This is a genomic window from Paenisporosarcina sp. NPDC076907, from assembly GCF_050269735.1.
In the GTDB taxonomy this organism is placed as follows: domain Bacteria; phylum Bacillota; class Bacilli; order Bacillales_A; family Planococcaceae; genus Paenisporosarcina.
The window spans coordinates 1-57,346 of sequence record NZ_JBNNIX010000004.1 but is presented as its reverse complement, the minus strand read 5'-3'; the positions used below and the strand labels follow the sequence as shown (position 1 = coordinate 57,346).

Annotated in this window: 60 protein-coding genes, 1 rRNA gene, 1 riboswitch and 1 other annotated feature (1 of these 63 cut by a window edge); of the genes, 7 read left to right on the top strand and 54 right to left on the bottom strand. The window is 40.2% G+C overall.

What is annotated here, in order from left to right; translation table 11 throughout:
* On the bottom strand, positions 1 to 683 hold the 5' portion of the coding sequence (locus ACQKEV_RS13310) for a hypothetical protein (protein WP_427446782.1). It extends 76 nt beyond the left edge of the window; only the first 683 of its 759 coding nucleotides appear in the window; its start codon is at positions 681 to 683; the stop codon falls past the left edge of the window.
* Positions 684 to 891: 208 nt separating this feature from the next.
* Here ACQKEV_RS13310 and ACQKEV_RS13305 point away from each other — a divergent pair, with 208 nt between their 5' ends.
* Entirely contained in the window at positions 892 to 1,410 is a 519-nt protein-coding gene (locus ACQKEV_RS13305) for a DinB family protein (RefSeq protein WP_427446780.1), read from the top strand.
* 346 nt (positions 1,411 to 1,756) lie between these two features.
* Here ACQKEV_RS13305 and ACQKEV_RS13300 read toward each other — a convergent pair whose 3' ends face one another.
* The 6 genes from ACQKEV_RS13300 to ACQKEV_RS13275 all read right to left on the bottom strand — a co-directional run bounded on the left by ACQKEV_RS13300 (position 1,757) and on the right by ACQKEV_RS13275 (position 6,060).
* Entirely contained in the window at positions 1,757 to 2,542 is a 786-nt protein-coding gene (locus ACQKEV_RS13300; protein WP_427446779.1) for a TerC family protein, read from the bottom strand.
* 59 nt (positions 2,543 to 2,601) lie between these two features.
* Positions 2,602 to 3,003: a sporulation protein gene (locus ACQKEV_RS13295; RefSeq protein WP_427446777.1), complete on the bottom strand. Its 402-nt coding sequence runs from the start codon at positions 3,001 to 3,003 to the stop codon at positions 2,602 to 2,604.
* A gap of 270 nt (positions 3,004 to 3,273) precedes the next feature.
* Positions 3,274 to 3,531, bottom strand: coding sequence for a hypothetical protein (locus tag ACQKEV_RS13290; protein WP_427457937.1), 258 nt, complete (start codon positions 3,529 to 3,531; stop codon positions 3,274 to 3,276).
* Between the two features lie 32 nt (positions 3,532 to 3,563).
* Positions 3,564 to 3,671, bottom strand: a complete 108-nt coding sequence (gene cydS, locus ACQKEV_RS13285) for a cytochrome bd oxidase small subunit CydS (RefSeq protein ID WP_427446775.1) — start codon at positions 3,669 to 3,671, stop codon at positions 3,564 to 3,566.
* Positions 3,672 to 3,685: 14 nt separating this feature from the next.
* Positions 3,686 to 4,711, bottom strand: coding sequence for a cytochrome d ubiquinol oxidase subunit II (locus ACQKEV_RS13280; RefSeq protein ID WP_427447094.1), 1,026 nt, complete (start codon positions 4,709 to 4,711; stop codon positions 3,686 to 3,688).
* A 2-nt stretch (positions 4,712 to 4,713) separates the two neighbouring features.
* Positions 4,714 to 6,060, bottom strand: a complete 1,347-nt coding sequence (locus ACQKEV_RS13275; protein ID WP_427446773.1) for a cytochrome ubiquinol oxidase subunit I — start codon at positions 6,058 to 6,060, stop codon at positions 4,714 to 4,716.
* 289 nt (positions 6,061 to 6,349) lie between these two features.
* On the opposite strand from ACQKEV_RS13275, the gene ACQKEV_RS13270 reads away from it, so the two are divergent.
* A complete protein-coding gene (locus ACQKEV_RS13270) occupies positions 6,350 to 6,775 on the top strand; it encodes an NUDIX hydrolase (protein ID WP_427446772.1) in 426 nt (141 codons plus the stop codon).
* Positions 6,776 to 6,982: 207 nt separating this feature from the next.
* Here the strand turns inward: ACQKEV_RS13270 and ACQKEV_RS13265 are convergent, their stop codons facing one another.
* The gene (locus tag ACQKEV_RS13265; protein WP_427446770.1) at positions 6,983 to 7,894 is read right to left on the bottom strand and encodes a diacylglycerol kinase; all 912 of its coding nucleotides are present in this window, start codon (positions 7,892 to 7,894) and stop codon (positions 6,983 to 6,985) included.
* 142 nt (positions 7,895 to 8,036) lie between these two features.
* Positions 8,037 to 8,606, bottom strand: a complete 570-nt coding sequence (locus ACQKEV_RS13260) for a thioredoxin family protein (protein ID WP_427446768.1) — start codon at positions 8,604 to 8,606, stop codon at positions 8,037 to 8,039.
* Positions 8,607 to 8,735: 129 nt separating this feature from the next.
* Between ACQKEV_RS13260 and ACQKEV_RS13255 the strand changes: the two genes are divergently transcribed.
* Complete coding sequence (locus ACQKEV_RS13255) at positions 8,736 to 10,064, top strand: TrkH family potassium uptake protein (RefSeq protein ID WP_427446766.1); 1,329 nt, start codon at positions 8,736 to 8,738, stop codon at positions 10,062 to 10,064.
* An 89-nt stretch (positions 10,065 to 10,153) separates the two neighbouring features.
* Positions 10,154 to 10,564 carry a hypothetical protein gene (locus ACQKEV_RS13250; protein ID WP_427446764.1) on the top strand — a complete coding sequence of 137 codons (411 nt, stop codon included), beginning with the start codon at positions 10,154 to 10,156 and terminating at the stop codon, positions 10,562 to 10,564.
* 231 nt (positions 10,565 to 10,795) lie between these two features.
* Here ACQKEV_RS13250 and ACQKEV_RS13245 read toward each other — a convergent pair whose 3' ends face one another.
* From ACQKEV_RS13245 to ACQKEV_RS13210, 8 genes are all read right to left on the bottom strand, one after another.
* The gene (locus ACQKEV_RS13245) at positions 10,796 to 11,614 is read right to left on the bottom strand and encodes a hypothetical protein (protein WP_427446762.1); all 819 of its coding nucleotides are present in this window, start codon (positions 11,612 to 11,614) and stop codon (positions 10,796 to 10,798) included.
* Between the two features lie 325 nt (positions 11,615 to 11,939).
* Positions 11,940 to 13,370: an Asp-tRNA(Asn)/Glu-tRNA(Gln) amidotransferase subunit GatB gene (gene gatB / locus ACQKEV_RS13240; RefSeq protein WP_427446760.1), complete on the bottom strand. Its 1,431-nt coding sequence runs from the start codon at positions 13,368 to 13,370 to the stop codon at positions 11,940 to 11,942.
* Complete coding sequence (gatA, locus tag ACQKEV_RS13235) at positions 13,367 to 14,836, bottom strand: Asp-tRNA(Asn)/Glu-tRNA(Gln) amidotransferase subunit GatA (protein WP_427446759.1); 1,470 nt, start codon at positions 14,834 to 14,836, stop codon at positions 13,367 to 13,369. The genes gatB and gatA overlap by 4 nt, the downstream gene beginning before the upstream one ends.
* 24 nt (positions 14,837 to 14,860) lie before the next feature.
* Positions 14,861 to 15,151: an Asp-tRNA(Asn)/Glu-tRNA(Gln) amidotransferase subunit GatC gene (gatC, locus tag ACQKEV_RS13230; RefSeq protein WP_016429411.1), complete on the bottom strand. Its 291-nt coding sequence runs from the start codon at positions 15,149 to 15,151 to the stop codon at positions 14,861 to 14,863.
* A gap of 352 nt (positions 15,152 to 15,503) precedes the next feature.
* Positions 15,504 to 16,640: a CamS family sex pheromone protein gene (locus tag ACQKEV_RS13225; protein WP_427446757.1), complete on the bottom strand. Its 1,137-nt coding sequence runs from the start codon at positions 16,638 to 16,640 to the stop codon at positions 15,504 to 15,506.
* 16 nt (positions 16,641 to 16,656) lie between these two features.
* Positions 16,657 to 18,663 (bottom strand): NAD-dependent DNA ligase LigA, encoded by a 2,007-nt coding sequence (gene ligA, locus ACQKEV_RS13220; RefSeq protein WP_427446755.1) that lies wholly within the window; start codon positions 18,661 to 18,663, stop codon positions 16,657 to 16,659.
* Between the two features lie 44 nt (positions 18,664 to 18,707).
* Positions 18,708 to 20,939, bottom strand: coding sequence for a DNA helicase PcrA (gene pcrA / locus ACQKEV_RS13215; protein WP_427446754.1), 2,232 nt, complete (start codon positions 20,937 to 20,939; stop codon positions 18,708 to 18,710).
* Between the two features lie 57 nt (positions 20,940 to 20,996).
* Positions 20,997 to 21,689, bottom strand: coding sequence for a heptaprenylglyceryl phosphate synthase (locus ACQKEV_RS13210; RefSeq protein WP_427446753.1), 693 nt, complete (start codon positions 21,687 to 21,689; stop codon positions 20,997 to 20,999).
* Between the two features lie 82 nt (positions 21,690 to 21,771).
* Between ACQKEV_RS13210 and ACQKEV_RS13205 the strand changes: the two genes are divergently transcribed.
* Positions 21,772 to 21,924 (top strand): hypothetical protein, encoded by a 153-nt coding sequence (locus tag ACQKEV_RS13205; RefSeq protein WP_427446751.1) that lies wholly within the window; start codon positions 21,772 to 21,774, stop codon positions 21,922 to 21,924.
* 17 nt (positions 21,925 to 21,941) lie between these two features.
* Here the strand turns inward: ACQKEV_RS13205 and ACQKEV_RS13200 are convergent, their stop codons facing one another.
* From ACQKEV_RS13200 to ACQKEV_RS13190, 3 genes are all read right to left on the bottom strand, one after another.
* Positions 21,942 to 22,277, bottom strand: a complete 336-nt coding sequence (locus ACQKEV_RS13200) for a YerC/YecD family TrpR-related protein (RefSeq protein ID WP_269926244.1) — start codon at positions 22,275 to 22,277, stop codon at positions 21,942 to 21,944.
* Between the two features lie 74 nt (positions 22,278 to 22,351).
* Positions 22,352 to 23,398 carry a DUF3048 domain-containing protein gene (locus ACQKEV_RS13195; RefSeq protein WP_427446749.1) on the bottom strand — a complete coding sequence of 349 codons (1,047 nt, stop codon included), beginning with the start codon at positions 23,396 to 23,398 and terminating at the stop codon, positions 22,352 to 22,354.
* 13 nt (positions 23,399 to 23,411) lie between these two features.
* Positions 23,412 to 25,145 carry an adenine deaminase C-terminal domain-containing protein gene (locus ACQKEV_RS13190; protein ID WP_427446747.1) on the bottom strand — a complete coding sequence of 578 codons (1,734 nt, stop codon included), beginning with the start codon at positions 25,143 to 25,145 and terminating at the stop codon, positions 23,412 to 23,414.
* 117 nt (positions 25,146 to 25,262) lie between these two features.
* On the opposite strand from ACQKEV_RS13190, the gene ACQKEV_RS13185 reads away from it, so the two are divergent.
* Entirely contained in the window at positions 25,263 to 25,622 is a 360-nt protein-coding gene (locus ACQKEV_RS13185; protein WP_427446745.1) for a YgaP-like transmembrane domain, read from the top strand.
* Between the two features lie 224 nt (positions 25,623 to 25,846).
* Here ACQKEV_RS13185 and ACQKEV_RS13180 read toward each other — a convergent pair whose 3' ends face one another.
* The 17 genes from ACQKEV_RS13180 to ACQKEV_RS13100 all read right to left on the bottom strand — a co-directional run bounded on the left by ACQKEV_RS13180 (position 25,847) and on the right by ACQKEV_RS13100 (position 39,445).
* Complete coding sequence (locus tag ACQKEV_RS13180; RefSeq protein ID WP_427446743.1) at positions 25,847 to 26,071, bottom strand: helix-turn-helix domain-containing protein; 225 nt, start codon at positions 26,069 to 26,071, stop codon at positions 25,847 to 25,849.
* 10 nt (positions 26,072 to 26,081) lie between these two features.
* Positions 26,082 to 26,561 carry a DUF2975 domain-containing protein gene (locus ACQKEV_RS13175; protein WP_427446741.1) on the bottom strand — a complete coding sequence of 160 codons (480 nt, stop codon included), beginning with the start codon at positions 26,559 to 26,561 and terminating at the stop codon, positions 26,082 to 26,084.
* A gap of 253 nt (positions 26,562 to 26,814) precedes the next feature.
* Complete coding sequence (locus tag ACQKEV_RS13170) at positions 26,815 to 27,618, bottom strand: class I SAM-dependent methyltransferase (protein ID WP_427446739.1); 804 nt, start codon at positions 27,616 to 27,618, stop codon at positions 26,815 to 26,817.
* Positions 27,619 to 27,688: 70 nt separating this feature from the next.
* Positions 27,689 to 27,941 (bottom strand) — a binding site (T-box leader).
* Between the two features lie 570 nt (positions 27,942 to 28,511).
* Positions 28,512 to 29,099, bottom strand: a complete 588-nt coding sequence (locus tag ACQKEV_RS13165) for a histidine phosphatase family protein (RefSeq protein ID WP_427446737.1) — start codon at positions 29,097 to 29,099, stop codon at positions 28,512 to 28,514.
* A gap of 98 nt (positions 29,100 to 29,197) precedes the next feature.
* A complete protein-coding gene (locus ACQKEV_RS13160; RefSeq protein WP_427446735.1) occupies positions 29,198 to 29,578 on the bottom strand; it encodes a hypothetical protein in 381 nt (126 codons plus the stop codon).
* 91 nt (positions 29,579 to 29,669) lie between these two features.
* Complete coding sequence (locus ACQKEV_RS13155; RefSeq protein WP_427446734.1) at positions 29,670 to 29,936, bottom strand: hypothetical protein; 267 nt, start codon at positions 29,934 to 29,936, stop codon at positions 29,670 to 29,672.
* 327 nt (positions 29,937 to 30,263) lie between these two features.
* Positions 30,264 to 31,397, bottom strand: coding sequence for an NADH-dependent flavin oxidoreductase (locus ACQKEV_RS13150; RefSeq protein ID WP_427446732.1), 1,134 nt, complete (start codon positions 31,395 to 31,397; stop codon positions 30,264 to 30,266).
* A gap of 211 nt (positions 31,398 to 31,608) precedes the next feature.
* Positions 31,609 to 31,983 carry a MerR family transcriptional regulator gene (locus ACQKEV_RS13145; protein ID WP_427446730.1) on the bottom strand — a complete coding sequence of 125 codons (375 nt, stop codon included), beginning with the start codon at positions 31,981 to 31,983 and terminating at the stop codon, positions 31,609 to 31,611.
* A gap of 298 nt (positions 31,984 to 32,281) precedes the next feature.
* On the bottom strand, positions 32,282 to 33,508 hold the full coding sequence (locus tag ACQKEV_RS13140) for an MFS transporter (protein WP_427457931.1): 1,227 nt from the start codon (positions 33,506 to 33,508) through the stop codon (positions 32,282 to 32,284).
* Between the two features lie 101 nt (positions 33,509 to 33,609).
* Entirely contained in the window at positions 33,610 to 33,807 is a 198-nt protein-coding gene (locus tag ACQKEV_RS13135; protein WP_427446727.1) for a hypothetical protein, read from the bottom strand.
* A gap of 82 nt (positions 33,808 to 33,889) precedes the next feature.
* Positions 33,890 to 34,849, bottom strand: coding sequence for an NAD(P)-dependent alcohol dehydrogenase (locus ACQKEV_RS13130; protein ID WP_427446725.1), 960 nt, complete (start codon positions 34,847 to 34,849; stop codon positions 33,890 to 33,892).
* Between the two features lie 495 nt (positions 34,850 to 35,344).
* Positions 35,345 to 36,037, bottom strand: coding sequence for a hypothetical protein (locus ACQKEV_RS13125; RefSeq protein ID WP_427446723.1), 693 nt, complete (start codon positions 36,035 to 36,037; stop codon positions 35,345 to 35,347).
* A 524-nt stretch (positions 36,038 to 36,561) separates the two neighbouring features.
* Entirely contained in the window at positions 36,562 to 36,939 is a 378-nt protein-coding gene (locus ACQKEV_RS13120) for a CopG family transcriptional regulator (RefSeq protein ID WP_427446721.1), read from the bottom strand.
* Between the two features lie 210 nt (positions 36,940 to 37,149).
* Positions 37,150 to 37,800, bottom strand: coding sequence for a type A chloramphenicol O-acetyltransferase (gene catA, locus ACQKEV_RS13115; protein ID WP_427446719.1), 651 nt, complete (start codon positions 37,798 to 37,800; stop codon positions 37,150 to 37,152).
* A 280-nt stretch (positions 37,801 to 38,080) separates the two neighbouring features.
* Positions 38,081 to 38,584: a DUF2716 domain-containing protein gene (locus ACQKEV_RS13110; RefSeq protein WP_427446717.1), complete on the bottom strand. Its 504-nt coding sequence runs from the start codon at positions 38,582 to 38,584 to the stop codon at positions 38,081 to 38,083.
* A gap of 209 nt (positions 38,585 to 38,793) precedes the next feature.
* Entirely contained in the window at positions 38,794 to 39,153 is a 360-nt protein-coding gene (locus ACQKEV_RS13105) for a YybH family protein (protein ID WP_427446715.1), read from the bottom strand.
* 109 nt (positions 39,154 to 39,262) lie between these two features.
* Positions 39,263 to 39,445 (bottom strand): hypothetical protein, encoded by a 183-nt coding sequence (locus tag ACQKEV_RS13100; protein ID WP_427446713.1) that lies wholly within the window; start codon positions 39,443 to 39,445, stop codon positions 39,263 to 39,265.
* Positions 39,446 to 39,897: 452 nt separating this feature from the next.
* Between ACQKEV_RS13100 and ACQKEV_RS13095 the strand changes: the two genes are divergently transcribed.
* Positions 39,898 to 40,743 carry an MBL fold metallo-hydrolase gene (locus ACQKEV_RS13095; RefSeq protein ID WP_427446711.1) on the top strand — a complete coding sequence of 282 codons (846 nt, stop codon included), beginning with the start codon at positions 39,898 to 39,900 and terminating at the stop codon, positions 40,741 to 40,743.
* A 241-nt stretch (positions 40,744 to 40,984) separates the two neighbouring features.
* Here the strand turns inward: ACQKEV_RS13095 and ACQKEV_RS13090 are convergent, their stop codons facing one another.
* The 17 genes from ACQKEV_RS13090 to rrf all read right to left on the bottom strand — a co-directional run.
* On the bottom strand, positions 40,985 to 41,761 hold the full coding sequence (locus tag ACQKEV_RS13090; RefSeq protein WP_427446709.1) for a hypothetical protein: 777 nt from the start codon (positions 41,759 to 41,761) through the stop codon (positions 40,985 to 40,987).
* A gap of 227 nt (positions 41,762 to 41,988) precedes the next feature.
* The gene (locus ACQKEV_RS13085; RefSeq protein ID WP_427446707.1) at positions 41,989 to 42,423 is read right to left on the bottom strand and encodes a hypothetical protein; all 435 of its coding nucleotides are present in this window, start codon (positions 42,421 to 42,423) and stop codon (positions 41,989 to 41,991) included.
* Between the two features lie 188 nt (positions 42,424 to 42,611).
* Positions 42,612 to 43,868, bottom strand: coding sequence for a phosphoribosylamine--glycine ligase (gene purD / locus ACQKEV_RS13080; RefSeq protein WP_427446705.1), 1,257 nt, complete (start codon positions 43,866 to 43,868; stop codon positions 42,612 to 42,614).
* 15 nt (positions 43,869 to 43,883) lie between these two features.
* Positions 43,884 to 45,419, bottom strand: a complete 1,536-nt coding sequence (gene purH, locus ACQKEV_RS13075) for a bifunctional phosphoribosylaminoimidazolecarboxamide formyltransferase/IMP cyclohydrolase (RefSeq protein ID WP_427446703.1) — start codon at positions 45,417 to 45,419, stop codon at positions 43,884 to 43,886.
* Between the two features lie 170 nt (positions 45,420 to 45,589).
* A complete protein-coding gene (gene purN, locus ACQKEV_RS13070) occupies positions 45,590 to 46,162 on the bottom strand; it encodes a phosphoribosylglycinamide formyltransferase (RefSeq protein ID WP_427446701.1) in 573 nt (190 codons plus the stop codon).
* A complete protein-coding gene (purM, locus tag ACQKEV_RS13065; RefSeq protein ID WP_427446699.1) occupies positions 46,152 to 47,216 on the bottom strand; it encodes a phosphoribosylformylglycinamidine cyclo-ligase in 1,065 nt (354 codons plus the stop codon). The genes purN and purM overlap by 11 nt, the downstream gene beginning before the upstream one ends.
* A gap of 12 nt (positions 47,217 to 47,228) precedes the next feature.
* Positions 47,229 to 48,650: an amidophosphoribosyltransferase gene (gene purF / locus ACQKEV_RS13060; protein WP_427446697.1), complete on the bottom strand. Its 1,422-nt coding sequence runs from the start codon at positions 48,648 to 48,650 to the stop codon at positions 47,229 to 47,231.
* Positions 48,626 to 50,857: a phosphoribosylformylglycinamidine synthase subunit PurL gene (gene purL, locus ACQKEV_RS13055; protein WP_427446695.1), complete on the bottom strand. Its 2,232-nt coding sequence runs from the start codon at positions 50,855 to 50,857 to the stop codon at positions 48,626 to 48,628. Before purL ends, purF begins: the two co-directional genes overlap by 25 nt.
* Positions 50,841 to 51,527: a phosphoribosylformylglycinamidine synthase subunit PurQ gene (gene purQ / locus ACQKEV_RS13050; protein WP_427446693.1), complete on the bottom strand. Its 687-nt coding sequence runs from the start codon at positions 51,525 to 51,527 to the stop codon at positions 50,841 to 50,843. The genes purL and purQ overlap by 17 nt, the downstream gene beginning before the upstream one ends.
* On the bottom strand, positions 51,524 to 51,778 hold the full coding sequence (gene purS / locus ACQKEV_RS13045) for a phosphoribosylformylglycinamidine synthase subunit PurS (RefSeq protein WP_269926268.1): 255 nt from the start codon (positions 51,776 to 51,778) through the stop codon (positions 51,524 to 51,526). The genes purQ and purS overlap by 4 nt, the downstream gene beginning before the upstream one ends.
* Positions 51,775 to 52,491: a phosphoribosylaminoimidazolesuccinocarboxamide synthase gene (purC, locus tag ACQKEV_RS13040; RefSeq protein ID WP_427446690.1), complete on the bottom strand. Its 717-nt coding sequence runs from the start codon at positions 52,489 to 52,491 to the stop codon at positions 51,775 to 51,777. The genes purS and purC overlap by 4 nt, the downstream gene beginning before the upstream one ends.
* A gap of 14 nt (positions 52,492 to 52,505) precedes the next feature.
* Positions 52,506 to 53,801: an adenylosuccinate lyase gene (gene purB, locus ACQKEV_RS13035; RefSeq protein WP_427446688.1), complete on the bottom strand. Its 1,296-nt coding sequence runs from the start codon at positions 53,799 to 53,801 to the stop codon at positions 52,506 to 52,508.
* 12 nt (positions 53,802 to 53,813) lie between these two features.
* On the bottom strand, positions 53,814 to 54,938 hold the full coding sequence (gene purK / locus ACQKEV_RS13030; RefSeq protein WP_427446686.1) for a 5-(carboxyamino)imidazole ribonucleotide synthase: 1,125 nt from the start codon (positions 54,936 to 54,938) through the stop codon (positions 53,814 to 53,816).
* Positions 54,935 to 55,423 (bottom strand): 5-(carboxyamino)imidazole ribonucleotide mutase, encoded by a 489-nt coding sequence (gene purE, locus ACQKEV_RS13025; protein ID WP_427446684.1) that lies wholly within the window; start codon positions 55,421 to 55,423, stop codon positions 54,935 to 54,937. The genes purK and purE overlap by 4 nt, the downstream gene beginning before the upstream one ends.
* Before the next feature lie 213 nt (positions 55,424 to 55,636).
* Positions 55,637 to 55,737: riboswitch (purine riboswitch) on the bottom strand.
* Positions 55,738 to 55,835: 98 nt separating this feature from the next.
* A complete protein-coding gene (locus ACQKEV_RS13020; RefSeq protein WP_427446682.1) occupies positions 55,836 to 56,024 on the bottom strand; it encodes an NETI motif-containing protein in 189 nt (62 codons plus the stop codon).
* Entirely contained in the window at positions 56,021 to 56,563 is a 543-nt protein-coding gene (locus ACQKEV_RS13015; protein WP_427446680.1) for a DUF2179 domain-containing protein, read from the bottom strand. Before ACQKEV_RS13015 ends, ACQKEV_RS13020 begins: the two co-directional genes overlap by 4 nt.
* 684 nt (positions 56,564 to 57,247) lie before the next feature.
* Positions 57,248 to 57,346, bottom strand: a 5S ribosomal RNA gene (rrf, locus tag ACQKEV_RS13010); the annotation flags it as partial.

Here is a 57,346-nt window from a genome sequence, read left to right as displayed (position 1 = left end):
GCATCCGGTACAGATTCATTTATCTGATTCCGATAGATGCAATGATTCATTTCCACATCGTATGTAAACCCAATCTGTGATAATTGTTTCTTCAAAGAATCTGGCAGTTGATTAGAACCTGTAGTTTCTTCGAAATACTCTGTCAGGGAGACATATAGCTCTACATCATCTAGACTAGAAGAGACGATGAATAGCTTCTTGTCAGCTGGTAGAATCCATTGTCCTTTCGAACGAATGGAAATTCCCGAATGCTCCAAACCAGAAATCCCATCAAGATTCACTCCAAAAATCTGGTTGATTAATACTCTCGTCTCAGCTCCTGAAAGAGAACCATCTTGAATTTCAATGTACCGATCCATTACTTCATTTTTTGGCATCGCCATAATTTGAGCATCCACTTCATTAGAGTCTGAACGTACATTTAAGGAGCGACGCAGACTTTCCATTACTGCCGTTTGATACTGCGACAAGTGATTGCCGTAGTTTTTTTCTGAAATGAAATTCAGATCTATTCCAAAAACAGCTTGTACTACTTCACGCACTTCTTTCCCCTTCACTGCAGCACCAAATGATTTTATGTAAAGGTCCATTACTTCTGTTTTTGGCATTTTATTAATATGATTAATATCTTCCACATAGCTTGTAATAGCATTCATTACCGTTGCTGTATATTTGTTTTCCATAACATATCCACCTTTTCATTTAACTAGTTTACTTTCAACCATCATACTAAAAATGTAACTTCATTTCTTTTAAGGCACCCCACTTTCCCTGTAAATAGTGAATATGGTACAAAGGATATGAATCAATTAACTTATATTGTATGGAATGATAAATGTCTTTACACCTAAAAAACGTTCTAAAATCTATGTATAATAAAGGAGTTTTACGATGATTAAAAAACCTCTACCAGACGAATATCTCCCTTATTACGAAACCTATATCGGCTTGGTGCCTGATGGATTACAGACAGATATTCTGTACACACAGATTGAGGACTTACTTGCACTACTTTCAAATCTCAATGAAGCTCAGGCAAATTTTCGCTATGCTGAAAACAAATGGACGTTGAAAGAAGTCATTGGTCACATCACCGACACGGAACGAGTGATGAGTTATCGGTTATTGCGAATAGCTAGAGGCGACAGAACGCCATTAGCTAATTACGATGACGAACACTATGTACGGGAAGCTTCTTTCCATTCCCGTTCTCTCCAGAATCTACTCGAAGAATTGAAAGCTGTACGCTGTGCAACCATTCATTTAATTAATGGCTTGAATGAAGACGCATTTCTAAGAAAAGGTGTCGCAAGTAACAATGAAATCTCCGCCCGTGCACTGGCTTATATAATTGCAGGTCATGAACGTCATCATGTGAACATTTTGAAAGAAAAATATTTAACACATTAACTCATCTTTCGCTGCATGAAAATACTTCCCAAAGGAACTTTGGATAGCTTTGATGTGAACAAAATACCCTTGCGAAAGTGACACTGTCATTTCGCAAGGGTTTAGTGAACAGTATTAAAGTTAATCGGGGGTAAGAGAAGAAACCATAATTGCATATAAAACATCGTTTTTTCAATATTTGGTTGCAACTTTCTGGATTTGGTTGCAACTTTTTCAGTTTTAGTTGCAACTTTCCTAATTTGGTTGCAACTTTTAAGGTTTTAGTTGCAACTTTCGAGATTTCGTTGCAACTATCCAATACCCTCCTTATTTCTAAAAGTTGCCCCACTCGGAGCAGCTTTTTACATTATAGAGGAAGATTCTCTTCTTCAGGTTCTTCTACCTTCTTTTCTTTCGTCAAGAACCAGCCTGCCGCTGCAATTCCAATCAACACAGAGTAGAAGATTAACTTCCATTGTGTGGAATGGGCAAACTCATATGAAATGACGCCTACGTCTGGATGCCCCAAAGTCAGGACCGCAAGTTTCACACCAACCCAGCCAACAATGGCAAACGCTGCGATTTCTAGACCCGGTTTTGATTGAAGCAACTTGACGAAGAAGTTGGCTGCGAAACGCATGATGATCAAACCAATGAGTCCTCCAGCGAAAATGACCAAGAACTTACCGCCGTCCATGCCGCCAATCTCTGGTAGATTGGTGTTTGGAAGTGTCATTGCTAAAGCAACTGCTGCCAAAATGGAGTCAACTGCGAATGCAATATCGGCCAATTCCACTTTGAATACTGTTCCCCAGAAACCTGCTTTTTTCTTTTCCTTTTTATCTTTATCGTCGCCTTTTTTACTAAAGTACAGCTTCCGAGCGATATGATTAATAGCGATAAATAACAGGTAAAGTGCTCCGATTGCCTGTACTTGCCACACATCGACTAAAAACGAAATGATGAATAATGAAGCGAAACGGAACACGAATGCGCCTGCAAGTCCGTAAAATAAAGCCTTTCTTCTTTCAGCTTCAGGTAAATGCTTAACCATTATCGCAAGAACAAGTGCGTTATCCGCAGCAAGCAATCCTTCGAGTCCAATCAATAGTAATAATACCCATCCATATTCCATCAAGATAGAAAAATCCATTTCGATTTCCTCCTTTGAGTTAAAGTTTTTATCTAGTACAGTTTCTTCAAGTCAATAAGTTACACAGATTCGGCAAGTATTTGTATGACATCGTGATCCAGGCTTTCGACTCCTTGTTTGAACGAGAGTCGCGACTTAAATCGATAAGATGCACCAAATGCTGGCTGCATGGATTTTGGAAGCCTGAATGTGAAAGGGATCTGGTTAGTAGCATTTGATTCAATCAACTTTGACGTGAAAATGATGATGGAATCAATTACTTTTTCATCTTTCACTTCATCATTGTCCGTGGTCACCACCAAATCACACTCGATTCGTTTCAGTTGTTGTTCGATTGTGCCACCTTTGACTAAGAAATATCCTTTTACCAGTTCACCAGGTGAGTAGGTATCTTTCTCTAAAATCAAGTCAATCTTTGCCGAACCTATTCCAATTAGCGCCATGTATTTCCTCAGTATCATGTAGATCCTCCTGTATTTTTTTAGTTAGTTGAGAGGCTCCATCTCAATAGGTCCGTTTCCAAAAAGAAAATAAAAAAACCTTTACCGGAAACGGCAAAGGTTTTTGAAAAAATAAAAGACCTTTACCAAGTTTGGTAAAGGTCTTGCTAACAACGAAGTCGTTGCCAACAAAGCCGGGAGATTTTGAAACCTCCGAAATGACGACCTTGCTGTAAAAGCTACTCCCCTTTAGGAGTTACGATTCAACTAATTACTAATAATATATTCTATTTATAGGTAGATTGTCAACTTCTCTTCTATCCTGCTCAACGTTTTTACAATCAGTTTTTCAGGTCGCATCTCATCAAATTGTCCAATTAACGGAACAACAACGATTCCGTCCAACACAGGAATGATTGGTGATGATAAAGTATCGACCAGCTTTTGCAGTTCCTTTTTCTTTTCATCAAAGTAAAAGATGTTACCGAGAATAAGTTCTTTGAAGTAATATAACAAGGCAAAAAAAGAGGGGCTGTCTTCAAAAGTCATTTTTCATGACCTTTTGAACAGCCCCATTTTCATTATTTATTTTTTCGAACGGGTCCGTCTTTAGGAGCGAACCAAAATGCAGCAATGATGGCACCGATGAGAACAATAAAAGGTGCATAAAAAATCATGAAATCCGTCATGTGATTGGCCTCCTTTAGGCGTGATTATCTTTATTCCCACGTACATAGTCTTTATTAAACAAGAACAATCTTAGCAATAAATATAACGAAGGAAGCAATAATCCAAGTCCCGCAATGAAAGCCACAATTAAGGCGATGGCCATTGCTTCGTTCGTGAAGCTATCGTAAATCGTCAAGTATGGATACAGCAGGTACGGATAATGGGATACCCCGTAGCCGAAGAATGCCAAAGCAAACTGTGCGGCTAGTAATCCGAAAGCCAAGCCGTATTTTTTACGTTTCCAAATCAGCCAAACCGTTCCGACAAACATCAGGAATGAAATGCCAAACACCCACCATAAATCAAGGATGCGCGCATAATGTTCTGGGTTATGCCCGCGAAGCTCGAAAATAATGCCTGAAGCCGTAATCATTGTTGGGATCGCCCAAATCAGTGCATATTTTCGGAGCAATTCTGTTGCTGAGTGATCTCCGGCTTTGTTTGCATACCATGTCAGGAATACAGCGGAAATATAAAGAACCGCTACCAAACTTAACACGACGATGCTCCAGGTCAATGGACTGGAGAACAATTCCCAGTAATCCAGCACAGGATTCCCTTTGACCATGGAAATAAAGCCTCCTTCGGATATGGTCAACACGGTTGAAAGAGATGCCGGAATGAATAGACCGGTAATGCCGTACATAAACGTATACCCTTTGTGTCCGTTCGTCCCATATGTTGCGAATGCATAGTAGGAACCGCGTAACGCCAGCAATATAATGGCGATACTAGCAGGCACTAATAACGTCGTCCCATAATAGAAGGCTGTTTTCGGGAAGAACCCGATCACGCCAACGAAGAAGAAGACGAGAAACACATTGGTCACTTCCCATACAGGCGATAAATAACGTTGAATGATGTTCGTTAAAATGTGTTCCCTGCGCGTCAGTGTGTTGTAAGCATTGAAAAATCCTGCTCCAAAATCGATGGATGCGACGATGACATAACCGAATAGGAACATCCAAAGAACGGAAATCCCGATGATTTCAAGTGTCAGTGTCATGAGAAATCACCTTCCTGTTCTTTGCGTCGATCTTCGATTTCCTGTTCTACTGGATTTTTTCTGAACATACGGCGAAGTACGACCACGCTACCAACTCCAAGAATCAGGTAAAGACCGGCAAACAGCACAAGCATGATGTCTACTTGACCGCTCGTTGTCGCAGCATCTTCCGTACGCATAATGCCTCTCAGAATCCAAGGTTGACGGCCGACTTCTGCCATCCACCAACCTGCTTCAATGGCAAGCATGGCCAGTGGACCTCCCGCCACAAGTAACCAGCGGAACCATTTCGTCTGTACAAATGACCATTTCCGCCAAGTGGCAAACAAATACAGCGCGGATAAGAACGTTAACCCCATACCAATGCTCACCATTAAATCGAACAAGTAATGAATATATAATGGTGGAATTTCGTCTTCAGAGAATTGATCCAAGCCGATAACTTCTGCAAATGGATCACCATGTGCCAACACACTAAGTGCATATGGAATTTCAATGGCATACTTCACTTCTCCATCTTCCAAAATTCCGTACATAATTAAAGATGCATTTTCTTCTGTTTCAAAATGCCATTCAGCCGCAGCTAGTTTTTCAGGCTGATACTCCGCTAAATATTTACCAGAGAAATCGCCGATGATTGCTGCTGCAATGGAGAAAATCAACCCCAGTTTCAACGTAAGGAATAGTGCTTTTTTGTGATAAACATGATTCGATCCCTTTAATAAACGGAATGCAGCAATGGAAGCCAACACGAATGCAGATGTCATGTAAGCCGTCACGACTACGTGCGCGACTTTTGTTGGCATCGCCGGGTTGAACATCGCCAGTATCGGATTGATGTTGATTAGCTCCCCGTTTACGAGATCAAACCCTTGAGGAGCATTCATGAAAGCATTAACGATAGTAATGAATACCGCCGAGAATGATGCTCCGATCGCTACGGGAATCAGTAATAATAAATGTTTCTTTTGATTTTCAAATCGGTCCCACGTATATAAGTAAATTCCTAAGAAGATAGCTTCAAAGAAAAATGCGAAGGTTTCCATGAATAATGGCAAGGCTATAACATTACCTGCCAGTTCCATAAAGTTAGGCCACAATAGTGATAGTTGGAGTCCAATGGCTGTTCCTGTCACAACACCTACAGCAACTGTTATGACGAAGCCACGTGCCCAACGTCTTGCAAGTAAAATGTAATGTTCATCGTTTTTCCTGATTCCTACCCACTGGGCAATCATAATCATGAGCGGAATGCCGACCCCAATGGTGGCATAAATAATATGAAACGATAGCGTAAGTTCAGTTAGTACGCGACTAAAGAATACTGCTTCTTCATTCCCCATTTGAATTCCCTCCTATTAACTTCCGAAAATCCGACCTAGTATTGACAACAGCATGATGGCTGCCACAATGAACGCAAGCCAAATCAATTTTTTCTCTTGGTTTTTATACATGTCGTCACCTTCCCTACTTCTTATCATACCCCATTAGAACCTATTCAAAATCACTGGATGTATCCATTTTGTCACGTCCATGTGAAAGAAATGTGAATACTATTACATAATTATATTGCGAAAGTTCCGAGTATTTTGTATTCTAAGTAAATCATACTTAATTTCAGAGGTGAATGCGATGAAAACGAAGCGTAAAGTGTTGGCCTACATTACAAAGGGGCAGGAACCAAATTTAGAGTTACTCGTTTTCGAGCAAAAAGACCACCCGGAAGCAGGTTTGCAAGTTCCAGGAGGCACAATCGAAGAAGACGAAATGTTAATTGACGCGTTATACCGGGAAATTAATGAAGAAACCGGCATCACGCGTGATAATCTTTCATTCCTCGGAAAAATCCATAAGTACAACTACTATCCAAATGGAAAGGACACAGCGTATGAACGGAACTTCTTCCATCTTGAATATGAAGGAGACCAACAAAATTGGGATCACCTTGTGGTCAGCGATGGTCTCGACAATGGCATGACCTTCCAATTCCGATGGGAACCCCTCGGGACATTGCCAAAACTGGCAGGAGAACAGGATGAAGCTTTAGAATTGTTGTAGAACGGAATGGGCAAAATCGATGTTTCCTACGTGAACCCTGATTTTTCCTACGTGAACTCGTTTTTTTCCTACGTCGGTTACGTTTTTTCCTACGTGAACCCCGATATTTACAACTGAGCGATGATTCAGTGATACTATGCAATGAAAAGCTCCCTAAGATGCTAAAAAGAGCATTTCCGGAAGTTCCGGAAATGCTCTTTCTGTATGTTATGGACGATCTTGTTCACGAATGTCATTCATTGGAACGAACACTTCGATATGTCGGTGCAAGTTTTCAAATACAGCGGGTACGTTCCCTCCGTATTCTCCATCCAGGTTCAACTGGACATGGTCTTCTGCAGTCACATTGATATGACTCGCTTTTTTATAAATCACGAGTGGATCTTCCAAGTGATTCCCACCAATTGCAAGTGTCGCCAATCGAATGAACTCAGCAATGTTACATTTTTTCAAAATCAATAATGTGAATTTCCCATCATTAATGCTTGAGTTCGGTGCGAGTTTTTCGAAACCGCCGACTGAATTTGTCAGTCCGACCAGGAACATCATGGCTTCATCTTCAAATACTTCCCCATCGTATTCAATACGGACACGCGAAGCACGAATCGAAGGCAACATCTCAATGCCTTTTAGGTAGTAAGCCAATTGACCAAGGACTGTCTTCAATTTACTTGGTACATCATAGGTCAACTCAGTCATTTTCCCGCCACCAGCGATATTGATGAAATAACGATCGTTGACTACCCCAACATCCACAGGGATCGATTCATCAGCCAAAATGATATTGACGGCTTTATCGATATCACGTGGAATGCGCAATGCTCGCGCAAAGTCGTTGGTCGTTCCCATTGGGATCAAGCCGACTTTAGGGCGCTTTTCGAACTCACTGATTCCGGCTACTACTTCATTTAGCGTGCCGTCTCCACCCGCTGCGATAACAAGGTCAAATCCTCGTTCAACTGCATATTTAGCTGCTTCAACTGCGTCACCTTCACACGTCGTTGCATGGCACGATGTTTCGTACCCCGCCTTCTCTAATTTTTCTAAAACCTCAGGCAAGTGTTTTCTGAATAACTCACGGCCAGATGTCGGATTGTAAATAATACGTGCACGTTTCATACACATTTCCTTCTTCCTGCTTTACATTTTCGTCACTAGTTAGGACATATCCGCGACATAAAAAGTTCCCGCCACGAAAAGAAGCCGGACATATGCCTCGGCTTGATTTCTCTATTATATACGAATGCCTGCATTAGAACAATTATGACTGTTTTTGCAAGGCTGCCGTAAATTCTTTTCGAATGTCTTCGTATACCCACAACCAGTATTCAGGAGTGGAGATATATTCAGCTGTGATTTTATCAATAAATTCTCTCTGCTTGTCCTTAAAAGTTGGATCATCAGATGCCGGCATTTCTTTACGAAGCTCCATCACATACTCCTGCAATTTCGGTGCTCGCGGACCCCATTTTGTGATGACTTTTCCATCCTGATCCAATAATAAGTAAACAGGAATCGATCGGCCACCGTTTGTTAAGTAACGGTCCATTAAATCCAAAGTCTGGTCCCGATAAACTACTCGCACATCGATATTTGACGCTTCCGCAACACGACGTAAAATCGGATTATTCAGCATCGCATCTCCGCACCAATCTTCCGTAATGCCTAGAATGTGTGGTGATTTATCTTTTAACAAAGCAATAAATTCATCGTCTTGAGGGACATGGAATTGTTCATAAATATGAAAGCTGTTGTCTTTATGAGACTCCATTTTCTCCATATAGTCATTCAAAGAAATGGCTTCCTCAAAGTATTGTTGTTCAGTTTTCATGGATATATCTCCTCCTCTCCCATCAGTGTACTGAGTTTAATGTAATCAATCAAATTTTTGTTGACAGTCCAAATAAAGAAGAATAGAGTTAGTTATTATTTTCAGAATTCCCAAATAGGAAGTGTCAATATGCGTCCAAGGAAAAAGAAAAAATTTCTACTGCCACCTCCCCTGCTGATTGCAGGAAGTTTCTTATTTTTAATACTGTTGGGAACGCTATGTTTGAAGCTTCCTTTTGCTACGAACACACCTATTTCGTGGACGGATGCTTTGTTTGTTGCGACATCAGCGACAACTGTTACGGGACTCAGTGTTTTTGATCCTGCCTCCACCTTAACTTGGTTTGGTGAAGGTGTGCTCATGTTCCTGATTCAATGCGGAGGAATTGGTTTAATGACATTTGCCGTCGCCCTTCTCATCATACTTGGGAAGAGAATCGGACTTCAAAATCGGATTTATTTACAAGAGTCATTCAATCAAAACTCCGTTGGGGGCATCGTCAAACTGGTGAAGTTGATTTTGACATTTGTTTTAACGGTTCAAGTAATCGCGACTATCATTATGACACTTCATTGGATTCCGAAATTCGGGTTTTCAGAAGCTCTTTACTTAAGTGTCTTCCATGTCATTTCCGCTTTCAATAATGCGGGGTTTGCTCTATTCCCGGATAACTTGATTGGATTCTCGGGAGATCCTATCGTCAATTTAGTGTTATCCGCCTTATTTATTTTAGGTGGACTAGGTTTTACAGTCATTATTGATATTCATCAAAAAAAATCATTTAGAGAATGGTCACTTCATACGAAAATGATGATTGTCGGTACAGTCATTATTAATGTGGTCGCCACTCTTACCTTTTTCTTGTTGGAATACGGTAATCCTGCTTCATTAGGGCCAATGCCTTTATATGAAAAAATTATGACATCTTATTTCCAAGGCGTGACGCCGCGAACGGCTGGATTCAATACGGTAGATTTTGGCACGTTGGAAGATCCGACCATTCTGTTTACCATGATTCTCATGTTTATTGGTGCAGGGAGTGCATCAACGGCTTCGGGCATTAAACTAACCACTTTTATGGTTGTTATTCTTGCCACAGTTGCGTTCTTTCGTCAACGAGGTGAACCGGAATTGTTCGGTCGCTCCATTCGCCTCGATACAGTAATTCGCTCATTGGCAATTACCACAATCAGTATGTTATTCGTGATGGTCTTTATCTTCATGCTAACCATCACGGAAAACATCCCATTCCTCCCTCTCGCTTTCGAAGTCATTTCAGCTTTTGGAACGGTGGGATTATCGATGGGAATTACTGCGCAACTGAGCGACTTAGGCGAAGTATTATTATGTTTGGTCATGTTTGTTGGTCGAATCGGCTCACTCACATTATTCTTCTTATTAATGAAGCCGAAAAAAGTAAATTATCGTTATCCATATGATCAAGTATTTACAGGATGACCACTTAAAGCCTTCCGCGAAAAATCGGAAGGCTTTTAATTTTCTTTAATGGGTAAGCTAAATCCAACAGCTGAAAATGAGGTGTACTTATGTTTTTAATCGCGTTACTGAAACCATTAAAAAATTATGAAGACTATGTTTATAGAGCCTATGCCTACCTCCATATATTCCAGAAACAAAAAGCAATTGCCACGATGGAACAAGCGGTCATTCAGCCCCATTTTTCTATTGAAGAAAGATCCAGCGGTTACATCTATTTAGGAATTCTTCATTCAAAAATGAAGAACTACCAAATAGCATCCGATTATTATCACTTAGGATTTAGATTAGTGATGGACAAGCCTTTTTCCTATCGCAGTCCCTTTAAGCAGGCCATTGAAACTTTCATCAAAAGTGGCGATGAGGAACGAGCTAAGTATTGGCTAAGCAATCTTCTTGAACGACAAAGTTATGATAAGAATTTTAGGAAGCTGTCTGTGCTTCAGAAGATATTGTATTGAATGGGTTTTGAGAGGATGGCTCATCTAACTTGCTTGCAGTTGAGGCCGTGATTGTAAGTCAATTGTATCGTGCCCATTATTAATCAAACAATTTTCAAAAGCAATTTACTGTTGAGATGGTACAAACTAAAAAAGCGGCACCGGCTATCGGCGTCGCTTCATAATTTATAAGTAAGTATTTAAAACAGTGTAATTCTATTTGGAATTGCACTGTTTTTCAATACTTCAAACTTACTTGTTACCGGCATTATTTTTTGAACCACCGTTACCTGGATTTGAAGGATCTTCACCTTTAATATCAGTGCTTGTTCCATCGGCAGGTTCTGAACCATTTCCTAAACCGTTGTTATTTTTTTCTTTTTTCTCTTTTGAATTACTAACCTGTGTTTTTCCATTAGTAGTAGTTGTTGATCTTACTTCTGTTTTGCTTGATGTGTTTGCATTTTTTTGTCCGTTTCCTGGATTTGAAGGGTCAATTCCTTTAACGTCGCTACTTGTTCCATCGGCCGCTTCTGAACCATTACCTAATCCGTTGTTATTTTTGGTCTTTTTAGTTTTTGTTGCCTCTTCATTTAAGATAATGCTGCTTGTTCCAGATACAGATTCTGATTGTTCAACGATTGTCTCAGTCTCTTTTTGAGTGTCTGTCGTAGTTGCTAAGTTACCAGAAAGGAAACTATTAATTATTTTTTCATAAGAACTAACCGTCGTGTTGCTCTCGTCTGATGGGCTGCCAGTGGAAACGCCTTTTACAGCAGATTGTTCTGTTGTTTGCGTGTAATCTTTTTGCACTTTATTAATGATCGTTACAAGTTCTTCTTGCGTAAGCGTATTGTCACTATCGTTTGAAATTGCTTCGATCAATCCAGTCGTCAATGCCATATCACTACCAGTAGGTACCATCATCACTTTGACTTCAGTTGGCCCACAGCCACAATTACAATTTTCTTCAGTTTTTGAATTCTCCGCATCAGCCATAACGTCTGGGAAAAGTGATCCCCCTGTAAAACCTAAACCAATCAGAATCGTAAACAGCAAGATATTTTTCATTAATTTTTCCCTCCAAGATAGTAGTACTAGTCTATTTACTATTTTGAAGTGACATAAACCATTTTTTCTATAATTTTCCATAGGTCTAAAGGATATAGTTTTCATGAGAATCAAATGAAACTTTTTCTCCAGTTTATAAATGGTGAATTACGGGTTTTATATTAGGTTATGCCTTAAACGGATTGTTTTCAGACGTCATGGCTAATTTTTCAGACGTCACTTGCTATTTCTCAGACGTCACAGCCAAAAATTCAGACTGAGCATCCGCTCACCCATTAATCCACACAAAAAAAAACGACTCCGTTTCCACGGAGTCGCTTTCATATTATCGTTTTGAAATTTCTTCTTGTAGGATTTTGTTAACCATCGGTGGGTTCGCTTGTCCTTTTGTTGCTTTCATGATTTGACCAACTAGGAAGCCGATTGCACGGTCTTTCCCGTTTTTGAAGTCTTCGATTGATTGCGCATTTGCATCCAGGATTTGAGTAACGATGTCACGAAGTGCACCTTCGTCGGAAATTTGAACTAACCCTTTTTCTTTCACGACTTGTTCAGCAGTTCCACCATTATCCGCAAGCTCTTTGAATACTTTTTTCGCGATTTTTGAAGAAATTGTACCATCGCTGATCAGTTTGATCATGCCAGCCAAACCTTCTGGCGTAAGCTTTGTATCGTGTAATTCTTTTTGATCGACGTTCAAGTATGCTGATACTTCACCCATCATCCAGTTCGATGCAAGTTTCGTATCTGCACCAAGAGCAATCGTTGCTTCAAAGAAATCGGACATTTCTTTCGTTAACGTCAAGACCATTGCATCGTATGATGGTAAGCCTAACTCTTCAACATAACGTTGTTTACGAGCATCTGGAAGTTCAGGGATTTCCGCACGTACACGGTCCATCCATTCTTGGTCAATCACTAAATCGACTAAGTCCGGTTCCGGGAAGTAACGGTAATCGTCTGATCCTTCTTTGACACGCATTAACAATGTCTTACCTGTAGATTCATCGAAACGACGAGTTTCTTGCAGGATTTCTCCACCTGAAAGCAATACTTCTGCTTGGCGAACTTGTTCATGCTCTAAGCCACGACGCACATAGTTGAATGAGTTCAAGTTTTTCAATTCCGCTTTTGTCCCGAATTGTTCTTGACCGTAAGGACGAAGTGAAATGTTGGCATCACATCGTAGTGAGCCTTCTTCCATCTTACAATCCGAAACGCCTGTGTACTGGATAATTGATTTCACTTTTTCCAAGTATGCATACGCTTCAGCTGGTGTGCGGATATCTGGTTCTGAAACGATTTCGATTAATGGTGTACCTTGACGGTTGTAATCAACCAGTGAGTACCCTTTATCTGTATGTGACAGTTTCCCAGCATCTTCTTCTAAGTGCAAACGTGTAATCCCGATGCGTTTTTTGTAGCCATCCACTTCAATTTCAACCCAACCATGTTCACCGATTGGTTGGTCAAATTGAGAGATTTGATACGCTTTCGGATTATCCGGATAGAAGTAGTTCTTGCGGTCAAATTTTGTATGTGTCGAGATTTCACAGTTCAGTGCCATCGCAGCTTTCATCCCGAAATCGATTGCGCGTTTATTGACAACAGGTAAAACACCTGGATATCCAAGGTCGATTACATGTGTATTTGTATTCGGCTCTGCACCAAAGTGGGCAGGTGAAGGTGAAAACATTTTTGAATCTGTTTTCAATTCAACGTGAATTTCTAAACCAATGACTGTTTCAAAGTTCATGATTTTGCTCCCTCCCATAGTTGAGGAGTTTCTTTATGGAAGCTTGTTGCTTGCTCGTAAGCATGAGCTACACGATAAATCGTTGCTTCATCAAAGTGTTTCCCGATAATTTGTAAGCCAAGTGGCAATCCTTCAGAGAATCCGCATGGTACCGAGATTCCTGGTACGCCTGCCAAGTTTACAGGGATGGTTAAAATATCATTTGCATACATCGTCAATGGATCATCATTTTTCTCGCCAACTTTAAATGCTGGTGTTGGTGTTGTTGGTCCGATGATGACATCGTAGTTCTCAAATACTTGATCGAAATCTTGTTTGATTAATGTACGTACTTGTTGTGCTTTTTTGTAGTATGCATCGTAAGAACCTGCGCTCAATGCGAATGTTCCAAGCATGATGCGACGTTTTACTTCGTCTCCGAAACCTTGCGCACGTGTTTCTTTGTATAAATCCATTAATGATTCCACGTTTTCTGCACGGAAACCATAACGGATGCCGTCAAAACGCGCCAAGTTTGAAGATGCTTCTGAAGAAGCCAGTAAGTAGTAAGTTGCTAAGCCATATTTAGAGTGAGGTAGTGATACTTCTTCCCAAGTCGCGCCAAGAGATTCCAACACTTTCAATGCATCCAGCACTGATTGTTTGGCAGCTTCGCCAACACCGTCTCCTAAATATTCTTTAGGAACACCGATGCGAAGACCTTTAACATCACCAGTTAAGGATTCAACAAAGCTTGGTACTTCTACGTTTGCAGAAGTTGTATCGTTTTCGTCCACACCTGAGATCGCTTCTAGCAATAGCGCATTGTCTTTTACATTGCGTGTAATCGGCCCGATTTGATCTAATGATGATGCGAAAGCGACCAATCCGAAACGAGATACTCGTCCGTAAGTTGGTTTCATCCCAACAACACCACAGAATGATGCCGGTTGACGGATTGAACCACCTGTATCAGAACCTAAAGAAAACGGCACTTCACCAGCAGCAACTGATGCTGCAGAACCGCCTGAAGATCCTCCAGGTACTCGGTCAAGATCCCACGGGTTGCGTGTGATTTTATAAGCTGAGTTTTCTGTTGAAGAACCCATTGCGAATTCGTCCATATTCAGTTTACCGATTGTAATCATGCCCGCCTCACGAAGTTTACGAACAACTGTCGCATCGTAAATCGGGTTGAAGCCTTGAAGGATTTTTGAAGAACATGTTGTTTCAATGCCTTCTGTTACGATGTTGTCTTTTACACCGATTGGCATTCCGAATAACGGTCCACGTTCAGATGCAGGCACTTCGTCCATTTCTTTTGCTTGCGTCATTGCTTGTTCTTTATTTAGAGCTAAAAACGCTTTTACGTCTTCGTCTAAAGCTTCGATACGTGTATATGCTTCAGCTGTCAAATCTGCAATTGAAAGTTCTTTATTATGTATCATTTCTTGCAGTTCGCTTGCTGAGTAGTTGAATAATGTCATGGATAGTCCCTCCTTACGTCAAAATCAGTCTAAGATTGATGGTACTTTTACTTGGCCCGCTTCTTGCTCACGAACGTTTTTCATCATTTTCTCACGGTCAAGTCCAGGGACTGCCTTGTCTTCACGCAATACGTTTACTAATGGTAAGACGTGTGTAGTAGGTACAACATTTGTTGTATCCAGTTCATTTAACTGCTCAGCAAAATTGGTAATTGCCGCAAGTTGGCCTGCAAACATTTCAGCTTCTTCATCTGTAATGGCAAGACGTGCTAAATGTGCTACGTGCTTAACTTCTTCTTTTGATATATTCGCCATTTGGTACACCTCCGAATTCACAATCATACCGAGTATCATATCATTTTTCACTCTAAAAGAATAGAGACAGCATGAAGCTGTCCCTAGGTTTTACAATGGTTTTGCTTAAGAGGTATTACAAAATACCTGATGTTGAATTGCTAGCGTCAGCGTCGATCTAAAGTGGCGCTTTTCTAGATGTCCAGCTCCAAGCGCCAGCTCGCACCTCCGGTTAGGGCCACAGGATGTGGGTCATGAAGGCGTCCGACACGATGTCGGGCATTTAGCCTTCCTTCCCTAATCATTCGAAAACGTGTTTTCGATTCGGTCTTTCCACCGTCAGCGTCGAGCTAGAACGGCGCTTTCCGCATTTCTAGTCATAAATATGGACGTACGGCTCTTTTTCGTCCGCTTCTTTAATCACCAATGCTTCAGGGCCATTAATTGACGTGACACTGACCTCCACATGCATGGACGCCGGGAAATGTTCCATAACAAGTCCGGTCATGTATTGTGTAAAGCCAATGATTTCAGCCGTCCCGTAAAACTGAATTGGGATATCGATGGTTAATTTTTTGATGCGGTCTTCCTGATAGAAACCTGTACCAACAATACTTGTGAAATTCGAGAAATACTCTTCCACATCTTGTTTGAAGTTATTGAACGATTGTCCCACTTCACGGTACTTTTCTTCGGATACGGGTTGCGGGAACAGCACATATTCTTCATTAACGCCTGTCCAATCAGCAACTGAAGCCTTTCCTTCACCAACTACACCAGTGGCAAAGTATGTGCCTGGTACGATGGAATTGCGGCTTTCTTGTCTGAATAAGCCAACCGTGATAGGAACAGTCTCTAAACCTTCAATGCCACGCATACGTTTAACGATTTCATTGGCCATTTTTTTCCCTTGTTCTTCAATGACTGCTTGTGGAATAGGTTCTTCATACGTGGCACCAAAGTCTTCCTTTTGGTAGTAGTACGTAGAATTCATCGCAAGTCCAATGGAAACGCCGCCTAGTTTCACTTCATTTTCACCGGATTTAACTAAATAGTTTTGTTCGACTATATGTGCTAAGTAAATTGGTGCTTTTTTGGCTAACTCAGCTGTCATGTTTACTTTTTCGGGACGACTAGGATTTAGCCCTTCCTTCGATTGGGAACTTCTAGCTAACCAATTGCTAAGCTTTTCTCCTTCAAGCATTTGGCCTTCTTGGAAAAAGTAGTCGTCTGGTGAAAATGTCCGTTGTGACAAACGCAGAAGTCCGCTCTCTACTTCTTTCACATCGTACTTGGAGTAGATATTTGAGACGACCAATCCTCGACTCACGCTTTCTTGATATGGCAAGAGCGTACGATAATATTGTTCCGAAATTTGCATGCTCGGAATGATCGTTGCCGCTTCTTCACTTTTTTCGGTTTCTGTGATGACTTTTGTATCCTTACTCGGGATACATCCTGTAAGTAAGGCTAAAGAAATTACTGCTGGAATCCAGCGTTTTAGTTTCATTATCGGAAGGACTCCTTCACTCTTTTAATTCTTCAATCAGACGGTTTTCATCCCATACCGGAATACCCAAAGTACGGGCTTTGTCGAGTTTAGACCCAGCATCTTCACCTGCGATGACGATGTCTGTTTTTTTACTGACACTTCCGGAGACGGTTCCGCCTACCTGTTCTATTTTCTCTTTTGCTTCTTGTCGTGTCAATTGTTCCAATTTCCCAGTTAATACGACGGTTTTCCCTGTGAGTACATGATCCAAGTTGGAAAAATCTACTTTTTTCCCTGTATAGGATAAGTTCACACCGAGTTGTTCAAGTCTTGATATTAATTCCTGCACTTCTTCATTATCAAAATAACTGACTACTGAGTCCGCCATTTTATCGCCAATTTCATGTACCGCCGTCAGTTGCTCTGGTGTTGCTTCAGAAAGTGACTTCATATCTCCAAACTCTTCCGACAGAATTCTGGCAGCTTTTTCGCCAACATGGCGAATTCCCAAACCAAATAATACGCGCTCCATGGAATTCTGCTTGGAAGCTTCAATGGCCGCAACCAAATTTGTTGCAGATTTCTCACCCATTCGATCCAGTTGAATCAACTGATCTTTTGTTAGCGTAAACAAATCCGATACGTCATGGATCAGTCCTTCACGGAACAATTGCTCCACGACTTTTTCACCAAGTCCATCAATGTTCATCGCATTTCGTGATACAAAATGAATGAGTCCTTCTGTAATTTGAGCAGGGCATTGCGGATTGACACAACGCAGTGCAACTTCCCCTTCAATACGAACGAGCTCACTTTCACAAACCGGGCAATGTGTTGGCATGTTAAATGCAGGCAACTCATCTTTTCTAGCTTCAAGAACCACGGCCACCACTTCAGGAATGATGTCGCCAGCTTTACGGATAATGACGGTGTCGCCAATACGAATATCTTTTTCACGAATTAAATCTTCGTTATGTAAAGACGCACGCCCTACTGTCGTTCCCGCTACTTGTACCGGCTCGAGTATCGCAGTGGGTGTTAAGGCACCTGTCCTTCCGACGGTCAATTCAATGTCGAGCAAAGTTGTTACAACTTCTTCTGCCGGGAACTTGTACGCAGTTGCCCAGCGAGGACTTTTAGCCGTGAAGCCTAAATCCTGTTGGTGAACATAACGATTTATTTTGATGACAATCCCATCAATTTCATATGGTAGGTTTGGCCGGTCGGCGGTCCATTTTTCGATATATGCTTGTACTTCATCAATCGATTGGCAAGTCTGTCTTTCTTTGTTCGTTTGAAAACCTAGTTCATCCAGATAATCTAGCGCCTGGGCGTGACTATCCAGCTGATAAGCCTCCCCGTCCCCACCGATGCCATAAACGAAAATGGCCAGATTACGACTTGCGGCGATCTTTGGATCAAGCTGACGCAATGAACCCGCAGCGGCATTTCGTGGATTCGCAAACTTTTCTTCTTCGTTTGCCACACGTGTTTCATTCAATGCGGTAAAGGATTTTTTAGGCATATAAGCTTCGCCACGAACTTCAATCGTCAGTGGTTTTTTCAAACGTAACGGAATGGAACGGATCGTTTTTAGATTCTCCGTAATGTCTTCCCCTACGCGCCCATCGCCACGAGTTGCCCCTCGGACAAAGACGCCATTTTCATAGCTGAGTGAAATGGCCAAGCCATCTATTTTCAATTCACATACGTAAGAAAACTCGTCACCTATACTTGCACGGATGCGACGGTCGAAGTCGTCCAGATCCTCACGGCCAAAAGCATTTGATAGACTAAGCATCGGATACGTATGTGATACTTTCTTGAATCCTTCAAGAATCGTTCCACCAACACGTTGAGTCGGTGAATCAGGGTAGATCAGGTCTGGAAATTCACTTTCAATGGCAATGAGTTCCTGCAAATATTGGTCAAAAACCGCATCAGGCACGAGCGGCTGATCCAGCACATAATAGGCATAGCCCGTATCATGCAAAAGCTGATTGAGTTCTTTCACACGTTCTTCCAATTGTACTTTATCCATTGACTCGTTCCTCCGCTCGATCTAAATGTTTCGTCATGAACTTTCTATACTTTTTCAACTGGTGCAAACTTCGCCAGCAATCGTTTAATTCCGGTTGGGCTTGGGAATGCAATATCGATTTCCGTATTTTCACCTTCACCACGTACGCTGACAACTGTTCCTTCGCCCCACTTTTTATGAACGGCTTTGTCGCCCGTATTCCACCCAAGCTTGTCCCCGCCAGAAGCTTTGTATGCAGGACGCTCAACTGCTAGACGCGTCGTGTTTGCAACGGCACGTCGGGTTGTGTGACTTCTACCAGTACCTGCCGATTGTTTCAATGTCACATGTTCCAAAATGTCCTCTGAAATCTCAGCTATAAATCGTGATGGATTGTTGTAGCCACTGCGCCCAAACAATGTCCGTGATTGTGCGCATGTTAAATACAAACGCTGTTCAGCTCGCGTAATACCGACGTATGCTAAGCGACGTTCTTCTTCCATTTCGTCATTGTCACCGATCGAACGCGAATGAGGGAAGACGTTTTCTTCCATCCCAATGATGAATACGACAGGGAACTCCAGTCCTTTAGCTGCGTGCATCGTCATCAGAACTACTTTTCCTTTTGATACATCTTCATCGTTATCCAGCTTATCCAAATCAGAAATCAATGCTAAATCCGTTAGGAAGGACACAAGGGTTTTATCTTCACTGCGTTCTTCAAACGCTTTCGTTACAGATAAAAACTCTTCAATATTCTCAAGACGGCTTTCCGATTCAATGGTCTTTTCGTTTCGTAGCATATTACGGTAGCCGGTTTTATCCAGCACTTGCTCGACAAGCTCAGTGACAGACAGGAATTCCTGCATTTGACTGAATCCATCCATCATCTGGTGGAATTTTGCCGCTTCATTTGCTGCGCGTGCAGGCAATCCCATAAAGTCCACTTCGCGAAGTGCATCAAAAATGGAACGGTCCTGTTCAATCGCAAACCTAGCCATGCGTTCGAAAGAGGTAGCACCAATGTTACGTTTCGGTTCATTAATGATTCGTGCCAAAGCTAAATCATCTTCATTGTTGGCAATCAAACGTAAATACGACAGCAAGTCTTTAATTTCTTTGCGGTCATAGAACTTCGTGCCTCCAACGATTGTGTACGTAATATTGGATTTGACCAACACTTCCTCCATCACACGGGACTGCGCATTTGTGCGATACAGAATGGCAAAATCATCTAGTCGGCGATTGTCTTTTTCCATTAATTCCTGAATCGTTTTGACGACAAACTGCGCCTCCTGCTGTTCGTCATAAGCTTTGTAGACATTGATTGCTTCTCCAGAACCATTGTCCGTGCGAAGCTCTTTCGGATAACGCCCTGTATTGTTTTGAATGACGTCATTTGCTGCTTTCAGGATTCGTTTCGTCGAACGATAGTTTTGCTCAAGCATGATGACCTTTGCATTCGGATAATCTTTTTCAAACGACATGATGTTTTGAATATCCGCTCCACGCCATCTATAAATTGACTGATCCGAGTCCCCTACTACGCACAAGTTATTGAATTTCTTCGCCAACATTTGTACGAGTTCGTATTGGGCTTTGTTCGTATCTTGATACTCATCGACATGAATGTAATGGAATTTGTTTTGATAAAACTCCAACACATCCGGCACACGTTTGAAGAGAGTTAAAGTTGTCATAATCAGATCATCAAAATCGAGGGATTGATTTTTACGAAGACGCTTGTCATACGCTGTGTAGACTTCCGATGCTGTCTTCTCAAACGGGTTGAATTGATTCATTTGGCTTGCAAATGTTTCGGCATCAATGCATTCGTTTTTTGCTGAGCTGATCGCATTCAACATGGAACGGGGATCATATTTTTTAGGGTCGATGTTCTGGTCTTTCAAAATACGTTTAATGACCGTCAATTGCTCGGTCGTATCCAAAATGGAGAAGCTTTTCGAATAACCGATTCGATCGATATCGCGACGTAATATACGTACACACATCGAGTGGAAGGTCGAAACCCACATACGCTCTCCTGTACCATTTCCAAGTAGACCATCGATACGCTCGCGCATTTCTCTTGCTGCTTTATTTGTAAACGTAATCGCCAAAATTTTTGATGGATAGACTTCTTTCTCCACGACTAAATAAGCGATTCTGTGAGTTAGCACTCGCGTTTTTCCTGAGCCTGCTCCTGCCATAATTAGCAAAGGACCTTCAGTTGCTTTTACTGCTCTTTCTTGTTCGGGATTCATCCCGTTTAATAAATTCTTTACGATTAATTCCATTGTGCACCGTCCTTCACGAACATTTGTTCTTCAATTATAAACCGCTTATGGTAATTGTCAAAGTGTCACTGCGTGAACAGCTTTCACAGTTTCGAGTGCTTCATTCAAATTGATATAGAGATGGTTGCCTACTACGATTGTGTCCGCAATCAAAGCCATTTCAGTCGCCTGTTTTGCCGATGTAATACCGCCACCATAAAAAAGACGCGTGTTCGTCAAAACGTTTTTCGCTGCTTGTACCATTTTCGGGTCTCCATAAACTCCGCTATATTCTACGTAGAATATCGGCAATTTGAAAAAGTGTTCTGCCAGCCTCGCATGGGCAATTACTTCTTCCCTCGATAACGATGTCTGTGCATCAGTTGCACGCGCCGCCTTGCAATCTGCATTTAAAATGCAATAACCTTCCGGAACTAGTTCATTCCAGTCCATATAATCACCGAATTCCTTGATGGCTTCGATATGCAAATCCTTGACCCATGCTGTATTTGTACTGTTCAACACGGAAGGAATGAAATAAAAATCAAATCCTGGTGTAACGGATTCTATATTGGAAATCTCCAGTGCAACCGGAATTTTATATTGTCTGACTCGTATGAGTAAATCCAAAACCAGTTCGAGGGTTACGCCATCTGTTCCGCCGATCAATATCGCGTCCGTTCCAGATTCACACACCTGCTTAAGAGCATCTTCAGCAATTTCCTTTGCAGGATCTAATTTAAAAACGTGACGCCATGCCTGATACATCATCGGCTCCCACCTATCTGTTCATTTTCATCTATCTAGTATAACAAAAAACCCTTCTATTCGAAGAGTGTGAGCAGGCAAATGTTTGAATGTCTTGCGTTTAATCGGCATGGATTACCTTTTTATCGGCATCGAGTCGCTTTTAATCGGCATGAAACTCTTTTTAATCGGCATCAACCCCGTTTTAATCGGTTTCACCCATTTTTCCCCAACAAAAAAGGACTACTCTCCGATGTGAGTGGTCCCTTTGGAAGTTTATTCGTTTGAATTCCCGTACTTTGGAAATTGGAAAGGTTTTTCGTCAGGATATAACCTGCCGAGCATTTCATCATATGTATCGTTTCCATAATCGAAACAACGACGCACACGAGAAATAGTTGCCGTGCTGGCACCCGTTTCATTCTTAATCGTTTCATATGTTTTCTTCAGTCGTAATAAATGGGCCACTTCAAATCGTTGAGATAACGATTGGATTTCGCTTATGGTACATAAATCATCAAAAAATCGATAGCATTCTTCCATGTCTTTCAATTCTAAAACGGCTTTAAATAACTGATCCGTTTGATGACCGCGTATTTTATCTACTTGCATAATTGTTACCTCCTTTTTGAAGCCTTTTTAAATACTATAAAAATACTTCCTATATTCAAATTCTGCTATGTCACTTACGGAGTAAACGTAACCATTTGGTCGATACCAGGGTTTGTTTTGACAAAATGAATCCAGCTTTTTCCTGGAACTAGTTTAGCAGGTTCCCCATTTTCCATTGGGACGAGGACGCCATCTATTTGTTGCCATTCGATTTCTTTCATCATACCTGCTTGGAATAAGTAGCCTTTGCCACCCGATGTTAAATCAAGTTGTTGTCTTCCTGCGACATCAATTGTCTGATGGTCCATTTCAAAAAACAATACATTGGCTAAACGAATCTCTTCGTCAGTCTCTCGATCAATCGTTACAACCCCTCCAGAAGAACGAGAGTATTGTTGAGTAAGTGTATCATATGAATACACATGGTGGAAGTCCTCACTCCCGCCGTAGCGAACATCAATCGTTGATGCAAGGGCACTCAGAGGTACTTCTTCTACTAAATCATAGAATGCCAGGCTCGGAATTTTTTCGATCTCCTGTCGAGCTTCTACTTTGTTCATTCCTTCCAAGACATGTTCTCCTGAAATATATGAATTATGGGGTGCAACTCGATCTCTGGAACGGAAAAATAAGGTGCCGTCATATTGCATACCATTAATATTGTCCACGTAACCCGTTGTTAATAGGAGGCGTGCTTCCGGGCTATAGCCATGAGCAACATAAAAGGCGTCAAGACCTGATGCAATTTCAATGAAGTAATCACGTGCACTTCGGACCGGTCCAATTCTATCCGGCAATTCGCTTTGATACAAAGCAAGCAGACGTGTGACGCTTCCTTCCGCTACCATTTCATACACAATATCCGCACTCGCTAGCCCCGACTGTGGTCTTGCTTTCGGGTGATTATTAATTGTTACCAACACAGGACGTTTCGTGAATTCTTCTTCGGAACGTTCACCTGTAAATGGTGCTGCATAAGGCAAGGTTACAACTTCATCTTCGTCTTCCGATGGATTCGTTTCATCAACAATTGGGTCTTCTGTGTCGACTGTTTCTTCTTTGTCTTTTGAACAGCCAGTAATCATCAGCAGTAACGCCATCATGAACAGCAAATTCTTCATTTCCCTGAACCTCCTAAGATCTCATGAATGAAGGGAATAACACAGACTTTTTCATGACATCATAGATGCCGCGTTGTGTAATTCGGACATATGGTAAATGCGTCGATTGCAAAAATAGCAACGTATAAATCGCATCCCCATGTGTATACCCTCTATCGCTTAATGCTTTCTTCAGTGTCAATTCCCGCTCAATTAAATCTTCCACTTTTTCATTCGATAATCCTCCACCGATTGCTAGTGGTATATGTGCAATGACTTCACCTTGCTCAGCGAGCACGATGCCGCCTTTCATCTTTTTCATTTCGTTGAAAGCTACTAGCATATCCTGATGGTTCTTACCGATTAGGATAATATCTCCTGTATTTGAATATGACGATGCAAAGCCCTGCACGGAATTCGCGAAACCTTTAATCATCGTATTGACTCGCCACTTACCATGTCGGTCAACTAACATTAGATAACTCTCGTCATGATTGGAACTCAAGCTACTATCACCCGCGTAAACCGAGACGCTATATGGTTTTGTGATGACATCGTTAACCATTTCTATTCCAAATGGCATCGAGAATTGAAAATCTCCATCATCTAAATCGAACGTTAACTCCAGTTCACCTAAAACAGACCAATTAATTTCCGGCAACTCCTGGACTTTCTTGCCATCCTTCTTCAGCCATTCGCCTTTTGACAGCACGCTGACCGGTACAGGATTGCGTTCGTTTTCAAGGAAGTTTAATGAAGCTAATCTACCTGTGGCAATAAAGCCATGCAGACTGGTCATATTGTAATAACGCGCGACATTATAGGAAGCCATCTGATAGGCATCAATTGGTTTTACACCTGCATCAAGTGCAACTTGAATGCATTTATCCATTACTCCATCGATATGGAAGGACGGTGTTGAACCGTCAGTTGTCATCATTAAATGATCAAAAACATCCAAACCTTTTTCCACAATATCTTTTAATAAATGAGGTAGGTCAGGTCGAATGGACGAATGTCTTAAGGTGACGGCATAACCGTGCAACAAACGTCTTTCCACTTCTTCTATCGTCATGGCCTCGTGGTCACCGTCGCAACCAAGCAATCGCATCCGCGCCAATGTTTTATCAGATGCACCAGGTAAATGGGCTTCCATTTTTTTGCCTTTAGATTTTGCCGTTTGCAACCAATACAGCATTTGGTCATCTCCTGCGAGCAATCTTGGCCATGCTGTCAATTCGCCGCCCATAAGGACTTCTGGACGATCCAACCATTCACCAATCGATTTTGTTGTGAAGAGTTCATCTTCATTTTCAAGCTCTGTTTGTGAATCAAATCGAGCCCACCAGTAAAATGAAAACGGGAGTTTATTCAATTGATCCAATATTGTAAACGCTTTCTCATTTTCTAATAAAAGAAAGAGTATGAGATTGTCTGATAGAAATGTAGTCGTGCCTAATTGTGCTGCATAATCAGCAAAGGTTTGGGGATGATAAAGTTGAAATGGATGAACATGAGGTTCGATATATCCAGGCACAATCACCTGTCCACTTGCATCAATTATTTCTGCATCAGTCGTCTGTGCGGGCATGTCAGGACCTGCATATACAATGCGGTCTTTGGCAATCCAAATGTTGCCTTCAACCCATTTCTTCAGCACGCTATGTAAGTAAGTCGCATTCACAATGATCTTATCGGGACTAGTTTTCCCATCAATCATGCTCAATTGGTGGCGGATTTCTCCAATTTTCCACAGCGGGTGTTGCATAGTATCCACTCTCCTTCCACGTACGGGGTATCATTTTTTTATACTAGCATACCAACTTTGGAAAATATAGACGGCAGGGACACTTTTTCGAAAATTCAGATAGGAGGAAACACGGAAATGTCACAAACACAAAACTTAAGCACACGGAACGCACTGGCAAGGCTTTCACTAGGACTTAGTATGCTCGCTTATGGGACAGCTAAACTCGCTCGCAACCCTCACTGTAACAAAGGACGCATGATGGTTGCCTTTGGTGCCATGAAAGCTGCCGAAGGAACAGTGAAATTCTGTCCATTGAAAGCCATGATGCAACAACAAGGCATGATGGGCCAAACCGGTACTGCGCCAGAAATCGGAAAATTAATGAAGGATTTCGCTGGTGCAGGTATGACTGGACAAGCGACATCAGGTACCGGTTCTGGAGTAGGTAATATGATGAAGGATCTTACTGGACAAGGCATGTCAGTTACGACCTGATTGTGTTGTGTGGGGTAAGGTCTTGGATAAATGGGGTATCACCTGTTTTAAATGGGGTAACTTCTTAGTTAAACGGGGTAACACTTGTGTTAAATGGGGTAACTAACTATTTATCTGGGGTTGAACAATAAATTAAGCAAAAGACTGTCCCAAAATGTTTTGGGACAGTCTTTTTTTCGTGAATGAATCCTCTAATTAAAGTTGCAAGTATTTCCAATATGTTCTTATGATTCCAGAATGTCTTCGTCACCTTTGTATTCTAAAATATCTCCAGGCTGACAGTCTAAAGCCTTACAAATAGCTTCTAAAGTCGATAATCGAATCGCTTTTGCCTTCCCATTTTTCAGTATAGAAAGGTTTGCCATTGTGATTCCAACCCTCTCCGAAAGCTCGGTTACACTCATTTTCCTTTTAGCCAACATCACATCAATATTGATTATAATTGCCATTGTTTTCACCTCAGACTGTTAAATCATTTTCTGATTTTATATCGATAGCATTTTTTAATAGCTTTTGAAGAACCGCTGCGAAGACTGCAATCACAATTGCTCCAAACGTTATGATCAATCCGATCGCTGCGAGACCTGGGGCGTCATCTACCTCAGCCATATAAAACAAGATCGGCATACATAACACATACAAGCTGCTGATTGTGATTCCACAATATTTTATATTCTTTAAAGCCTTTACCGATAATTCCGAGAAAGCGATGTTCTTGTCAATATAATTTAAAAGCCTTAAAGCCTGATACAATGCAACAAAATACGTGACAGCTGTCGCAAACATGACGATTAAAAAGGGATATTGCAAATAAGCGAACCTTGGCATTATCTCTGTTACAAAACTTGACAGCTCAGGCAAAACAAAAATACACACAGCCAAAACCGGAATTACCATCAAAAAAATAACTACCTTTAAAAAGAGTGTTTCCCGTTTCATAAAAAGCTCCTCACTTATTATTTTTTAAATTGATTTTATCACATTTTTTATCGTTTCGCGATAAAAAAATGTCGTTTTTAATTGTATGTTTGTTGTAATTTAAAGATGCTTTTAATTTTCGACAAAGAAAAAAACATTTCTCATAACAAAGAAATGCTTTATAGCTTCAATTAGATAATGGGAATACTCGTACTTATAAACAAAAGAAGATTAAAGTAAATAATTACGTTTGAAAAGTTTTTAGATAAATAGCTTATTCCACTTTCTTGGCAATATACATAATATGTTCTGCTAAACTTAGCATGTCTTCGCGTTCACATACTTGCTCTGCCAAGTCTAGCCACGCAGATACCACTTCAGGTGGTCGGCTAAGGAGTTCTGCCTCCCGTAGATATAAAAAACTCTCGCAATTAAGCAAATGTAGTTTTTCAAGACTAAACTGTTCGAAGAATGGATGTACATCTTTAGGCCGGATAAAGAAATTATCAGTAAACCCGTGGCCCTTAAAATTAACATCATCTAGCATAATATTTAGCTGTGATTTTCGCTCTTCAGCAAGGATTAAATCAGGATTTCGTAATAAGTAATCCCAAACAAATGAATAAGATGAAACGAATGCCACGAAAATAGTTCCGTTAGATTTTAATTTTTTTATACATTCATTTATAGTTTTCACCCTATCATTCTCATCTTTTAGATGATACATCGGTCCCATACATAACACATGATCGTATTGTCCATCGTCTATAGCGGATAAATCACGACTATCTACGCATATACCACTAAGTGGAACACCAAGTTCCTTTGCCTTAGTTAATCCGAATTCTACATTTTTCTGTGAAAGGTCTGCCAAAGTTACATCGCATCCAAGTTTAGCAAAATCAAGAGAATATCTTCCAGGACCGCCACCGAGGTCTAATATTTTATCTCCAGGCTTAATATAACGGTTTAAGTACCGTTTGGTCAGTTCATATTCGACTTTGTGTCGATTAAGCCGTTCCCATTCATAGTTCACGGTTTCATCATAAAATTTTCTTACGGTTTCTATGCTATTCATCTTTATATTCCTCCTAAAAAATCATTCCAAAACTAGAAAATAAAAAAACTCTCACCCCTAAGAACTGAATCTTAAGGACGAAAGTTATTATTTCGTGGTACCACCTTAGTTTGTTGACATATCACTACATCAACCTCTTCGGGTACATCAATACCCTATCCGTATATCGGCAGAATCCCGTCTTACGATCCCTAATCAACAGATTAGCTTGGTAAGAAGCTCTGAGACTTTATTCATTAAGTGATTATTACTCCTTTTCCAGCAAAATGGGAGCTCTCTGTAAACAATCTGTTCTTAACTACTCTTCTCTTCGACGCTTTATGTTTAATTTATCTGATTTTAACAATTTTTCATTCTACTGTAAATAGGATTCCTGTTTAGTTGGGTTTGTTGCTATGACTATCCTCCAGGTGAGTTCAATGAAGTTAGAAAAAATATATCATCCTGTTATTCCTTTAATAATTTGTGCTGGTCACAAACTTTGGGAATGACTACCCATTTAGTGATTATATAGACCATGAGAAATAAAGAACTACTTAATGCAGTAGTATCGCTTTTAACTAGATTGGATTGGATAAATTGAATTGCAACTAATATGTTTAAAATATACGAAATGAGAAATCCAAATAGTGATCCACACGCTACATAATAAACAAATAATGACATTTTATAATTAAATATCACTGAATTATTTACATTATGGATCATCAAAATGTGTTGAACTTGTCTTACTAAACTGTATGCTACACCTATTATGATAAATGCGACCATAAGGTAACTAATGGAATCATTCATTTTTCACAACCTTTTTTATCAATTTTTTATTAAAAGCTTCTTCTTTAGTTTAATAAGAAAAAATGCTTTACCTCTTATTGAAGAACAAGAAATAATTATTATTGGTTAACGCTAATACTTACACTCCATATTCGTTGAACGTTCAGTAATTCTTGTTCATTGAATTCCATTCTATAAATATCAGGTTTTGATGTGCTATGTAAGAAATTCAAGTCATAGGTGCTATCGAAATATTCCATCATCAAGGTCATAATTGCCCCGTGAGTTCCTATCACTATTTTTTTATTTCTCAAAGTATCTAATAGTTCATTTAAAACTTTTATAGCTCTTTTTTGACAATCATCATTTGATTCTCCTCCCTCGAAGGAAAAAGTTGAATCAAAAAACGACTTTTGCAAAATCTGATTCAACTCCTTATCAGCTAATCTTTTGTTTTCAGAAGAAAAAATCCTCTCTTTTAAATCCTCAAAGACTAAAACTTCTTGCCCAATTTGTTCAGCTAACTTTTCAACAGTCAATATTGAACGTATGTACGGGCTTGAAACAACTGCATCAATTTTTTCATCTTTCAATATATCAGTAACTCGTTGAGCATCTAAATAACCTTTTTCGGTTAATCCTCTTGTTCTTTCATTTCCTTCTTTTGGCGACTCACCGTGTCTCACCATATAAACAACTGTACTCAATAAATTCCCCCCAATAAGTTTCTCTTATTTTTCCTTCTTCAACTCCACTGCCTCGTTAGTTGGCGTATATTTCTTCACAATCCATACTAATAAAGTTATTAGTTACTAATATTTTCTTTAAAGAATTCCTTGGCTTTATTTATGTCAGTTGTTTGAAAAATATTTTCTTCAGAATCTAAAAAGATATAGTACGGAGTATTATTTATATTGAATTGAGCGTCATATAATTGGTTGAAATCTTGTAGTTCAACGGGTATCAGTGTTGACATTTTATGAGGTGGTTCTGATTTTAGAAATGTAGGAAGCATATCATCGGTTATTTCTTTATTGATCGTTCCAGATAAATCATCTATATAGAAGACAGTATATTTCCCCTCATCTGGAACATCCAGTTTTTCAGGAAAGTTAATAGAAGTAGTTTTCGAACATCCACACAACAATAGTGCAGTAAGTATTAAAGGGAGAAGTTTGTAATTCAAAATAATAAATCCTCCTTGATTTTAACCTAATTTCACAAATCCCTAATTAACTAACCCCGTTTGATCAATAAGGGTTGGATAGAAAAATCCATTATGACGAAGAATTCTGCTCTTTTTTTCTAAATAAATATTTTAATAAAGACACTGCAAACCTAATTAGTAAAATGTAAATAAAACTTTGGCAAATACTTAAAGCTAAGACAAATACATATCTTCCAAAATCTTCGGCTTCGTTTACACCATAATATTGCAATTGCCAATCAAAAAAAATATTAGAATAGCTTACCCCTAAGAATATAGGAATTAATACCACCCAATAAACTTTAGGAAAACTGACAGTATAACCTTTAACTAACATTGAATCCCCCATTTCAATTTTTTCTATATTAAATATCTTCTTCGACACTCATCCAAAAAATTCCTACTTCTTCAACTAGCCTGCATGTACTTTGAAAAAGGTTTACCTGGTAATGTAATATTCTTTATTCCGTTCACTTTCATTATTTGAAGTGCAATGAGGCAACCCCAAATGCACTGGGGCTGCCTCATTATAGAAGATTTAGAGTTCTTGAATTGATGGACGAATAATCATCTCATTAATCGCTACATCTGAAGGTTGTTAAATTGCATAGGCGACCGCACGAGCAATACTTTGCAGACTTAACGTGATTGAACCTCGCTAATTTTATTCCTCAATCTTAAACCATGGACCTGAAGCTTGCATTACGCCCCAAAGTTTTTCCGGAAGTACAAGCTCACTAACCTTTGAAATCTTAATATCTGTCTCAATTTCAGCTGTTTTTCCATTTTGAACCTTCTCAACCCATTCTGGATTCATGACTAACCCGTGACCAACTGCTGCCAGGGATAGACCCTTATCCAATGCTGATGCAACATCATCCGGAGTACCCATTGAACCAGCAGCCATTACAGGAACTCTGCCGTTTACATGTTCAACAATTAATTCAAGATATGTTTTGTCATCTTGACTATCGACAGGCTTTGAGGAAAGTGCATCAGCCAACGAAGCATGTACATAATCAACATCTGCTTCAATAAGACAATTAATTAACTCATAGGTATCCTTCATTCTCAAACCGCCATCTTCATGTTCATCAGGAGAAATCCGGTAGCCAAGAATAAACGGTTTTGTTATATGTTTTTTAATCACGTTTTTCATTTCCTGAACGACTGCCAATGGGAAACGCAAACGGTTTTCTAGAGATCCGCCCCATTGATCTTCGCGTCTGTTAAAGAAGGGAGATAAGAAGTTTTGAAGTAAAAATCCATGCGCGCCATGAATTTCTACTCCATCAAACCCTGCTTCAATGGCCCGTCTTGTTGTTTCTCCAAACGCATGAATGACTTCCAATATTTCTTCGTGTGAAAGTTCTCTAGGCAAAACTGAAGGGGCAAATTCAGTAGCTTCTGTTTCTACAGCACTTGAACTAACCACCTCTCCATCTGGTGTTAAAACTGGTAGAGCTTTGTTGCCTGCATGGAAAATCTGAAGTAACGCAGGAGCTCCTCCACTTTTCGCAGCATCAGCTAATTTTCGTAGACTCGGAATAAACTTATCGTCATAAGCAGCGAATTCATTGGTAAAACCAATGCCGTTTGGCTGTACATGCGTACATCCTGTAATAACTAGGCCTACGCCATTTACTCTTTTTTTGTAATAGGTCACTTCTTCATCGGAAATGGTGTAATCGTCATTACTGGACCAAGTGGTCATAGGGGCCATAACGACCCGATTTCTAAGGGTGATTCCACTTTTGAGTGTGTAGGATTCAAGTAAATTGCTATATTTTTGGTTCATTTTTATACCTCTTTCTGATTACATTTCTTTGAACGTATTGTACAAAGGCTCATTAAATTCTCATTTATTTTGATGGTGCAAGAATAGATTAATCCCTAGAGTGAACTCTATAGCAAGTGTTTTATTATATTAATTCGATAAAAACACGTTTTCGAAAGCTGTTTGCACAAGATTCAACAAAAAGACACAACAAAAAAATATAACTGGCTGCTTAATTTCCTGAGAAACAGTTTCCTAATTCATTTTCATAAAGATTAATTTTATTATCCAAATGCTCTAAACTTTGACGAAGCTTCTCCAAATCTTCCACTACTTTTTTACGATGATTTTTAAGTAGAGCTAACCTTTCTTCCATGGTTTCATCCCCGATATGTCCCCACAAGGCAAATTGTTTCACGTCTTTTAGTGACATCCCTGTATTTTTTAGATGAAGCAAAGATTCAATCCATAATTTGTTTTCATCAGAATAGATTCGGATATTATTATCGTTTCTGTTTACTTTTATTAATCCTTCTTTTTCATAAAACCTCAGTGTATGATCACTTAAACCAACGATTTTAGAAAATTCTCCGATAGAATATGTCAATATAACCGCCTCCTATAAATCTGATATGTCTATTTCTTTTTTCTTTATTAATTTGTGATACAAAGAAAGAGTAATACTTAGAGTTTACTCTAAGTCAAGAATTTATTTCCCCCTGCATAACGAACTAACAATATTTAGCTTCTTTTTTGGCAAAAAAAAACTCGCCTAAGTATTAGCGAGGTAAGTCTTTATAGTTATGCTGTTCCTTATTCAAATAATCTGCACCGTTAGCTAAAAACGTGTTTTATCAATCCTTCTCTAAATCAAAACAACAAAAGATTTTTCCTTTTAACATTATCTAGTCATGATCCTCAATTTGAGCATTATAAATTTTGGAGAAAAATAACCATATCCCGCATATGGCTAGTCCTACTATAGAAATCCATAAGGCCGTTCGGAATCCCAATTTATCGGCGATAAAGCCGCCTAATGGCGCACCAATTACAATCATACTACGATTGATTGATCGCATAGTGGCATTCATTCGACCTTGCATACTAGCTGGAGTTACGGACTGACGGTAGCTCATTTCGAGTGGGCCTTCTACTCCCATCCCAAAACCGTAAAGAAATTGACCGAAAATAACCATAACTAGTGACGCTGTCTGCATATTTCCGTCAATAGCTGCTGGTGCTAGGACGATCAGGATCACTGCCGGCCCATACAAGATTCGTGAAAATGTCATAACATGTCCAATACCAAAACGCTTACCAGCTCGAATGGACAGAGAGGTCCCAAGTACAGCACCAATACCTGCTGCAGATAAGACAACTCCAACATTAGAAGCTTTGAATCCAAGTTCAATTATTGCGAACGTTACGAACACGGTACTCAACATGCTATGGAAAAGAAACCAAACGTGTGTATTTAAAGCCAATGTACGAAGGTATTCGTGTCGGTAAACCCATTGCAAACCTCCTTTTATTTGCACGCTCAAATGACCGCTCGTTGCAATATCTGTGTTCTGATATTTTATAAAAGACATTATAATTCCTGAGAGAATATACGTCCCTGCATTCATTAGGATAGCGAACGGAGCACCAATCCAGGCGACTATTCCTCCGGCGAGTGCTGGGCCACTGGTTTCTGCGACTGCTGAGCTTTGCCCTAATCGTGCATTTGCCTCTGTTAACATGTTCCGAGGTACGATCATTGGCACTAGAGACTGTGACGCAACGTCATGAAATAGTGACATAACCCCAAAAAACATCATGATGACAATAAGCCATCCGATATTAATAAGACCGAACATTGCCGTTAGACAAATTAATATAAGTAAAATTCCTCTACTTATATCTGTCACTACTAATATGTATTTACGGTTGACGCGATCAATAATAACGCCGGCTACCAGTCCTAGGAGCATATATGGGAACCACCTAGATGCAGAAATCCATCCAACATCAGTTGCACTTCCACTTAGGTTAACTATCACTAAAACTTGTAGAGCAAGCGTAGTGATATATGCGCCAAAGTCTGATATTGTTGAGGCAATCCAAAAACGCGAAAAATCTTTATGCTTCATAAGCTTCATCCACTCAAGCCTCTCTAAGTACATAAATTTCACCAGATACGTTCTTAAACTAACTGCCCCGTTCATCTTTAATCAAATAATTTCTACGAATTTCACTTTCTCTCATCGTCTTCTAATTCCTTTTCAATATCTTCATCACTTATCGTTACTATCTCTTTTTTAACTCTATACTTTTTTATTAATATTTTACCTACCTCTGACTTATCAATGGCATCCTTTACTGCAGCAAAAATAACTACATACAAAATAATTAAACCCACAATCCAACTTAATAAAGTTTCTAAAATCATTATTCTTCCCCCATTTACATATTTCTTCAAAACTTCAATTTGAACTAACCAGGCGAGATGGTTCAAATTGAAGGAAGTACAATCACTCCGTTTTGATTTGAAGAACGACCTTCCCCTTTGTACGCCCACTTTCAACATGCCGGTGGGCATCAACAATCTGATTTAAAGGATATATTTTTTCAATTACGGGTCTTACTCTATCTTCCTCCACAAGACCTCGTAAGAAATCCAAATCACTGGAATTAGGTTTTGCAAGATGTATCTTTGCTTTCTTTCGGCCAATCAAAGAACTTACCATTAGTTGAACAGGGTGGTACTTGGGGTAAAGAGCGTGTTCTGTAATATAAACACCCGTCTCGGTTAGTGAGCCTAAACAACTGAAAAAGGTCCGCTTACCAACCGCATCGAGAATGATGTCATACTTTTTAATGTCATCTGCAAAATCTTTTTTGGTATAATCCAGCACGTAATCTGCTCCAAGTTCTTTAACCCACTGTAGATTCGTGGTACTGCAAACAGCTGTTACCTCAGTATCGAAGTATCTGGCGAGCTGAACAGCAAAATGCCCAACACCGCCAGATGCACCATAGATTAAGACCCGTTGCCCTTGCTTTATTTTTGCTACATCTCGCAATGCTTGCAGCGCCGTCTGAGCAGCACACGGTATTGCCGCTGCCTCCTCAAAGGTGACGTTCTTCGGCATAAGACTCAAGACATTCTCACGAGGGGCGACGTATTCTGCATGGGATCCGAAGCAACTGCCGAAAACATGATCGCCAACTTTAAACTTGTGTACGTTTTTGCCGACTGCTTCTATCGCACCCGCAACGTCTATACCCAGGATGTGATTTTTAGGTTTTGTAAGACCATTCTCCAACCTTGTAGGCAAATAGCCCTTTCGGAACAGAAAGTCTACTGTATTGACCGAAGCGTTATGTACTTTTATCAACACTCTATCGTCATCCATGATGGTTGGCCGTTCGACATCCTTTATCTCCAGTACTTCAGGGGGACCATATGAACTGTAAATAGCTGCTCTCATCTTTCTAACCTCCTTGATTCTTTATGGATTGGTAATTAGATTTGGTTAATCTTGAGCGAACCTTTGCACCTTTCAATAAAATAATTGGAACTTCATTCATTCTGTAGTACAGAAAGGGATATGACGATTTAGGTTGGGTTGGTACACAATGAGAAATTCCTTGTATCTATATATTTAAAATTACTTTTTTAGACCTCAAAAATTAGCATCTATTTATGATAAGGTTCTCCGGGATTTGTTTTACAACCCTTTCCATTATAAATTCCACTAAATAGTTGTTAATCCTTCTTCAATTAACCTGCACTGATAGTTCACTAAAAAAATGCTTTACTCCATCTTGAAGTAAAGTATCCATTAGTTGAAGTAGGAATATTAACTTCTCAATTGTTTTTGCAGTAAGGATTACTTTATTACTGGAAAGGTCACCTGGTTTATCCAAATTTTACAACAGATCTTTATTAATGGGTTTCATAAAGACCTGCCGGAAGAAACTACTTACTCGGTTCCAGATTGGTGATGCGGGGTGCTTCCACTGCTAGGTAATGGTTCCGAGATATTCTCTTGACGTGAAGACCATAGTGAATATCCCAGCCATGCCAAACCGAACCCAAAAGGCACCGCCGCTATTCGGTCGAACGGGTGTGGGAACAGCGAAACTACGATGGCCGACACAGCTCCCCCAGAGGTAAACAAGCCTGCAGCAATGCGCGGCAGGATACCGGCGCGGAGCGTCGCGATGCCAAACAACAGTCCGCCGAGCATATATAACACTCCTACTAGCGTATAAACCGTTGCGAGGGCTCCGAGGTTCATCTCCCCAGTTGACCCAGCGGCAAGTGCCAAGAAACTCTCCACAACCTTCGGTGCCTCAGTCGGCAACAGCGGCGAGATAAAAGCTTCGATGAATTGAAAGCACATGGTGAATGCATAAAAGAGACTAAGCATTAGATAGCCGACTAGACCAAGCCATCCTGCCTTATCCACTTGCTTAGCATAGATTCCTGTAATGCCCAGTAAGCCGAGTAGGCACATGACGATGCTCAAGTAGTGGACGAATGCCCATCGACCGGTTGTGACTGACGAAAGAATATCAGCTGGATGGATCGTCTGAATAACTATGAAAAGGACCCCAGCCAGCATCGCTGCTAAACCTGCCAAACGGATTAGTTTCGAGGCTGTAATCTTCATTTTTTTCTCCTTTGCATTTAGGTATTTGCCGAACACGGTCTTGCGATTGGTATTTTTGTGTTGTTATTACACCGTGTTCCAACACCAGAAAAGTTCCGGTTTATTAAAATAGTCATCGTTTTAAAAATCTAGTACAAAATTTTAAAAAACAAAATAAGAACCCAAATTTTGATTGAACTCTTTTATTGCTTTTATAAAAAAACATCTTCCTTACCACTATCAAAATACCTTCATATTGAAATAACGGGGGCTTCGTTAGTTCAATATGAAAAAATGCTTTACTCCATCTTGAAGTAAAGCACTCGTTCGTTGAATAACATGTATGTCTCTCAGATAGTTGTATGTTTGAAATTTGGTCCTCTTTTCTTTTTTTGATTATTAAGTTCTCATCCAATACATTACATATGGTGAAATAGCCATCATTCAAGTGAAGCCCAATACCAGCCCTGTGTTAGACAAATGATAATAACGTTTGTAAAAGCTACCACAATGGGCATCGTCTTTTATCCTCCTGTTTTGACTGCTTATTGTTTTAAAACTTTTTTTATCTCTGGAGGTGCTTTTAGTACCCCAAATACTTTTAAAGATTTTATTGCTTTAGACGCTAATTCTTCGTCTATGTCATCTGCAATAACAACCATTCCGACTACTTTTATATCTAAGATTTTGTTTTGTTCTAGTGTTTTCTCAAGCCTTTCCCTACTGTAAAGACTTACTCCAATTAAATACGATTTATCTGTAATGATATGATCAACAACATTTGCATGAACTGATAATTGATTACGGATAGATGTTTTAATAAAGTCTGTACGATTTGAATAAAAACCCTGTTCAACTAATAAATCAACTTTTCCCAAATCCACAACATTCATGTTTATTGTTATCTTTTCAGTTTCAGCCATCTTATTACCATCCTCTCACCATCTTATTGTATATATATGGTATTATACAACTAAAAATAACCATCTGTAAAACATCTTTATGGATGGTATACAGATGGTTATTAATTTTCTATAATACCTTATTGGACTAATGGTGAGTTAGTTCAATAAGAAAAGGAGTCGCTAAAACAACTCCTTAATTAAATTAAAACGAGCACTCATTTGCTTATTTTAAGGAAGCCAATCATGACAATTATTAGCTAATTGCTGCAACTCCTCTATAAATGTACTAGCGTGATATCCATCACAAACAGCATGATGCACTTGTAATGAAATAGGCAACAACGTTTTATCTTTCTTATTTAAATATTTCCCCCCTGTAATGATGGGTAATAAAAAGTTGCTATCATTATTTATATTTAGGTTAAAGCCAGTAAAACTAACCCAAGGAATACTAGATATAGGAAAAGTATTTTTGGGCTCATTATCTTTTGCAAAGAGACCTTTAACGTCAGCGTATTGCTTTACATCACTTTGATAATTTTTATAAAAGACATTAAACTCATTAGAAAACTCAGTCCATAGGCTTGAAAATAATTTATTATCACTATGGAAGATTGTATAACTTGGTATCATTTTATCCCAATACCCTAGAACACCATCATCATTAAAGCAGGTTCTAAATTCTTCATAAGAATTTACTGTCTTGCTGACCATGTAAATAAAGGTAGGGTATAGCTTAATTCCTTTGTTACTAAGCTGTTCCAATAACGTTGTGATGTCTATATTTGCTGTTATGCTATAAGTACACTTTAGATTTAAAAAATGCTCAAAATACGGGTTTCTATCCCATTTTTCTCTATCTATTAAATTAAACTTCATTTGATTAGCCTCCTAAAATTGTGTTCTTTATTTTCAGGAGGCTAATCGTCTGTTTTCACCAAACCACTCACCTCTTAACAATTCTTTGTTTAAAATACTAAATCAAACATAGTCCTTGATCAACTAACCTAAGCTGTTAGTTGATCAAGAAGAAAAAGAGCTGCTTGAGCAGTCTGACTAACTTCAACTAATACACCAATTAGAATTAATTATTTACAGTAGTTAATACTGCTTTACTCCATCTTGACTTAAAACATCCGTAAGTTAAATAAGGCTTAAATTATCCCTGACGTAATATCTTTTGAAACATTCTCGGTTGATGTTTTTCAAAACCTTTTATCAATTCTTTTCCAAAAATAGTGATGGTCTCTTCCCAATGGTGTCCTAATAATCCCCATTCAAAATTCTTTTGAATAAAAAAATAATAATCACCGTCTGGAAAAATAGGTACTGTCCATTCATCAAACTCACTTTTTGGAAACTCCAAACGGGGGTTTATCCAATAACCTGGATGCTGCCAATCTACCGCATACATATATTCATTCTTCTGAGTGAGTTCTTGAAAAACAAGCAATGACTTATCTTCTAGATCATTATTAATCTCATCATATGTATCTGAATCTCCGGACCAATTAAAATACGAGGATACATCATATGTGATAAATGGATTTGGAACTTCAAAAGATGGGAAGTTTGATATGCTTGGTTCAAAATTAAATTCATCATATATCCTATCCCATACATCTTTATATTCTAATGCTGATAATTCAATCCAATTTTCCATTTGAATAGCCACCTTTACGATGCTTTTATTTATTGGGGGTTATTATATCAATTCTTGTTCAACTAACTTGCCTCTTAGTTCAATAAGAAACAATGCTTTACTCCATCTTGAAGTAAAGCATCCGTGAACAAGACTTATTGTAGTGTTGACATATTATGTGAAGGAAAAAAAAAAACGTCTAATGGTATAGAACGTCTCGCTTTTAAAAATTATTTGGGTAAGGGACTTAAATGCTCGTGAATTAAAAGCCAGACATCGGATTCTTTGACGAAGACATTTGTGGCCCTTCCATGACCGCTTGCGTATTTATCATTGATAAAACCTTCATAGAAATAGGTATAAGTACAAGTTGCTGAATTACTTCCTGAGTATAGCCAGTGCACATCTTGCGCTTCGTAGTTTTCATTTTTAACAATTGACCATGCGTTTTCAAAATATGTCTGTATTTCATCGTGAGTTGTACAATTTCGATCTGAGAAGTAATAAACAGCATTAGGATGAAGAAGTTTTTTAACTTCATCAAATTTATGAGTGTTTGTTGCCTGGATGTAATTGTGTAATACCTCCAATTTTATACCCTCCAATCATCTCTTATAATTGTCTTTCTAAGATTTTTTTCTCCTACAACCTTTAGTATTTTACCGACTAATGAAAAAAAGCTTTACTTCTAATGTTCACCTATAATATGTAACTTTCTAACTCATCTTTTTGACGCAAGTGATGACGAAAATGCATTCCAACCAAATCATACCATTCCCTTGCTTTCAGCCATCCGAACCCGCCATGTTCAACCTTATTATTTGGGTTAATATTATTCACTTTCGATTCCCATTGAATCAATCTTAGAATTAACTGATTCATCCTGCTAATTAGGTCTTCCTTGCTGTCTGAATTTCAGAAATATATCTTAGCTGTTCCAATGAATACTTGTGAAGATCATTTTTGAAAGTAATCAACAGATTATTATCAATCATTTAAATACTCCTTTGTAATAGTTAAGGGATGTTCCGTTCGCAAAAAATCGATTCAATCTCAAAAGTATCGTGTTATGTATACATATTAATTTGCCAATGAGGAAGTAGTCACTTCACAATAACAGAAATAATAACTACAAGTAATAAGAATCATCACAATAAACAGTTAATTTAATTCGTAATATGGTACACTTTTCCACAGATGAAAAAGGAGGCACAAGTCCAATGGTGAAAAAATAACATGAGAAAATCTTAAATTATTTTATTAATCTTTAAAATACACATGTAGATTTTCTCTTTCATAGAATTAATATCTAGAATAGAGGAGAGATATATAACATGTTAAATAAATTAAGTGATGCTATTTATTATTTATCTAATCAAGATGATAGAGAACGACCAACATTAGGGTTGGTATATGGTGACCAATATAGTTTAATAATAGACTCTGGTAATTCTACTCAGCATGCAAAAGACTTTTTACTAGAAATCGAGAAGCTAAATGTACCACCAGTTAAATATTTAGTTATTACACATGCACATTGGGATCATTTCCTGGGAATGAATGAATTTGGAGCAACTGTTATAGTTAACAGGGAATCAAACGAACTAATAAATGAATGGACAAGTTATTCCTATGACGATAGTTCGCTTCAAAAGTATGTGAATAATAATCAGATGAGTGCTATGTGTATGAAGATTATTCAAGATGACATGCCAAACAGGGATAGTTTTAAGTTGCACTCTCCAGATATAATCTTTGAAAATACATTAACTATTGATTTGGGAAATAAAGTTTGCATACTCGAAAAAATTAAAAGTACTCATACAGATGATTCTACAATTATTTATATTCCTGATGAAAAAGTTATTTTTTTAGGTGATTGTGCATATGGTACAACCACAGATTCTTTATTTCATTTCAAGCAATCTTTGTTATTGCCTATGATTGAAGACATTCAAAAATTTGATGCTGAAATGTTCCTACTTGGTCATGAATCTATCTGCGATTCAAATGAAATGAATCTTTACTGGAAAGAGTTAACAACAGCAAGTCAAGTTGTAAAATCTACCTCACTAATAAATGCTATAGAAAGCTTTAAAGGAGAAAATAAAAGAGACCCTAATGATAATGAATTGTTTTTTATAAAAGCATTTGTGAATGACCAAATTATTCATTCGTAATTATTCTTTAAAATACATCAGCCATCTCAATTGAAACTGAGATGGCTGTTGCTTATTTTAGACCTTTAGTTCAACCTACCTTAGATCCATTCTTTTCCATGTTCACGAATAAATTTAATATCGCTTTGATAATGTTTGTGCTACTTTTTTTAAGTGTCCATTTCGGGGTTGTGTTCAGATGTCACATTGCACATTATTTTTCATAAGACTTTCATCGACCGTTCAAAGGAATGTCTCACTCTTAATTCCTTTGGACTTCTGATATCTTATAACTTCCATTCTCCATTTTCTCCAAGATAATAGTCAGGGTATAGGACCCCATCTCTTCATTAATGGTTTCACTGATTTTCACAAGATTAGCTACGCCCTTTTTGTTGTTCTTATCGACAGTAGGTACTTGATAGTGGATGATGGAAGTTTTTCCACTCCAAGTGAAGGTATCCGCAACAAAATAATTTGTATTAATGAAATCTGTACCTTGCATGAAGTGATAGTGTGTTACGCCGTTTATATCTTTTTTCATCATACTGTGTGAGATGAATTGTAGTGTAAACCAATCGGTGAAATGAGAGTTAAAAAGTGCTAGCAAGTCTAGTTTTGTGAAATAGCCTCTAGTCGTGCTAGTTTGTAAAGTATTTGCTTCTTGAAAAAGTTTCTTAAACGCTAATATCTCGAGTTTTCTTTTAGATGGAGTTTCGTATTTGATACTTGCATTTTTTTGAACGAAGCTGCCTGCCCCAACACCATACAATCCATTAGAATTAGACTTGTAGCTGTATACTCGGTATTCTTCACCTTTTTTCAATGTTCGAACAGTTGTAATCGTACCATCAGATGCCAGTTTGACTAACGGGGTGTCTAGTATGACTGTCAATTTCCCAAGTTGACCAATCTTTAATTCTGTTTTCCCCCACATGATTTTTACAGGTGATGCTGCACTCGCTGAATTCTCTATTGTCGCGAAGGGCAATGAAACAAAAACGATTGTTGCTAAGATGATTTTTATTAAATTCCTCATTGTATAGTTGTCTCCTTTAGTTGTTTTGGATATATTAATCCACGGTTTCAATTAAGATGATGAACATAACAGTCCACTGGGGTTTTACTCTTTCAAAGGCTAACATTTGTGCTAGGGAACCAGGTTGTTCAACCTGACCATATACACGAAAATTAGTTTCGCCTATTTTATCTATTTCTTGTTATAGTCAATCTCTGCCAACCTGCATCGTTTTTTGAATAAGAAATTTATTTCATCCTCTCCAATATCAAGTAATCTTTTGTTTTAATTATGGTTATGTCGTGTTTCTTTGCAAACTCAATTAAATGGTCATACGCTTTTGGTGGTTCGAGAACAGCTAACCTTACGTTAATCCCTTTACTTACTTTTATTTTGGCTGCTTTCTTTGCCCAACCGATTCGTGTGAATTTCATTTGGATTATATCTTCAGGAAAAATTCTCTGTTTTACGATGGGTTTACCGAAAATTAATATCTCATAAACCAAATTCTCGTCTTGGATGTTAAATCTAAATCGAATTAGAGCAAATACAACGGCTACTAGTAAAACTAATAGATATAGAGATGAAGATCCGCCAAAGTAATCCACTACTACATTCATAAATAGGACAAAAATGATGGTCATAACCATTGGATATCTATGGGGTTTCATGTTGTATTCCATTTCAGTTCATCTCCTTTTGTTGCTGCTTAAACTATCCTGCACCATTAGTTGAACCGAAATCTTCACAATCTTAAATTAATATTAACATAAATATCCAAATCAATATCCCATTCTTAAAAATTAATCACCTTGCTAAATGCAAAAAAGGTTGTCCTCTAATCGTTAGAGGACAACCTTTTTAACTTAACTTATTTCAACGCACGCCAGCCAATGTCGTTTCGATGGAAAAATCCATCCCACTTCAATTCAGATAACGCGTTATACACTTGTTTTTGAGCATCCGCCAGTGAATCTGATTTCGCTGCGAACAGAATCACTCGGCCTCCATTGCCAACGAAGCGTTCATTCACTTCTATTGTGCCTGCATGAAATACTTGCACATGTTCATTCAGCTTTGTTAAATCGGGCAATCTAGCTCCCTTTTCTACTTTATCGGGATAACCATCAGCGGCAACTACTACCCCTAGCATTTCTTCATCCGACCATTCCAATTCAAATGGTGTTTCATCAAGAAGTGCGTTCATGAATTCACCAAAATCCGAAACCATACGTGGCAACACGACTTGTGTTTCTGGATCACCGAAACGAGCATTAAATTCAATCACTTTCGGTCCATCCTCAGTCAAAATCAAGCCAGCATAAAGAATACCGGTAAATGGTGTTCCTTCAGTTGCCATTGCTTCTACAGTAGGTGCGACAATCGCTTCGAATGCATCTTGAACGACAAGTTCCGAAATGTGTGGCACAGGTGAATAAGCGCCCATTCCACCAGTATTTGGTCCCCGGTCACCGTCATATGCACGTTTGTGATCCTGGGCAATGACCATTGGGTAAATCTGCCCTTTATGAACAAACGACATGTAAGAGAACTCTTCTCCATCGAGGAATTCTTCAATGACTACACGAGAAGATGAGTCCCCAAACTTTTGGTTGCCAATCATGTCTTCCACAGAATTAATTGCTTCTTTCACGGTCATGGCAACGACTACGCCTTTACCGGCAGCAAGTCCATCTGCTTTCACAACAATCGGTGCACCCATTTTCTCGATATACGCTTTGGCTTCCTTGACATCCGTGAACGTTTCATAAGCAGCGGTAGGAATGCCATATTTCTTCATCAGTTCCTTGGCAAAGTTTTTACTACCTTCGATTTGGGCAGCCGCTTTCGTAGGGCCGAAAATACGCAGACCTTCCGCCTCGAAACGGTCAACGATTCCTGCAGCAAGTGGTTGTTCAGGTCCGACAAATGTCAGATCGATGGCATTTTCCTGAACGAATGCAACCAGCATATCAAATTCAAGTGCTTCGATCGCCACACATGTTGCATCATTTCTCATGCCATCATTTCCAGGAGCTACAAACACTTCGGTTACAGATGGAGAGTTATTGAATTGACGTACAATGGCGTGTTCACGCCCACCACTACCAATAACGAGTACTTTCATTCAAATATCCTCCTCTTAATGCTTGAAATGACGAACTCCAGTGAAGACCATTGCAATTCCATATTCATTGGCTTTGGCAATTGAATCTTCATCTTTCACTGATCCACCTGGTTGAATAATTGCCGTAATGCCTGCTTTTGCAGCCGCTTCAACGGTATCATTCATTGGGAAAAAGGCATCTGAAGCAAGTGATGCACCTTGTGCTTTTTCTGCAGCTTGTTCTAATGCAATCTTGGCAGCACCGACACGATTCATTTGCCCAGCACCGACGCCAAGCGTCATTTGAGCATCTGTGACAACAATCGCATTGGATTTCACGTGTTTGACTACGCTCCAACCAAGCTTCAGTGCAGCCCATTCTTCTTCGGTTGGTTGACGATCCGTCACAACACGGACGTCCGCTTGTGCGAATCCATGTGCATCCGGTTCTTGCATCAACAAGCCACCCTCGATTGAAACGGTGTTCCATTTATCTTTTTTGTTCTGTTCAAATGGAATCGTCAACAGTCGAATATTTTTCTTCTTTGTCAAAATCTCCATAGCCTTTTCAGAGAATGAAGGAGCCAATATGATTTCAAGGAAGATCCCTGAAAGTTGTTCTGCCGTTTGGCCATCCACTTCACGATTTAACGCAACGATACCACCAAAAATGGACATGCTATCAGCTTCGTACGCTTTCGCAAACGCTTCAGCAATCGTTTCACCGATTCCAACCCCACATGGATTCATATGTTTCACTGCGACTGCAGCTGGCAATTCAAATTCTTTAACGATTTGAATGGCTGCATTGGCATCTTGAATATTGTTGTAGGAAAGCTCTTTCCCATGTAGTTGCTGTGCAGAAGCAATTGAGAATTCCGATCCTAGTGCACGTTGATAGAACGCTGCTTTCTGATGTGGATTTTCTCCGTAGCGCAACGGTTGTTTCAATTCATATGTAAATGTTACTTGCTCAGGGAATTCTTCACCTGCAAGATCCGTTAAATAACCCGAAATATAAGCATCATAAGAAGCTGTATGACGGAAAACTTTTGCTGCAAGACGACGACGCGTTTCTAAAGTCGTTTTACCAGTTGCTTTCAATTCTTCCAAAACCGCAGGATAATCCGTTGCATCCGTGATGACGGTTACATAGGCATGATTTTTCGCAGACGCACGCAACATTGCCGGTCCACCGATATCAATATTCTCAATCGCATCGTCAGCAGTCACATCTGGTTTTGAAATCGTTTCACGGAATGGATATAAGTTAACACAGACCACTTCGATTGGCTGGATGCCATGTTCGTTCATTTGTGCTTGATGATCGGCATCGTCATGCTTGGCAAGAAGACCGCCGTGAATCATCGGATTTAGCGTCTTGACACGGCCGCCCAATATTTCGGGGAATCCTGTTACTTGATCGACCGGTGTAATGGCTACGCCATTTTCCTGCAAATACGCTTTCGTACCACCTGTTGATAATATTTCATAGCCTAATGTCTCTAACTCTTTTGCGAATTCAAGAATCCCTGATTTATCTGACACACTGATAAGGGCACGTTTTGTCATATGAAAGTCCTCCTATAGTGAAAGCTAGTTTTGTGAAGTTGTGCCAGGAACGAAGGCTACGACTTTTCTGTCCATTCATTTTGGTTTTCTGTCCACTCATCCAGGTTTTCTGTCCATTCGCTCTCAAAAAGACATGATTCCTCTCCAAAAAGACATTCCATTCCGAAGTTCTACAGACTCCATAATTGCTGTAACGTTTTAGTATAAAGCACATGTTCAACCGCATGAATGCGTTGTTCTGTTTGTTCACGGTCTCCTTCTGCAACTTCGACCGCTTGTTGCGAAAGGATGGGACCTGTGTCCATTCCTGCATCCACATAATGCACGGTCACACCAGTTACCTTGACGCCATGCGCCAATGCTTGCCCGATCGCATCTTTACCTGGAAATGAAGGCAGCAAAGAAGGATGAATGTTGACGATGCGATTGGCAAAGGCAGTCAGCAACGTATCCCCGATCAACCGCATGTAACCAGCCAGCACCAACCATTCTACCTCGAGCTGTTTCAGTTCTTGCAAAATAGATTGTTCATAATCGACTTTTGACGCAAAATCTGACGGGCGGAGAGCCACTACGGCAACACCAGCTGTTTTAGCTCGTTCCACGACAAAAGCTTGTGGCTGATCTGTAACAACCGCCACAATATCGGCATCTAAATCGCCAGCTCTTGCTGCGTCCGTGATGACTTGAAAATTACTTCCACTGCCGGAAGCAAAAATCGCCACCTTTGGCTTACTGTTCATCATTCAGACTCCCGTCATGGTTTCCTTTAAATTGAACGCCTTCGCCTGTTACCACTCTACCAATGACATAAGCATTTTCACCGTTTTCCACCGATAGTCGAATGGCTTGATTCGCTTGCTCTTCAGGAAGTGCAACGACGAAACCAATGCCCATATTGAAAACATTATACAAATCACGGTCTTCCAGAGACCCTTTTTCTTTCAACATTGAAAACACAGGCAAAACAGGCCATGAACCTAGTTTAATTTCAACACCAAGACCTGCAGGCATCATGCGAGGCAGGTTTTCGTAAAAACCTCCACCAGTTACATGTGCCATACCGTGGATGTCTAATGCTTCATGGAGGGCAAGAACCGGTTTTGTATAAATTTTTGTCGGTTTCAATAAGGCTTTCCCGATACGACCTAAGTGTTCGTAGCCTGCAACATACGAATCAATTTCATACCCTTGATCAGCAAAGACAATTTTACGTACGAGTGAAAAACCATTTGAATGGATGCCACTAGATGCAAGTCCAACGAGCACGTCACCTGTTTGAATCTTTTCACCAGTCACGATATTCGATTTTTCGGCTACCCCGACGGCAAACCCGGCCACATCGTATTCATCTTCTTCATAAAGACCTGGCATCTCTGCCGTTTCCCCACCGATTAATGCAGCACCTGCTTGTACGCAACCATCTGCAACACCTTTGACAATTTGCTCGATCTTTTCAGGCTTTGCTTGACCGACAGCAAGGTAGTCTAAGAAAAATAACGGTTCAGCTCCTTGAGCCACGATGTCATTGACACACATTGCCACGCAATCGATCCCGATTGTATCGTGTGTATCGGTCATAAATGCCAATTTCAATTTGGTCCCGACACCGTCTGTACCTGAAATCAATACCGGTTCTTTATAATCGAGTGACGACAAGTCAAACATCCCACCGAAACCACCGAATGCACCCATAATGCCTTTACGAGCTGTTCGATCCACATGAGACTTCATTCGCTTTACAGCTTCGTAACCCGCTTCAATATTTACGCCAGCTTGTTCATATGCCTTTGACATCCCTGTCGCCTCCTAGCGAACCAATTCTTTTTGATGCGGTAAAATCGTATCTCCGTATATTTCAGTTGGATAATTCCCTGTAAAGCAAGCTAAACAATGTCCAGCTTCAGGACCTTCATCCGTTCGACCGATTGCACGAACCATTCCTTCAACCGAAAGGAATGTCAGTGAATCTGCCCCAATCAATTCTCTTATTTCTTCGATGCTATTGTTGGAAGCAATCAGTTCTTCACTTGAACTCGTATCGATTCCATAGAAACATGGATTTTTAATAGGCGGAGAACTGATGACAACATGTACTTCCGTTGCTCCTGCTTCTTTTAACATCGTAACAATACGTCTCGATGTGGTTCCGCGGACAATGGAATCATCAACCATCACGACACGCTTGCCGTTTACCACTTGGCGGACGGGTGACAATTTCATTTTCACACCACGTTCACGCAAGTCCTGTGAAGGCTGAATAAATGTACGACCGACATAACGGTTTTTGATTAACCCTAATTCGTAAGGAATTCCCGTAGTTTCTGAAAAACCAATAGCTGCTGAAATACTGGAGTCAGGTACACCTGTCACGACGTCTGCTTCAATTTGTACTTCTTTCGCTAATTCTTTTCCTAATCGTTTACGTGCCGTATGAATGTTAATGCCATCAATATCTGAATCAGGACGTGAGAAGTAGACGTACTCCATAGTACAAATCGAGCGTTTTGCAGGGAATGCAAAGCGTTCCACACGCAAGCCGTCGTTGTTGATAATCAAAAACTCACCCGGTTCAACGGAGCGTACTACTTCGGCACCGATAATATCGAATGCACATGTTTCCGAAGCAACCACCCACGCATCACCCAGTTTTCCTAAAGACAATGGACGCAACCCGTTTGGATCGTTGGCAACGATCATTTCGTCTTCCGTCATCATGACGAAGGCAAAGGCACCTTTAAGCAGTGATAAAGCATTCTTCGCGCGTTTTTCAAACGATGAATAGCCACTTTTTTTAATTAAATGAGCCAATACTTCTGTATCTGAAGAAGTCTGGAAAATGCTTCCCTGACGCTCTAAATGTTGTTTTAAATGATTCGCATTCACTAGATTGCCATTGTGTGCAATCGCTAGACTCCCAGTCGTCGAGCGGAATAAAAGAGGCTGGACGTTTTCAATCCCCCCGCCTCCTGCAGTTGCATAACGTACATGGCCTACCGCACCATAACCTTGCAAATGATCGAGCTTGCCTGCACTGAATACCTCATTGACAAGCCCTTCCCCTTTGACCGCTTGAAGCGATTGACCGTCCGTTACGACAATCCCCGCTCCTTCCTGGCCACGGTGTTGAAGTGCATGCAATCCGTAATAGGCGATCTGTGCTGCATTCGGGTCTCCCCAAATTCCAAAAACGCCACACTCTTCGTTTAAGCCTCTGAGTTCAGCAAGCATGGAATTGCTCCTTTCCAAGCAGATCGGAATTCTTCAACAGAACCTGACACCCACTCTTCGCCATTTTCATTTCGAATGATGACGGACGTATCTGATGTAACCATTCCAATGTTTACTGCATCTGTTACGATTTCTTCGAACGCTGCCGCATGTTGTGGTTTCACGGTCACGATGAAGCGCGATTGTGATTCACTGAATAAAGCCGTGATCGTCGAACCTGAAATCGTTACATCCACACCAAGGTTTTTAGCACCGAACGTTTTCTCAGCTAATGCTACGGCAAAGCCACCTTCAGCAATATCGTGAGCCGAAGCAACGAAGCCAGCTTGAATCGCTTGCAGAAGTGCATTTTGTCGAGCAACTTCCACTTGTAAATCAATTAAAGGTGCTTGACCAAAGATACGGCCTTCCACCATTTTTTGAAGTTCACTGCCACCGAATTCAGTCATCGTTTCACCGATGAGATAAACCAGGTCACCAGCATTTTTTACGTCTTGTGTCGTTACATGTGATAAATCTTCAACTAACCCAACCAAGCCAATTGTAGGTGTTGGATAAACAGCCACTCCACTGCGCTCGTTGTAAAGAGATACGTTCCCGCCGATAACAGGGGACTCCAGTGCCAAACACGCTGCAGCCATCCCATCAGCCGACTTCTCCAATTGCCAGAATATCTCTGGCTTCTCTGGATTTCCAAAGTTTAAGCAATCTGTAATTGCCAGTGGTTTTGCGCCTGAACAAACGACATTACGTGCAGCTTCCGCGACCGCAATCTTCCCGCCAGTTTCCGGGTCCAGATAAATGTAGCGTGAATTACAGTCTGTCGTCATCGCAAGTCCTTTGTTCGTGCCACGAACACGCACGACCGCTGCATCCGAACCTGGTGCTACCACTGTACTCGTACGCACTTGATAGTCGTATTGATCATATACCCATTCTTTTGACGCAATAGTTGGTTGTTTCAATAAATTGATCAATGTTTCTTTATAATCAGCAACTTGAGGTTCTACATTTTCCATTGCTTGATATTCCGTGTAATAAGCTGGCACGCTTGAAGGTTTATAATAAACCGGTGCTTCTTCAGCCAAAGCATCTGCCGGGACGTCTGCTACAACTTCCCCTTTATGAAGCAATCGAAGCATTTTATCGTCTGTTACATGACCGACAGCGACAGCATCCAAATCGTATTTTTCAAAAAGCTTTACAATTTCTGCTTCGCGTCCTTTTTTCACTACGATCAACATACGTTCCTGTGATTCAGACAACATCATTTCGTAAGCCGTCATTCCTGATTCACGTTGAGGAATCAAATCAAGATTCATCTCTACTCCGAAACCTGCTTTAGAAGCCATTTCAGCTGAGGAAGAAGTTAATCCTGCCGCACCCATGTCTTGGATCCCGACAAGTGCATCTGATTTTACAAGCTCCAAACACGCTTCAAGTAATAGTTTTTCCATGAATGGATCGCCCACTTGAACGGCCGGACGCTTTTCTTCAGAAGTTTCACTTAATTCTTCCGATGCGAATGTCGCGCCATGAATTCCGTCTCGACCTGTTTTGGCCCCTACATACATCACCGTATTGCCGACACCTGAAGCAACACCTTTTTGAATATCTTCATGATTGATCAAGCCCACACACATCGCATTGACCAATGGATTTCCTGCATAACAGTCGTCAAACTGAACTTCGCCACCTACTGTTGGGATGCCGATGCAGTTCCCATATCCTGCAATTCCTGCAACCACTTCTTCAAACAAATAACGAACGCGTGGACTTGTCAATTCCCCAAAACGCAATGAGTTCAGCATCGCAATCGGACGGGCTCCCATTGAGAAAACGTCACGGATGATTCCGCCAACACCAGTTGCCGCTCCTTGGAAAGGCTCGATAGCTGATGGATGATTATGTGATTCCATTTTGAACACAACTGCTTGTCCATCACCGATATCGACGATTCCAGCACCTTCACCAGGACCTTGAAGTACACGAGGACCAGTCGTTGGGAACTTACGTAAGATTGGTTTCGAGTTTTTATAAGAACAGTGTTCCGACCACATTACTGAAAACAATCCTGTTTCCGTATAGTTCGGTTTACGTCCTAAAATGTTTTCGACCATCTCAAACTCTGAATCTGATAAACCCATTTGAGCATATAGTTTCTGTTCTTTAATTTGCTGAGGATTTGGTTCAAGCATGACTGACATGAGATTCCCTCCACTGTTTAACGATAGATTTGAATAGTGCTAGTCCGTCCGTTCCACCAATCAGTTCGTGCACCGCACGTTCTGGATGTGGCATCATTCCTAAGACATTACCACGTTCGTTAATTATCCCTGCGATATCTTCCACACTGCCGTTAGGATTATCATTCGTATAAGTGAAAACAATTTGATTGTTTGCTTTTAATGAAGCAAGTGTCTCTTCATCACATGTATAGTTTCCTTCACCATGTGCAATCGGAACTTGAATCACTTGGTCTTTCGCATATTCGCCTGTAAAGATGGTGTTGTTATTGACAACGGTTAGCTCCACTGTGCGACACATGAACTTCAAGTTTTTATTGCGAAGTAAGGCACCTGGTAGCAAGCCAGCTTCGGTCAAAATCTGGAATCCATTACAAATACCAAGAACCGGTTTACCGGCATCAGCCGCTTTTTTTACTTCACTCATAACGTTAGAGAATTGGGCAATTGCCCCACAACGTAAGTAATCTCCATAAGAGAATCCACCAGGCAGCAGAATGCCATCATAGCCACTTAAATCTTTTGTATCGTGCCAAACATATTCAGCTTCTTCACCAAGCTCATCTTTAATTGCATGATACATATCTAAATCACAGTTAGATCCGGGGAATACGAGGACTGCAAACTTCATTTGCTGACAGCCTCCTCGACATCGTACCGATAATCTTCAATCACTGTGTTCGTTAATAGTTTTTCACACATCTCTTTAACTACCACGTCTAGTTCTCTTTCAGAATCATCCACTTGAACTTCTAAGTACTTGCCAATGCGAACATCCGCTACTTCGTTGTAGCCCATGGTATGAAGAGCGCCCATTACTGCCGAACCTTGTGGGTCTAGTACACTTTCACGTAACGTTACATAGATTTTTACTTTTTTCATTGTGTGATTCCTCCTAGGCGGGATAGTATGATTTCGTATGCATCTGTTAATTGACCTAAATCTCTGCGGAACACGTCTTTGTCCAGCTTTTGTTTTGTTTTTTCGTCCCATAAGCGGCACGTATCAGGTGAAATTTCATCTGCAAGCAACACATTTCCTTTATCGTCACGACCAAACTCCAATTTGAAATCTACTAAAATAACACCGATTTCTTTAAAGAATTGAGTTAGTATCTTGTTAACTTGTAGACCCTTTTCATAAAGAGCTAGAACTTCTTCTTGTGAAGCAATGCCCAAAATCTCGATATGTTCTTCTGTAATAAGCGGATCGCCAAGTTCGTCGTCTTTAAAGTAGAACTCGACAATTGGACGCGCGAGTTCTACTCCTTCTTGTAGTCCGAGGCGTTTAGCTAGACTGCCCGCTGCGACCTGACGAATGACGACTTCGATAGGAATGATGTCAACTTTTTTCACTAATTGCTCATGATCGGATAATTGCTCAACGAAATGAGAATCAATGCCTGCAGCTTTCAATTTTTCAAACAGTAAAGAGGTGATTCGGTTATTCAACGTACCTTTACCTGCGATTTCGGCTTTCTTTTCTCCGTTAAATGCAGTTGCACTATCTTTGTATTCCACAAAAAGAATATCTTCTTTGTCTGTTGTATATAATCGTTTCGCCTTACCTTCATACAAAAGCTGACCTTTTTCCACGTGAATTCCCCCGATTAGTTTAGTCCGAGACGCTCGAAAATCATGTCGACATGTTGGATATGGTAGTTATAGTCAAAGCAATCATCCAATTCTTCTTTGGACAGTTGTGAAGTAATCGTTTCGTTCTGTTCAACGACCCCACGGAAAGCAATTTGGTTTTCCCATGCTTCCATCGCACAAGGTTGCACTGTATCGTACGCTTCTTCACGAGCCATCCCTTTGTCAATCAAGGCAAGAAGGACACGTTGTGAGTAAATCAAACCAAGGGTACTGTCCATATTGCGTTTCATATTCTCTGGGAATACCGTCAAGTTTTTCACGATGTTACCGAAACGGTTCAGCATGTAATTTAAAGCAATCGTTGCATCCGGTAAAATGACGCGTTCAGCTGATGAATGTGAAATATCACGTTCATGCCATAAAGATACATTTTCATAAGCAGTCAACATATATCCGCGAATCAAACGAGCCAGACCAGTCATGTTCTCAGAACCAATCGGGTTACGTTTATGTGGCATTGCCGAAGATCCTTTTTGACCTTTTGCAAATGATTCTTCCACTTCACGTGTTTCTGATTTCTGCAGTCCACGAATTTCTGTTGCAAACTTCTCAACAGACGTCGCAATCAATGCTAGTGTGCTCATGTATTGCGCATGACGGTCACGTTGCAATGTTTGCGTTGAAATCGGTGATGCCGTAATGCCTAAATTTTCACATACATATTTCTCTACAAAAGGATCGATGTTTGCATAGGTACCAACTGCACCAGACATTTTGCCTGTTTCAATTGACTTCGCAGCCGCTTCAAAACGCTCAACGTTACGTTTCATTTCCTCATGCCATAATGCTAGTTTCAAGCCGAAAGTCGTTGGCTCAGCGTGCACGCCATGCGTACGTCCCATCATGACTGTGAATTTATGTTCTTTTGCTTTATTCGCCAAGATCTCAACGAAATTGTTCAAGTCTTTACGAAGGATTTCATTCGCTTGCTTGATGATGTATGAAAGAGCTGTATCCACTACGTCTGTTGATGTAAGACCGTAATGAACCCATTTACGCTCATCCCCTAATGTTTCGGAAACAGCACGTGTGAAAGCCACAACATCATGACGCGTTTCTTCTTCAATTTCAAGGATACGGTTGATATCAAATGAAGCATTTGCACGAATTTTCGCTACGTCTTCTTTCGGGATATCACCAAGTTCAGCCCATGCTTCACATGCTAATATCTCAACTTCCAACCATGCTTGGTATTTATTTTGTTCTGTCCAAATTGCTCCCATTTCAGGGCGAGTATAACGTTCAATCATAAAGTTCTCCTTCTATTCCGACCAAATGCCGGAATGCTCGATTTCTTGTAGTGTTTGTTTTAAATCGTTTGTCAAAATGGTCACATGCCCCATTTTACGTTTTGTTTTTGCTTCTTCTTTGCCATATAGATGAATGGACCAGTCTGGGTATTTGGAAATCGCGTTCGATAAGGGAACGACGTGTTCTCCAAGCACATTGACCATGACCGTCGGTTGATGCAGCACCGGTTTCCGTAGTGGCCACCCGCAAATAGCACGCACATGCTGATGAAACTGCGAAATCGTACTACCTTCTATTGAATAATGTCCTGAGTTATGAGGACGTGGCGCCAACTCGTTGATTACAATCGTGTCATCTTGCAGCACAAACATTTCAACTGCCAAAGTACCGATTAACTGCAGATGATCCGCAATTTGTTCAGCCGCTTCTGTAGCTTGTGTCAGAATCGATTCAGTTACACGAGCTGGTACAATCGTTTCGTGTAAAATATGATCTTTATGAACATTTTCACCGACAGGCAGACAATAGGTTTCCCCGTTCCCATTACGCTGTACGATAACTGAAATTTCTTTAACGAATGGCACGTAAGCTTCCGCAACACACGCTCCATGATCGAATAATGGTGCAGCTAGCATTAAATCTGCTTCTGACTCAAGCTTCACTTGACCTTTGCCATCATAACCGCCGTAAGCCGTTTTGACGATACAAGGGAAACCGACTTCATCTATACACGCTTTCAATTCTACAATACTTGTCGCAACAATATAGTTTGCAACCGGTACACCCGCCTGGCGAATCTCCGCTTTTTCAGTAATCCGATTTTGTGTAATACGGACAAGTTCTGCCCCTTGGGGAAGATAAGCGAATTCTGATAATCGCTTAAGTCCTTCATAATCAATATTTTCAAATTCGTACGTAATGACATCACTTACATCTGCAAGTTCTTCCAGTGCCGTTTGATCGTTATATGGTGCAACGATTTGGATGTCTGCGATTTGACCACAAGGCGATTCCATCCCTGGGTCGAGTACGGCAATTTTAAATCCAGCTTCCTTGGCTGCCAAAGCCATCATGCGTCCTAATTGACCTCCACCTATAATTCCGATTGTTTGCCCGGGTGAGATGGTTTTCATCATATGAGGTCACCGTTACTCTCAAATACTTTTTCCTTCGTTGCTTCACGTCTCAAATCAAGATTATGTGCCAGCGTTTGATCAGTCATTGCCAGCATCTGCGCAGCAAGCAACCCTGCGTTCGTTGCACCGGCTTTGCCGATTGCTACTGTTGCAACAGGAACACCGCCTGGCATTTGTACTATCGATAATAATGAATCAAGCCCGTTCAATGCTTTAGATTGAATTGGAACCCCGATAACCGGTAACGTCGTTTTAGACGCAACCATACCCGGTAAATGCGCTGCTCCACCTGCACCAGCAATAATCACTTGTATTCCTCTTGTTCTTGCTGAGGCGGCATACTCAAACATTAAGTCTGGCGTCCTGTGAGCTGATACTACTTTTTTTTCATAAGAAACTTGCAGTTCATCTAATATGTCACATGTATGTTTCATTGTTTCCCAATCACTCGAGCTTCCCATGATCACGCCGATTTTTGCATTCATCTGAAATCGCTCCTTTATTGAAAAGCTGAAAGCGCTGTTTTATTTTGTGTGCGCTTAACTTAACATAGAAATCTTTTTATTGAAAAAAAGTAAAAAGTCCTCAAATAAACTGCTCATTATGCATGAAAAGCAGTTTACTTGAGGACTTTATAGAAATTGGGTCATGAATAGCTGACATATACATATGCAGACTCACTTCCTTCATTCAAACATCCAAAAGTTGCTTTCCCGCATAGTCCGGTCATTTACGGTGACCTGGTAGAGACGCTAAAGCCAATTCTTTAGCATATATGGGGAGTATCGTTGTTCCTATATTCACATTTTAACAAGAGGTAGAGCTTGCGTCAACGCTTAAATGCGAACGATAAATTTTCAGAAAACAATATCGTTCGGTTTTTAGCCTATTTTTTGGTTATTCAGAGATGTACGTACCTTTAAATTGAATGATTTGGCGAATAGGAACGATTTCTCCATTCACTTCCTGGAACATCGGCTCTTCTCTTCTGCCAGTTGGCATATACCCTTCCGCCTGCATCCGTTTCAAACAATCATCAATCGTTTCATTCTCTGCGACTTCAAACCACACCGTCTTTTTCTTCATTTAAATAGCTTTCCTTTCCTAACCGTTTTCACCCAGAATCCGCCATGGATCGTTTTCGGCTCATACGCAATAATGAAAGCTTTGGGATCAAGCTCTTTAATCGTTGCATACAGTTTCAATTCATATTTTCGTGGAGTCAGAATTTGCATCGCTTTACGGTTTCCTTCAAGACCATTTGCTTCCCAATCCGTTACACCATACCCTTTATCACGCAAAAGTCGAGGTAATACACGATTCTCCTCCGTCGTAATCACATTCACCGTAATGTAACCAAGTGCCATCTTCTCTTCAATTTTCGTACCTACGATGACTCCTGTTCCATAACCAACTGCATACGCAACGAGGTTTTGGATTTCATTTAAGTTGTCCAATACCAAACCAAGTCCGACAACATAAATGACCACTTCAATTGTGCTGATAAACGCTGCGAAATAGCGATAGCCTTTCAGCGTCATAATCATGCGCACTGTAAAAAACGACACATAAACAATATTTATGCTAAATATAATTAAGACCATCATCAGGGCTTCAGAACTCATTTTAGACTTCCCTTCTAAGAAAAACTTTAAGCCCCTATCTTATGGGAGAAACCTTCATAATACAAGGGATTTGCTGTATTTCCGTAAATTGTAAAGCTTGTTATGTATTACGTAGTTTGTCTCATCGTGAGATTACTATGTAGTGGGAGGTTTAATATTAGGGGGAATTTATTAATTAGATTGTGCATTTCACTGGAGATTTATCAATCGTACTTAATTTATGGCCAGGGGGATCATATTGTGGTTTCTCATAAGGCAAGTTATGTTGGCTAATGAAACAAGTTTTTGTTCTCGAGAGGTGCTTTCGAATATTTATCGCTCATATAGCGGTGTTTATCGCTCACACTGGGGATTTATCGCTCACTCGGAAGATTTATCGCTCATATGAGCCAATTTATCGCTCAAAGCCGTCTCACTCACAAGTTTACTTGCTGAACCAATCGAAGCCTTTTAATCCACTTCCTCTAAAGAATCCCTCTCCAACAGAAAAGAGCCATTCCACTGACGTTGAATGGCTCCCATTTGGGGGTGCGGGTGCGGGTGCGGGTGCGGGTGCGGGTGCGGGTTCAAAACATAAATAGCTTTAAACCTCTTAATGGTCTTTTTTCCGCTACGCTCCTGTTCAAACCCTTAAAAAAGACCACAAAAAAACCGCTACCTCGGAAGGTACCGGTTTTTTACTTTGCCTAGCGACGTCCTACTCTCACAGGGGGAAACCCCCAACTACCATCGGCGCTAAAGAGCTTAACTTCCGTGTTCGGTATGGGAACGGGTGTGACCTCT

What these genes read in the sequence shown, in the direction of transcription:
- ACQKEV_RS13305 (WP_427446780.1), top strand. Translation starts at nt 892, where the DNA reads ATGATTAAAAAACCTCTACCAGACGAATATCTCCCTTATTACGAAACC.
- ACQKEV_RS13300 (WP_427446779.1), bottom strand. Translation starts at nt 2,542, where the DNA reads ATGGATTTTTCTATCTTGATGGAATATGGATGGGTATTATTACTATTG.
- ACQKEV_RS13295 (WP_427446777.1), bottom strand. Translation starts at nt 3,003, where the DNA reads ATGATACTGAGGAAATACATGGCGCTAATTGGAATAGGTTCGGCAAAG.
- ACQKEV_RS13290 (WP_427457937.1), bottom strand. Translation starts at nt 3,531, where the DNA reads ATGACTTTTGAAGACAGCCCCTCTTTTTTTGCCTTGTTATATTACTTC.
- cydS (WP_427446775.1), bottom strand. Translation starts at nt 3,671, where the DNA reads ATGACGGATTTCATGATTTTTTATGCACCTTTTATTGTTCTCATCGGT.
- ACQKEV_RS13275 (WP_427446773.1), bottom strand. Translation starts at nt 6,060, where the DNA reads ATGGGGAATGAAGAAGCAGTATTCTTTAGTCGCGTACTAACTGAACTT.
- ACQKEV_RS13270 (WP_427446772.1), top strand. Translation starts at nt 6,350, where the DNA reads ATGAAAACGAAGCGTAAAGTGTTGGCCTACATTACAAAGGGGCAGGAA.
- ACQKEV_RS13265 (WP_427446770.1), bottom strand. Translation starts at nt 7,894, where the DNA reads ATGAAACGTGCACGTATTATTTACAATCCGACATCTGGCCGTGAGTTA.
- ACQKEV_RS13260 (WP_427446768.1), bottom strand. Translation starts at nt 8,606, where the DNA reads ATGAAAACTGAACAACAATACTTTGAGGAAGCCATTTCTTTGAATGAC.
- ACQKEV_RS13255 (WP_427446766.1), top strand. Translation starts at nt 8,736, where the DNA reads ATGCGTCCAAGGAAAAAGAAAAAATTTCTACTGCCACCTCCCCTGCTG.
- ACQKEV_RS13250 (WP_427446764.1), top strand. Translation starts at nt 10,154, where the DNA reads ATGTTTTTAATCGCGTTACTGAAACCATTAAAAAATTATGAAGACTAT.
- ACQKEV_RS13245 (WP_427446762.1), bottom strand. Translation starts at nt 11,614, where the DNA reads ATGAAAAATATCTTGCTGTTTACGATTCTGATTGGTTTAGGTTTTACA.
- gatB (WP_427446760.1), bottom strand. Translation starts at nt 13,370, where the DNA reads ATGAACTTTGAAACAGTCATTGGTTTAGAAATTCACGTTGAATTGAAA.
- gatA (WP_427446759.1), bottom strand. Translation starts at nt 14,836, where the DNA reads ATGACATTATTCAACTACTCAGCAAGCGAACTGCAAGAAATGATACAT.
- gatC (WP_016429411.1), bottom strand. Translation starts at nt 15,151, where the DNA reads ATGGCGAATATATCAAAAGAAGAAGTTAAGCACGTAGCACATTTAGCA.
- ACQKEV_RS13225 (WP_427446757.1), bottom strand. Translation starts at nt 16,640, where the DNA reads ATGAAACTAAAACGCTGGATTCCAGCAGTAATTTCTTTAGCCTTACTT.
- ligA (WP_427446755.1), bottom strand. Translation starts at nt 18,663, where the DNA reads ATGGATAAAGTACAATTGGAAGAACGTGTGAAAGAACTCAATCAGCTT.
- pcrA (WP_427446754.1), bottom strand. Translation starts at nt 20,939, where the DNA reads ATGGAATTAATCGTAAAGAATTTATTAAACGGGATGAATCCCGAACAA.
- ACQKEV_RS13210 (WP_427446753.1), bottom strand. Translation starts at nt 21,689, where the DNA reads ATGATGTATCAGGCATGGCGTCACGTTTTTAAATTAGATCCTGCAAAG.
- ACQKEV_RS13200 (WP_269926244.1), bottom strand. Translation starts at nt 22,277, where the DNA reads ATGCAAGTAGATAAAATACGCGGTCATCAAACGGATCAGTTATTTAAA.
- ACQKEV_RS13195 (WP_427446749.1), bottom strand. Translation starts at nt 23,398, where the DNA reads ATGAAGAATTTGCTGTTCATGATGGCGTTACTGCTGATGATTACTGGC.
- ACQKEV_RS13190 (WP_427446747.1), bottom strand. Translation starts at nt 25,145, where the DNA reads ATGCAACACCCGCTGTGGAAAATTGGAGAAATCCGCCACCAATTGAGC.
- ACQKEV_RS13185 (WP_427446745.1), top strand. Translation starts at nt 25,263, where the DNA reads ATGTCACAAACACAAAACTTAAGCACACGGAACGCACTGGCAAGGCTT.
- ACQKEV_RS13180 (WP_427446743.1), bottom strand. Translation starts at nt 26,071, where the DNA reads ATGGCAATTATAATCAATATTGATGTGATGTTGGCTAAAAGGAAAATG.
- ACQKEV_RS13175 (WP_427446741.1), bottom strand. Translation starts at nt 26,561, where the DNA reads ATGAAACGGGAAACACTCTTTTTAAAGGTAGTTATTTTTTTGATGGTA.
- ACQKEV_RS13170 (WP_427446739.1), bottom strand. Translation starts at nt 27,618, where the DNA reads ATGAATAGCATAGAAACCGTAAGAAAATTTTATGATGAAACCGTGAAC.
- ACQKEV_RS13155 (WP_427446734.1), bottom strand. Translation starts at nt 29,936, where the DNA reads ATGTTAGTTAAAGGTTATACTGTCAGTTTTCCTAAAGTTTATTGGGTG.
- ACQKEV_RS13150 (WP_427446732.1), bottom strand. Translation starts at nt 31,397, where the DNA reads ATGAACCAAAAATATAGCAATTTACTTGAATCCTACACACTCAAAAGT.
- ACQKEV_RS13140 (WP_427457931.1), bottom strand. Translation starts at nt 33,508, where the DNA reads ATGAAGCATAAAGATTTTTCGCGTTTTTGGATTGCCTCAACAATATCA.
- ACQKEV_RS13135 (WP_427446727.1), bottom strand. Translation starts at nt 33,807, where the DNA reads ATGATTTTAGAAACTTTATTAAGTTGGATTGTGGGTTTAATTATTTTG.
- ACQKEV_RS13130 (WP_427446725.1), bottom strand. Translation starts at nt 34,849, where the DNA reads ATGAGAGCAGCTATTTACAGTTCATATGGTCCCCCTGAAGTACTGGAG.
- ACQKEV_RS13125 (WP_427446723.1), bottom strand. Translation starts at nt 36,037, where the DNA reads ATGAAGATTACAGCCTCGAAACTAATCCGTTTGGCAGGTTTAGCAGCG.
- ACQKEV_RS13120 (WP_427446721.1), bottom strand. Translation starts at nt 36,939, where the DNA reads ATGGCTGAAACTGAAAAGATAACAATAAACATGAATGTTGTGGATTTG.
- catA (WP_427446719.1), bottom strand. Translation starts at nt 37,800, where the DNA reads ATGAAGTTTAATTTAATAGATAGAGAAAAATGGGATAGAAACCCGTAT.
- ACQKEV_RS13110 (WP_427446717.1), bottom strand. Translation starts at nt 38,584, where the DNA reads ATGGAAAATTGGATTGAATTATCAGCATTAGAATATAAAGATGTATGG.
- ACQKEV_RS13100 (WP_427446713.1), bottom strand. Translation starts at nt 39,445, where the DNA reads ATGAATCAGTTAATTCTAAGATTGATTCAATGGGAATCGAAAGTGAAT.
- ACQKEV_RS13095 (WP_427446711.1), top strand. Translation starts at nt 39,898, where the DNA reads ATGTTAAATAAATTAAGTGATGCTATTTATTATTTATCTAATCAAGAT.
- ACQKEV_RS13090 (WP_427446709.1), bottom strand. Translation starts at nt 41,761, where the DNA reads ATGAGGAATTTAATAAAAATCATCTTAGCAACAATCGTTTTTGTTTCA.
- ACQKEV_RS13085 (WP_427446707.1), bottom strand. Translation starts at nt 42,423, where the DNA reads ATGGAATACAACATGAAACCCCATAGATATCCAATGGTTATGACCATC.
- purD (WP_427446705.1), bottom strand. Translation starts at nt 43,868, where the DNA reads ATGAAAGTACTCGTTATTGGTAGTGGTGGGCGTGAACACGCCATTGTA.
- purH (WP_427446703.1), bottom strand. Translation starts at nt 45,419, where the DNA reads ATGACAAAACGTGCCCTTATCAGTGTGTCAGATAAATCAGGGATTCTT.
- purN (WP_427446701.1), bottom strand. Translation starts at nt 46,162, where the DNA reads ATGAACAGTAAGCCAAAGGTGGCGATTTTTGCTTCCGGCAGTGGAAGT.
- purM (WP_427446699.1), bottom strand. Translation starts at nt 47,216, where the DNA reads ATGTCAAAGGCATATGAACAAGCTGGCGTAAATATTGAAGCGGGTTAC.
- purF (WP_427446697.1), bottom strand. Translation starts at nt 48,650, where the DNA reads ATGCTTGCTGAACTCAGAGGCTTAAACGAAGAGTGTGGCGTTTTTGGA.
- purL (WP_427446695.1), bottom strand. Translation starts at nt 50,857, where the DNA reads ATGTCAGTCATGCTTGAACCAAATCCTCAGCAAATTAAAGAACAGAAA.
- purQ (WP_427446693.1), bottom strand. Translation starts at nt 51,527, where the DNA reads ATGAAGTTTGCAGTCCTCGTATTCCCCGGATCTAACTGTGATTTAGAT.
- purS (WP_269926268.1), bottom strand. Translation starts at nt 51,778, where the DNA reads ATGAAAAAAGTAAAAATCTATGTAACGTTACGTGAAAGTGTACTAGAC.
- purB (WP_427446688.1), bottom strand. Translation starts at nt 53,801, where the DNA reads ATGATTGAACGTTATACTCGCCCTGAAATGGGAGCAATTTGGACAGAA.
- purK (WP_427446686.1), bottom strand. Translation starts at nt 54,938, where the DNA reads ATGATGAAAACCATCTCACCCGGGCAAACAATCGGAATTATAGGTGGA.
- purE (WP_427446684.1), bottom strand. Translation starts at nt 55,423, where the DNA reads ATGAATGCAAAAATCGGCGTGATCATGGGAAGCTCGAGTGATTGGGAA.
- ACQKEV_RS13020 (WP_427446682.1), bottom strand. Translation starts at nt 56,024, where the DNA reads ATGAAGAAAAAGACGGTGTGGTTTGAAGTCGCAGAGAATGAAACGATT.
- ACQKEV_RS13015 (WP_427446680.1), bottom strand. Translation starts at nt 56,563, where the DNA reads ATGAGTTCTGAAGCCCTGATGATGGTCTTAATTATATTTAGCATAAAT.